The organism is Pseudomonas sp. ES4, assembly GCF_050586665.1.
Taxonomy (GTDB): Bacteria; Pseudomonadota; Gammaproteobacteria; order Pseudomonadales; family Pseudomonadaceae; genus Aquipseudomonas; species Aquipseudomonas frederiksbergensis.
The window spans coordinates 1-54,790 of record NZ_JBOBDO010000024.1 but is presented as its reverse complement, the minus strand read 5'-3'; the positions used below and the strand labels follow the sequence as shown (position 1 = coordinate 54,790).

Sequence of the window (54,790 nt, the reverse complement as noted above, 5' to 3'; positions counted from 1 at the left end):
CAAGTGCTCGGGCGGGGTGCGAGTCAAGCGCAAGGCGATATCGGCATCCCGACGGCTGAGGTTGGCGAAGTCGTTGGACGTACTCAGCTCGATGGTCAGCGCCGGGTAACCAGGCATGAACTTCGCCAACGCCGGCAGCAACAAGCCTTGCAAGACCGAATCGGTGCAGGTCAGGCGCACCGTGCCGCTGATGACTTCACCGCCCTGCTCCACGCCAATGCGCGCAGCCTCCAGCGCCTGTTCGGCACGCTCAGCCTGCTCGGCCAGGGTTTTCGCCAAGGTGGTGGGCAAGTAGCCGGCGCGGCTTTTTTCGAACAGTTGCTGGCCCAGCGCAGATTCCAGTCGGCGCACGCCGCGAAACACGGTCGAGACGTCGACCTTCAACAGCGTCGACGCCCGGGCCAGAGAGCCGCCGCGCACCAACGCGAGGATCAGGGACAGGTCGGGGTAATCCAGCCGATAGTGCATCGGTGCATTGATCAATTGGGATAACGCCAATATTGAGTGCGTGCACGCCAATCTATAGTGGCTGCCAGGAATCAACAAGCGTGGAGCGCACTCATGGAAACCCGCCCAATTCGCATCGCCCTGATCGGCGATTACGACTCGCAAGTCACCGCTCACCAGGCGATCCCCATCGCCCTCGGCATGGCCGCTGAACAGGCGAACATCGACGTGCAGTTCCAGTGGTTGGCCACCGACCGTATCAGCGCCGATGCGCCATCGGCTGATTTCGACGGTTTCTGGTGCGTGCCCGCCAGCCCTTACCGCGACAGGGACGGTGCGTTGCGAGCGATTCGTTTTGCCCGTGAACAGCAACGGCCGTTCCTGGGGACCTGCGGCGGCTTTCAACACGCCGTACTCGAATACGCCCGAAATGTTCTGGGCTGGGACGATGCCGAACACGGTGAAACATCGCCGGATGCGGAACGAGCGTTGCTCACGCCTCTGAGCTGTTCGCTGGTGGAAGCCGTCGACAGCATTCATCTGGTTGAAGGTTCGTTGATCGCCGATGCGTACGAAAACGCTGAGATTGTCGAAGGCTATCGCTGTCGCTACGGCGTCAATCCAGCGTTCGAACGTGAGTTGTTGAGCCAACAGTTGTGCGCTGTTGGCCACGATGCTTCAGGTGACTTGCGGGCGGTGGAACTCAAAGGGCATCCGTTCTTCGTCGCAACACTGTTCCAGCCTGAACGCGCAGCGCTCAAGGGCAAGCTGCCGCCGCTGGTCCGTGCGTTGATCGCCGCCTGCAAGGGGCAGAAGTCATGATCGCCAACACTGCGCCAGCGCCTTACTACGCGGTGATTTTTACCTCCCTGCGCACCGACGGTGATCACGGTTACCACTAGAGCGGGCGTATGCGTTCAACCAGTGAATGGTTGTGGTGTTCTTAAGGCCGTCATCGCGAGCAGGCTCACTCCCACATGGGTTATGTGTCGATCACAAGACCCATGTGGGAGATTTTATGTAGCAGAGCCACCACAGCCACCGCAACAGCTCTGCACGAGACTGCGAACCGCCGAAATCTCCGGCACTTCCCGCCGATTCATGTACACCCGCAACGGCTCGGTGATGTTGATCCGGTCATCGATGTTCTGATCCAGCAACAACTGAATCAGCTCACGCTTGAGCGTCATGGCCTGCGCGGAACCTGGGGCCCAGACGAATTCGCTGGTGGGAATAATGCCGTCGTCAGCCACGTCCATGCCGAAGGAGTCTTCGCTGAAACGAACGATGTACTGGCCGGTCTTGCGATTGAGGCCGACGAAGCCTTTGAGTTGGTCGGCGGCCTGGCAGATGAGCTCGGAAGTGGTGCGCATGATAAACCTCACAGAAGGTCGCAAAGGACCGGTGATCGATGGTTTACACGCAGGGCAAGCGAATGGGCGTTCCCTCTGCCGGGGTAACTGCCGCGGCCAAGAGTACTGCAAAGAAGCGCACAAAACCGCTGAAAAAATCTGCTTTAAACAAGTTTATGTCGGTCTGGCGATAGCGCAAGCGGCGCTCAGTTGTTAAAAGAGACGTCTTTGAAAACCTGCGAAAGGACCTCGACCATGCCTGCTACCTTCACCAAGAGCGCCCTGTTGCTGAGTCTGATGCTGGGCCTCGGCCAGGCACAGGCCGCCAGCGAGCCAAGCCCCACCGCATTGGCCGCCCGCATGGGCATCCCGCATCCGGCCGTGATCGCTCACCGTGGCGCGTCCTTCGATGCCCCGGAATCCACCGCCGCCGCCTACAAACTGGCCCGCGATCTGGGTGCCGACTACCTGGAACTGGACGTGCAACGCAGCAAGGACGGCGTGCTGTTCGCCCTGCACGACGACAACCTGCAACGCACCACCGATGTCGCCAGTAAATTCCCTGAGCGCAAGGACCGCCCTGCCAACGACTTCACTATCGCCGAGCTGAAAACCCTCGATGCCGGCAGCTGGTTCAACGCTGCCTACCCGGATCGCGCGCGTCCTGCGTATGTCGGTCTGAAAATTCTGACCCTCGATGAAATCATCGACATTGCCCAAGGCAATCCGCTGCACAAGCCCGGTCTGTACATCGAAACCAAAGAGCCGAAGCAGTTTCCCGGGATCGAGCGCGACCTCAAGGAAAAACTCCAGGATCGCGGCTGGTTGAGCCCGGCGGGTTCGAAACTGGCGAAGAGCGATCTGGCGGTTGGCCAGGGCAAAGGTAAAGTCGTGCTGCAAACCTTCGAGAAGAGCAGTCTCGAACTGCTCCAGAAAGAAATGCCGACAGTGCCGAAAATCCTCCTGCTGTGGGTCGGCGAAGGCAGCATCGAGCCAAAATCCAAGGTGACGTTTGCCGAGTCCGGCGACAAGGACAAAGCCACTTACTACGCCAAACAGCAACCGAAAGACAAAGCCGAATTCCAGCAATGGGTCGAGTACGCCAAAGCCCAGGGCGCGATCGGCACCGGCCCATCTGCGGCGCTGACCAAGGGTGGCGATCAGAGTTACTCGGACCTGGTGCAACCCTGGATGAACCAGTACACCCACGATCAGGGCTTGTTGGTGCACGTTTACACCGTCGACGATGCCGTGGATTACCAGAAAGTCATGGACGCCGGCGTCGACGGTATCTTCACCAACCGCGCCAGCGAGTTGCTCAAGTTCTACAAACGTCCGGCGGCGGCCAGCGTGGCGCAGTTGCTGCAGAACAACGGTTACTGATGAACGTGGGAACGATCCATACCCAGTCGCGTTCGGAGAATTAAGGGTGGATTAAGTTGCGCCGGATAATCTGATCCCACTTAAACAGATCACCTAAGGAAAGAACCTCATGAAAACCCTGACTGCCCTCTTCACTGCTGCTGCCTTGACCCTTACCGCTGGCCTGGCCCAGGCCGATGTCCGCGTCGACCAGATCCCCGAGCTGGTCAAAAGCGGCAAGATCAAGTCATTGGAATCAATGAACGAGGAGGCTCTGAAACTGCATCCTGGCGCGACCATCACCGACACCGATCTGGATAACCACTTCAATGGCTACGAGTACGAAGTCGAACTGCGCACTGCCGACGGCAAAGAATTTGACGTGGACTTCGATGCCACCACTGGCAAAGTACTGAGCAACAAGCAAGACAACTGATGCGCAAATAACAAGCCGCACGATCTTCGGATCGTGCGGCTTTTTTGCATCTCAAATTCAGGTAATCAAGTCGCGCCAACGCAGCGGCAGCCCGCTAGAATCACACCAAACTGTTCATTGCAGAGATGGGTCGAAATGGGGCAAGCAGCGGCAGCAGACATCGCCACGATCGGCCGGATCAGTGCGGTGCCGGCGATTCTTCAAGTGATCCGCGAACTGACGGGCCTGCGCTTCGTCGCCGTGGCCCGGGTCACCGAAGATTCATGGACCGCGTGTGCGGTGCTCGACCAGCTGAATTTCGGTCTACAGGTTGGCGGGGAGCTGGATCTTGCCACGACCCTGTGCCACGAAATTCGTCAGGCGCATCACTCGGTGGTCATCGACAAAGCCAGTGAAGACCCGCTTTACCGCGATCACCACACCCCTCGTCTCTATCAGTTCGAAAGCTACATCGCCGTGCCGGTTTTCCGCACCGACGGACGCTTTTTCGGCACCATCTGCGCCCTTGACCCCAACCCTGCACCGCTCAAATCCAGCACGATCCAGAGCACCATGGAATCCTTCGCCCGGATGCTGGCGCTGCAAATCGAGGCCGAAGAAAACCTGCAAAAGACCGAAACAGCGCTGAACCAGGAACGGGAAACCGCCGAACTGCGCGAACAGTTTATTGCCGTGCTCGGGCATGATCTGCGCAACCCTTTGTTCGCCATCAGCGCCGGTGCCGAAATGCTCCTGCGCAAACTACCCGATCCGGCGAATCAGCAACGGGCCCGGCACATCCTCACCAGCGCCCTTCGTGCGACCAAACTGGTGGATGACGTTCTGGATTTCGCTCGCGGCGCTTTGGGCCGTGGCATTCCAGTGAACATCGAGCCGTGCCCGGATCTTGAGGATGCCTTGCGGCATGTGATTTCAGAGGTTCAGAACGTCCATCCCGACCGCACCATAACCTCGTCTATCGGCGACCTGCGCAGCATTCATTGTGATCGCGAGCGGGTCGCGCAATTACTCTCCAATCTGGTGGCGAACGCAGTTGCTCACGGAGAGGACGATAGTCCGATCGAAATCAGCGCGCAGATCAACGAAGGACAGTTCGTGCTGAGCGTGAAAAACCAGGGCGTGATTGCCGAGGATGCGCTGCCCTATCTGTTCCGGCCCTACGCGCGCCCGGCCAGCGGAGCACCGCAGACCGGCCTCGGGTTGGGGTTGTACATTGCCAGTCAGATTGCTCGGTCCCATGGCGGAAAACTGGACGTGGTCTCGACCGAGCAACAGGGCACGACGTTTACTTTCAGCTTGCCGGTGTGATCTGCCAGGTCATTCCCGTTACGCGCTTAAACGCGCTGTCACTTCATTCAACTGCCCCGACAACCCGTGAAGGTTGTGGCTGGCCGCTTCGGTGCGCTGCACGTTGTCCAGATTGGTACTGGCGATACTGGTGATTTCGGTGAGGTTGCGCGAGATGTCTTCGGCCACCGATGTCTGCTCTTCCGCGGCAGTGGCGATCTGGCGGTTCATGTCGCGGATGGCTTCCACGGCAAGGGTGATGCGCTCCAGCATGACGCCGGCCTGAGTCACTTGCTCGACACTTTCCTCGCTACGCGACTGACCGCTTTCAATCGCCAGAGCGGCGTCCACCGCGCCGGTTTGCACCGTTTGAATGATCTGGTTGATCTCGATGATCGACGCCGCCGTGCGCTGGGCCAGGCTGCGGACTTCATCCGCCACCACCGCAAAACCGCGCCCGGCTTCACCGGCACGGGCTGCTTCGATGGCGGCGTTGAGCGCCAGCAGATTGGTCTGCTCGGCGATGCCGCGAATCACTTCCAGTACCTTGCCGATGCGCCCACTGTCGGTTTCCAGACGACGGATGACCGTGGCGGTATTGGCGATTTCGCCGCGCATTTGGGTGATGGTGTGAATGGTGCCCTGCATGACTTTTTCGCCTTGCTGGGCGGACTGGTCGGCATCATCGGCGGCTCGTGCCGCATCGGCGGCGTGACGTGCGACTTCTTGCGCGGTAGCGGACATTTCGTTCATCGCCGTGGCCACCTGATCGGTGCGGTTGAACTGCTCGTTAGTGCCGCTGGCCATCAGGGTTGCGATGGAATTCAGTTCACCGCTGGCGCTGTCCAGATCCGAGGCGCTGCGCTGCAAACGGTTGAAGGTTTCGGCAAGAAAATCGCGCAGGGTATTGGCGGCTATCGCCAGTTTTCCCAGTTCGTCCTGACGGGTGCTGGCCACGCGTTCGGCGAAACGCCCCTGGCTGAGTTGCGCCACGTACTCGATCAGTTTGCGAATCGGTTCGACCAGGTTGCGGTTGACCAGCCACAGGCTCAACAACCCGATCAACAGCCCCGAAGCGAGCATCACTATGATCCCCAGCAACACGGTGCGGTCGGCGTCGGCGCTGATCAGCTTCGATTGCTCGGCCCCTTGCTTGCGTAACTCACTGACCAACTCACTCATCTGATCGCTGGTTGCGCGGTCGACACCTTTGACCGCCGTATCACCAGCCGTTGGGTCGGCGCCTGCCGCCACGTAGGCGTCACGGCCCTTCCGATAAGCCGCGCCCAACAGACGATGTTCGTCCCGCAGGCGTTCGATGCGCGTCTTGAGTGACGGCTCGATACCCTTCTGCCCGGCCAGTTCACCGAGGATGCCCTGCACATCGCGCTGACGGTCTTCGAATTGCTTCCAGTATTTGTCCAGATCCGCAGGCTGCTTGCCGCGTAGCAGAACGTTTTTCCACTCTTGTACCTGCACCTTGAATTGCAGGTTGGCTTCATCGATCAATTGCGAGGTGTGCAGCGGGCCTTCGATCAGATTCGCGTAGTTCTGAACACCGCTGGACAGAAAGTGAAAGCAGGCCAACGCGATCAACAGCATCGCGAACAAGCTGCCGCTCAGCAGGGCGAGAATTTGCGCTCTCAAGGACTTTTGCAAAAACATCGGAAGGTACTCATGACAGGAATGAGGCACGCCGGGCGAGGCGTGAAAGAAGTCCGGACATCCCTGTCTGCGACCTTGGCCAGCGGTCAAAGCCGTGCGAGTTAACGTAGGCAAGATCGGCGGGCCAGAGCGGTTCTTTAACCAATTCCGACCGTCGGTAGCGCCATCATTTCGCCTCCACCGCCTTGTCACAAAACGGTCAAAACTCCTTGCAATGATGCGGTTCAAGTGAACCTGTGAAACCCGCAACAGGCGCCTCCTCACATCGAGACCCCATGAACCACAGCATCGACCAACGTCATCGCGACACCGACCTGTTCGGTCTGCTGTACGGTTTCAGTTTTCGCCCCGGCGAGCGCGGCCGCGAGCTCGATTCGGCCAAGGCGTTGCAGTGCCTGCAACAACCCGGCGACAACGACGAATTTCTCTGGCTGCACCTGAACCTGGCCCACGCCGCATGCGAGCGCTGGATGAAAAGCCATCTGCAATTGCCCGATGAATTTTTCGAAGCACTGCACGAAGGTTCGCGTTCGACGCGTATCGAGCATGTGGATTCGGCGTTGCTGGCGGTGGTCAACGACGTGGTGTTCAACCTCAGCAGCATGGTGTCGTCCGATGTTTCGACGTTGTGGGTCTGCGCCCGCAGTCGGCTGATCGTCAGCGCACGACTGCAACCGCTGCACTCGGTGGACAAGCTGCGCTCGTCGGTGAAGGCCGGTGAGTGCTTTCGCTCGCCACTGGAATTGCTGGTGCATCTGCTGCGCGATCAGGGGGAAGTGCTGACCCAGATCGTGCGCAAGACCAGCCTCAGTGTCGATCAGATCGAAGATGAGTTGCTGTCTTCGCGGCTGTCGACCAACCGCGCTGAGCTGGGTGCCAACCGACGGGTGCTGGTGCGCTTGCAACGCTTGTTGGCGCTGGAGCCGGGCTCGTTGCTGCGCTTGCTCAATCGCCCGCCGCAGTGGTTGCAAAAGGAGGACGTCAAGGAGCTGCGCAAGTCCACCGAGGAGTTCGCGCTGATCATTAACGACCTCACGGCGCTGGGCGAACGGATCAAGCTGTTGCAGGAGGAAATCGCCGCCAACCTCAACGAACAGAGCAACCGCACGCTGTTCACCCTGACCGTGGTGACGGTGCTGGCGTTGCCGATCAACATCATCGCCGGGTTCTTTGGCATGAACGTCGGCGGGGTGCCGCTTTCCGGCGACCCGGAAGGGTTCTGGATTCTGGTGGCATTGGTCGCGACGTTTACCGTGATCGCCGGGCGTTGGGCATTCCGTAAGCGCCAGGATTATTAATATCGGAGCGCCTTCGATTCACTGTGGCGAGGGGGCTTGTCGGAACGCCGCACCGCCCCGTTCGGCTGCGCAGCAGTCGTAAACCTGCAAAAACGATGTAACTGAAAGAATGCTGGGGGCCGCTTCGCGACCCAACGGGGGCAAGCTCCCTCGCCACAGGTACTGCATTCTGATCAACGGATCGGCAATAAACCCAAACACTGACTTAACTCAGCCTCTCTGTAACATTCAGCAACGATCATGGGCGACATTCCTTCTCTCCTCAGGATTGTCCGTCATGGCGACTCCTTCCTTCACCGCCACCCAGGCGCCCGCCAGTAGCGCCAAACCTCAACTCGATAAAAAGCCCAGCCTGCTGACCCTCGTGATTTTCTTCGCGGTGCTGGGCAGCGGGTTGTTGTTTACCGCCTACAGCCTGATGCACGACATGAACGAGCTCGGCACCGTGGTGACCACCTGGACGCCGTTTCTGCTGTTGGGCGTGGCGCTGCTGATTGCCCTCGGCTTTGAATTCGTCAACGGTTTCCACGACACTGCCAACGCCGTGGCCACGGTGATTTACACCAACTCCTTGCCGCCAAATTTCGCGGTGGCCTGGTCCGGATTCTTCAACTTCCTCGGGGTGCTGCTGTCCAGCGGCGCGGTGGCGTTCGGCATCATCGCCCTGCTGCCGGTGGAGCTGATTCTGCAAGTCGGTTCTTCCGCTGGTTTCTCGATGATCTTCGCCCTGTTGATCGCCGCGATCCTGTGGAACCTCGGCACCTGGTGGCTGGGGTTGCCGGCGTCTTCGTCGCACACCCTCATTGGCTCGATCATCGGGGTCGGCGTGGCCAATGCCCTGATGCACGGCCGCGACGGCACTAGCGGCGTGGACTGGGCGCAGGCAACCAAAGTCGGTTACGCACTGTTGCTGTCGCCGCTGATCGGCTTCATGTTTGCGGCGCTGTTGCTGTTGGCCTTGCGGGCTTTCGTCAAGAATCGTGCGCTGTACAAAGCACCCAAGGGCGACACTCCGCCACCGTGGTGGATTCGCGGCATGTTGATCCTGACGTGCACCGGCGTGTCCTTCGCCCACGGCTCCAACGACGGCCAGAAAGGCATGGGCCTGATCATGCTGATTCTGGTGGGCACGCTGCCGATGGCTTACGCGCTGAACCGCACCATGCCGGCCGACCAGGCGCTGCAGTTTGCCGCCGTGGCCGAAGTCACCCAGCAAGCGCTGGTCAAAAATGCGCCGTTGTCAGCGCCGACCGACCCGCGCGCGGTGCTGTCCGAATACATGCGCAGCAAGGAAGCCTCACCGCAACTGATCCCCGCCCTGGCCGCGTTGACCGGCACTATCGGGAGTGAAGTGAAGGGCTACGGCTCGCTCGCAAAGGTCCCGGCCGAGGCCATGGGCAACGTGCGTAACGACATGTACCTGACCAGCGAAACCATTCGCCTGATGGACAAGAACAAGGTCGGCAACTTCGACGCCGATACCAATGGCAAGCTGCAACTGTTCAAGCAGCAGATCGACAACGCCACGCGGTTCATTCCGCTGTGGGTAAAAATCGCGGTGGCCATCGCTCTGGGGCTGGGCACCATGGTCGGCTGGAAACGTATCGTGGTGACGGTTGGCGAGAAGATCGGCAAAACCCACCTGACGTATGCTCAAGGCGCCTCGGCGGAAACCGTCGCGATGCTGACCATCGGCGCGGCGGACATGTTCGGCCTGCCGGTATCGACGACTCACGTACTGTCTTCGGGGGTGGCCGGAACCATGGTCGCCAATGGCGGCGGATTGCAGATGAAGACCATCCGCAACCTGCTGATGGCCTGGGTGCTAACCTTGCCGGCGGCGATTCTGTTGTCGGGCAGTTTGTATTGGCTGTTCACCCAACTCTTCTGATTCACCGCAGTTCCCATGTGGGAGTGAGCCTGCTCGCGATAGCGGTGCACACGTCGACATCAATGTCGAATGTGCTGACGCCATCGCGAGCAGGCTCGCTCCCACAGGTTATTCATGCAGCACATAAGACTGGCGCATCAGCACTCGCTCGCGTACCACGTCGTACACCCAGTGATAAACGTAGGTGTATGGCAGGAAAAACAGCAGCACACCGATATCCAGCAGGAACGCCTGCCACAGGCTGACCTTCAACCACCAGGCAATCAACGGCACCCCCACCGCAACCAGACCGCCTTCGAACAACAGCGCATGGACTACACGTACCCAGGCGTTGCGCACCAGGTTGTAGTGTTTGAGCGCGCGGTCGAACAATCCGTTGAAGATCACGTTCCAGGCCAGGGCAAGTGCCGCGATTGCCATGGTCACGACGCCCATGTCGAGCAGCGGTTTGTCCATGATCCACGCCAGCAGCGGGGTGCAGATCAGGATGGCCAACAATTCGAAACCAATGGCCTGGAAAATACGTTCAGTAATGGATTTGTTGGCGCTCATGGCCAGACTCCTCTGAGTGACTGTGGTTGCCATGATCTTTCTTCACACCGATACTTCATAACCATTAACCATCGATCAAGGCGATAGTTCATGGCTTCTCAAGAAGTGTTGCAGGCCTTCGTTCAGGCCGCGACTCAAGGCTCGTTTTCCGCTGCGGCGCGCAAATTGGGCCGCAGTCAGTCGACCATCAGCGCCGCCGTGGCCAGCCTTGAAATCGACTTGAACCTGACGCTGTTCGACCGCAGCAGCCGCAAACCGAGCCTGACCCCGGCCGGGCACGTGATGCTGCAACGGGCCGAGGACATTCTGGCCGCCAGCAGCCGGCTGGAAATGACCGCCAGCCAACTGTCCCAAGGGGTCGAGCCGAAGCTGACCGTGGCGATTTCCGACACGTATCAATCCGACCGATTCGAAGCGGCGCTCAGCGCCTTCGAGCTGCGTTATCCCGACCTGGAACTTGAATGCCTGATCGCTGAGTGCGATGACCTGGTGGCCTTGGTGCAACGGGGTCGGGCGCAGGTGGCCTTCGCCGAAAAACAAGACAGTTACCCGCCGGACCTGGTCAGTTCGACCATGGAAGAACGAACCGAGATTGCCCTGTTCGTATCCCGCGAACATCCATTGGCGGCGCTGAGCCACATCGATCAGGGCGGGTTGCAACAACACCGGGAGCTGCGTCTGGCGACGATCGTCAATCCGTATGAAAGCCGTGCGAAGGGGCGCGTCTGGTCGGCGCCGAGTTATCTGATGCTGCTGGAAATGGCCCAGGGTGGATTCGGCTGGGCGCCGTTGCCGCGGTGGCTGGTGGAGCGGTTTGGGCAAGGCACGTTGCAGGAACTGGACGTGCGCGGCTGGCCGAAACCGGTGTTCGTCGATGCGCTGTGGTCGCGGCTGCATCCGCCGGGGCCGGCGGGGAGTTGGTTACTCGACAAGATGCTGGAATAGGGGTGCTCGCGAAGAGGCCCGCAAGATCACATCACTTCAGCTCCCGCAACCGGGCCTCGATAAACCGTCGTTCCGGCACTTGCTGCGTCAACTCCAACGCCCGCTCATAAGCCGCCCGCGCCTCCTCTACCCTTCCCAACTGCCGACAAAACTCCGCCCGCGCCGCGTGCGCCAAGTGGTAATCCAGCAAATCACCCCGCGCCAGGATCCCCTCGATCAACGTCAGTCCCGCCAACGGCCCATCCCGTTTGGAGATCGCCGCCGCACGGTTCAATTCGATCACCGGCGAAGGCGCTGCCCGCAACAGCACGTCATACAGACCCACAATCTCCAGCCAGTCCGTTTCCGCCGCCGTGGGCGCTTCGGCATGCGACGCCGCAATCGCTGCTTGCAGGCAATAAGGCCCGAAGCGCCGGGTTGTCAGTGCACGCTCCACCAGGGCGCAACCTTCAGCGATCATCTCGGCGTCCCACAACGAACGGTCCTGCTCATCCAGCACGATCAACTCGCCGCTCGCCGACGTCCTGGCCGTGCGTCGGGACTCGTGCAACAGCATCAGCGCCAGCAGTCCCATCACTTCGGGTTCCGGCAGCAGTTCCATCAACAAACGACCGAGCCGAATCGCCTCACGGGTCAAATCCTCACGGGTCAGTTCCGCGCCCATGGATGCGGAATAACCTTCGTTGAACACCAGATAAATCACCCGCAGCACGCTGTCCAGGCGCTCGGGCAATTCCGCCAGGGCCGGCACTTGATAAGGAATTTTTGCGTCACGGATTTTCGCCTTGGCCCGCACGATGCGCTGGGCGATGGTCGCTGGTGCCGACAGGAAGGCCCGGGCGATTTCTTCCGTGGTCAGGTCGCAGACTTCGCGCAGCGTCAACGGCACCTGGGCGTCCGCCGCGAGCGCCGGGTGACAACAGGTGAAAATCAGGCGCAGGCGATCGTCTTCCACGTCTTCGTCACTCCAGTCGGCCTGCTCCAGCGCCTCCAGTTGAGCGATCAGCATCGGTTGCGAAGCGACGAAGCGTGCACGCCGTCGCAACACATCAATGGCCTTGAAACGCCCGGTGGACACCAGCCAGGTTCGCGGATTGTTCGGCACACCGTCACGCTGCCAGCGCTCGACCGCGACGAAAAACGCTTCGTGCAAGGCTTCTTCGGCAAGATCGAAATCGCCGAGCAAACGAATCAGGGTCGCCAGAATCCGCCGTGAATCTTCGCGGTAAACCTGCTCGACCCGAGCTCGTACCGACTCGGCCGACATCAGGCGCCGGGGTTCAACTGACGAACGGGACGCACCTCAACACAGCCGACCCGGGCCGCCGGGATATTGCCGGCGACCTGGATGGCTTCATTGAGATCCTTGGCATCGATCAGGTAGAAGCCGGCCAATTGCTCCTTGGTTTCGGCGAACGGGCCGTCGGTAATCGACATCTTCCCGTTGCGCATCCGCACCGTGGTCGCGGTCTGCACCGATTCGAGCGCCTCGGCGGCGACCATTCGGCCGCTGCCCTGGATCGCCTCGGCGTAAGCCATGCATTCCGCGTCATTCGGGCTCTCGGGCAGCGAGTGCAACTCGTGCTCGTTGCTGTAGACCAGGCATAAATACTTCATGAGGCTCTCCTGAATCGAACGGATCAACTATGGCTGCTGATTGAAACTTTCGCGACATTCCCGACGAATCAGCACGACGCTCAGGGTTCCAGGTTGAACAGCACGGTGCCGCTCATCATGTCGAACGGGGCCGACCAGTGTTCGTGAACGATGCGCCATTGCCCGTCGTCGCGGCGATAGCAGGCGGTCACGCGCATCCAGCAGGCCTGGGTTTCGCCCTTCTCGTTGGTGCCGCCGCAATGGGCCAGCCAATGGGCGAAGGCGATGTGCTCGTCCGCCACGATGTTCATATGGTCGAAGTCGAACTTATGTGCGCCCTGGCACATTTCCATGCATTCCTGCCAATGCGCGCGGTAGGCGGCCTTGCCCCGAAACTGCAGGGCCTTGACCGCGTCATAGGAAACGATGTCCTCGGCATACAGGGGCATGAGTTTCTCGACATCCTTGGCGATGACCGCCTGGCGATAGGTGTCGATCAGGGTCTGGATTTCGTGGGTAGCGTTCATGGTGGTTCTCCGTGGTTTTTGTTGTGAAGACACCCTTAGTCGTCTGGCGAAAAACCAAATCGACAGTCCAAATAAAAATAATCCATGGACGCAAACTCGTTAGAATCCGAAACACATTTTCTTGGAAAAAGGACACTCCAGTGACAACCCGACTCGTGCCTTACGACAGCCTGAACGCGCTCCAGCGCCAGCAGGTCGAGGCCATTGAAGTTCACAAAGAACAAATCAGATTCTCCGGCGACATTCACGGTGCGTTGCACACCCTGCTGTCCAAACCCGGCCCCGGCGTCACAGGATTTGCGCTACTGGTCGAGGATGTTCCCGTGGCCTTCCTGCTGCTCAAGCGCCCGCCCGTATTGCCGGCGTGGGCCAATGAACACAGCGCCACCCTGCACGCACTGCAAGTCGATCATCGGGCTCAGGGCAAAGGCTATGGCAAGGCCTGTCTGCAAGCCTTGCCCGACGTGGCGCGTCAGGCTTTTCCGGAAATAAAGGGGCTGGAGTTGTCGGTGGATGCGGATAACGCATCGGCCATCGCGCTGTATGCAAAATTCGGCTGGGTCGACAGCGGCGAAGCCTATAAGGGCCGGATCGGTTACGAACGGCGCATGGGCCTGATTTTCTGAGGTGGTTATGCTCAACAGCATTGAAGAACTGGAAGCCCTCTACGGCCAGCCCCACGACCGCGCCGTACGCAAGCAGATCGCCTTTCTGAACGAGGACTATCAGGCGATGGTCCGCGCCTCGCCACTGGTGATCGTCAGCTCGGTGGGGCCTGACGGGATGGACGGTTCACCGCGGGGCGACACGCCGGGTTTCGTGCGGATCATTGATGAACGCACCCTGGCGATCCCGGATCGGCCGGGCAACAACCGCATCGACACGCTGCGTAACGTTGTGCTCGATTCGCGGGTGTCGCTGCTGTTCATCATTCCCGGGATTGGCGAAACGTTGCGGGTTAACGGCACGGCACAGATCAGCGCCGAACCGGGGTTGCTGGAGAGCTTTGCGGTCAATGGCAAACCGGCGCGCACGGTGATGCTGGTGACGGTGGAAGCGGCGTACTTCCACTGCTCCAAGGCCATCGTTCGTTCGGACTTATGGAACCCTGAGAAACACCTCGAACGCTCTGCCCTGCCGACGGCGGGTGCATTTCACAAGCGGTTGAACGATGGGCAGTTCGATGCCGAGACGTATGACCGCGAAGCGCCGGCTCGGGTGCGGGATAGCCTTTACTGACACAATCCTCCGCTTTACTCCTACAGAGTCCCAGGCGGTGACCTGTAGGAGTCTTCTCTCAAAGAAAAAAGAAACTTCACTCAAAGATTAAACACTTGGACTTCAATGTTTGTAAGGCGTTTCTGATTTTATATATAAATATTGACGAACAGCCTATGTCGACACTAGGGTTTTAGCACATGAACGCTATTACTTTTGCACTGGGGAACTCCAGGTAAAATACTTACCCATCTTTCTTCAGGTTGTCGTTCAGATTTAAGTGCCTCAGTTTATATTATCGCTATTACCCTGGGAGCAACATGAAATGACCGCCCTCGTAAAAACCTCGCAGTCAAAAATCTCGGACAATGAAATTTCCATACTAGATGGAAAAATCTTAATTCCAAAAAACTACCTACGCGAAAGAGCTTTTTTAGAAAGCACAAGCATTCTTATTGTTTCAGGATCTCTAATCGAAGGGATTGGAACCATTCATTCCGACATCGACTGTATCATTCTTTGCGAACAACGACCTAAAGCTAACAACATCGAAAACTGTGAACATGCATTGGTTACAGATATAAACTACCACTACATCACTGAAGATGAGGAGGTTCATAATACAACAAATTTTTACGGCAACACCAGCATCCACATTGATGCAGACTATATAACATTTTCCGAACTGGAAGAAATTTTTGCGAAAATTGAAAAAGCATTTGATGAAATCACCGATGATCAACGTTTTCTCTATGACCCAGTACTATCGAACACAGAGAACAATGTCATTCATAGATCATTAATTGGGCATGCGTTAGAAAACGAAGAAAGATTCAGTCAATTGAAATCCAGGATTCCTTTGGAGAAGCATATTTATGTAGCTCACCGTGAGAAGCTGCCCGTATTTTATGCATTTCAGGATATTCAAGGTTGCTGGCAATCGGGAAACCTCTGGATGGGTTGTGAGATCGCACGGGACATGATGCTAAAGACGACCATGAGCTTCACTTATTTAACAGGCACAACAAACAAACACTATAAGTGGGTTTACTCAAACATGTTCCGAGTCAGTGGGTTTGATGATATAAAAAATAGTTTCTTTGCGTTGGCCAGAAAGGGGGCGACCACAGAAGCTGAATGTCGCTTATACATTCAAGAAGCACTGAAATATATAGACCTGGTATTCTTGGCAATTGAGAAATTGTTAAAAAAATCAGATCTCTATCCATCTACGCTAAAATCTCTTTCCGCTTTGGACAACGAATTCAACAAACGAAAACAAACGAAACATAGAATATCCATGTGCGAGTATCACTTCAGAAAAAAATACTTTGCTGCGGAAGGAACTCCCTCTCTAATCAGCCTACTCAAAGAGTGGGATTGAGAACAGAACATAGCACATCAAGTCCTTGTTAGCGTGACGAATACAAATACCTTCCTGCTCATAATTATATTTATATAAACACGAGATCACGCATGGAAGTTACCCGACTAGCCATTCCCCTAATACTCTCCAGATTTGGCGAGATGACCGTATCATTATTTTATTTTTCATTTATCGGGCACTTTATAATTAGCTCTCTCAGCCATGCATCATTCGCATGGGCGTTAACTTCCTTTCTAACAGTCGTTGGCATTGGCTTTTTTTCAACATCGTTGATGAAGATAGCTGGATCCACTGACCTAAATACGAAAAGCGTTGAACTTGATTTAGTTATCTCCTTCAGGTTTGCATTTTTTTATGGAGCAATTATTGTTTCCGCAATATTTGCATATAGTGTTAGCGAATCAAAATCGCTTACGGATAACAATAATTTAGAAGGATTGAAATTACTATTGATACTCTCACTCTCTATTCCCGCCTTATACTTGCAGATAACCATCTTCAATTTTTTTAACGCCATAAAAATAGCCAAATACGAGTTAATATATACATGGCTATTCAACGCCACGCTTGCCTCAGCTTGCGCAATTTTGATTGCAACGAACACAAACACAAACGCTATTCATTTCATATCCACATATGTTGGCCTACGGTGTTTTTTTGTTGTGCTTGCATTCTGTTTTTTTGATCGAAAAATCCACCAGCACATCTTAAAATTTCGGCACTCACAAAGTATCCCGACGAAAACATATGTTAATTACTTTATTAACGGCCTTCCCATGGCACTTTGCTTTGGTGGTGAAAGCCTGTTATTTCTTATGCTCTCTTTTATTTCAAAGAGTTTGGGCGATGCTAGCCTATCAGCGTACCAGGCATCTCTCCATTTTTTAAGTTTCGTATACATGATTTCAATCGGAGTGGGAAATGCTACAGGAATAGTGGCCGCAAGACATTTTAAACTAAAGAAATTTTACTCATTGAGTACAACCTATATACAAGGCATAAAGCTCGGAGCCCTCATATTGACTCCGTTTTTATTGGTTTGTTTTTTCTTTAATGAATATATATCTATAATTTATACGTCCGACGTACCAACAAGAAAATTAATTGAGGGCAATCTTCTGATCTCGATCCCTTTTTTAGTATTTGAATATATTTATGTTGTGACCCGAATGACATTAAGAAGCATGGGCGATTTCTGGATTCCCACATTATTCACAATATCGTTACTCAACATTCTCGGACTGATACTTTCCGTCGGACTTCTATCCTTTTACAACTATAGCGTTCACTCAATATTCGTAGCTCTGGTGCTCTGTTCGTTTTTTCTGATGTCGTTTTTACTTTGGCGTTTAGGCAGCCTTTTAAGACAACTCAACCACCAATTAGTAGAGCGTCAACTTCCATACGACAGAGCATAAAATTCAATACTTACGACTGACTTTTAATCTTACGCACTATCGTGAGGATTTAACTATGAATCACGCACCTTACCCACAACATTCGCCACTCCAGCTTACTAGTTTTATAACCATTATTAGCGAGCATCATGGTTGGCGAACGTTGAGTGGCATACAAACAAGCGACTATTACGCCTACCGCAACGCCATACTCAATGGATGCCATCTTCAAAAGGCTTATTTCGATCTTCGACACCCTGAAGAAATGGTTTGTGATCTGAGCAACCTTGAGCCAATTTATAACGGCATGTCCGGTGATGACATTGTACGAATATGGGACTACTTGAATTCAAGTACAAGTAGAGTTGAGTTCGATGAGGTGCGTAGAATTAAAGGAGATGGACTATCACCAGAAATAGCTATTTCTGGCCCGTCAAAATCGCACCTTATTAAATTAAAGAATTCGCTTATTAGCGAAGCATTTGCGCATTGTCGTCGCGACGTACATCCCATTGCCATGAAAGCTCCAGCTCGAGGCATAACCAAGAATAGGTTACTTATAAATACAAACAACGAGACCATGGCATTCCACAACAGGTTCTGCGCCTTTTATAGTAAATATATTTCTCACGAACATTGGGACAGTAGTTCCGCCTTAAACACGAGATACATTTACGAGGACCATTCAGTTTGGCGACAGATAGAAAAAATATCAAAAAACAAGTTATTTTTATTGTCAGCAGGTTTGCCAATTGCACTAGGTTATTTAGCGACAACCGGAGATCAAAATATTTTCTTTTCAGAAGTTCATCGACAAAACGACTCTAGTCTACTGGGCAGAGATTTTGCTTTCCAAGATGTTTTCCCTTCCCCCCTACCGTCGAACGAGCCTTGGTTAATTATAGATAAAGCCTATACCGGAGGAAGTCTTAGACAAGCAGCAAATATGATCAGGAAAAGGTTCGGATATGATATCGATGTTAAAACAGTAGCACTATTCCCAAAATCACTTAGTGCCTTCATGAGCGCAGATTATGCTGTTTATGCTGGAAAGCTATTTGAAGTCAGGTCTTACGCCCCTCGATTAGATCGAGACCAATGGCACATACAATTAATAATGGAACAATAATATGAGACCATTATTTAAACGGGAACACATTCCTGAACTAGAAAAATGCCTCTACGAGGCCAGAAAACAATTACGCCGTTATTGGGCAGGAACCCTGGCCGGCCTACCAAACTTCGACACGGGAAACAAATACTGGAATAACTCCCAGACTCAATATGACTTAGATTGTCAGGACATATTGTATAACTGCCTTTCTAATATTAGCATGCGAATCACGATCTATTCCGAAGAGAATGTTTCAACAGTCACATTTGGTAATCAAGGTGAGTTCTATCTACTTATAGACCCTCTAGATGGCACACACAACGCAGCTTTAGGGTTTCCTGCTTATACATCTAGCGTGGCACTTTACCACGAAGGCGCCTATGTGTTTGGCTGGATCTATGATATTTCAAGAGACTTAGTCTATACCGCCGCATTGAGTGAGGGAGCTTACCTTCAGTCGCCCGTTATTGTGAAACGACTTCAGACTCGTAAAGTTCAGAGAATAGAAGACATGCACATCTCTTTTCATCGCCCTAAAGATAAAAGAGAAAAAGCCATAATCGAAAATATCATATGGTCCGCATATAAAATCCGCGTCTACTCTTGCTCATCATTGGAAATTTGCCTTATCGCTGCCGGGGCTCTTGATGCCTTTATTGATATAGATACACCGGGACATGAACGTAGCTGCGATATTGCCGCAGCAGAATTGATTCTAAGGGAAGCGGGTGGATCATTATTTGATAAGACAGGACATCCTAGATTCTCCCTGCCTCCATCGGCCGCTTCCCTTTTAGACAATGGAACGTTAATTGCCTTGTCTTCCGAAGAACTGATACGACTTATCTTGTAGTGCCCGGCCAATTCACTGGAGATATATCATGTTAACAAACACTGTAAATCTGAAACTTGAATTGTTGTGCAACGGAGTTAGCTTTACTAGAGACTTCTTAGAATATTACCAAGCTCAAATGGATCATATTGAAAAAAGGCGAGCTTACGGAACAGGTGACAGTATAATTCTTAGCTCAAGCATTCGCACTCCACAAGAAATAATTCTCGAAGGGCAGATTATTTCCGCTGCCAATCACAACCCAAACTCAGATTACCGTATAGCCTTAGAGCAAGAAACACCAGTTCTCAAACATGGAAAAAAAACCATAAAAATTACATTCCCTAGGCGACCTATATCTTATGGAAAGCACCTGAGTAACGGCGAGCTATTTGAGCAGCATATAACCGTCTATGGTAATTCTACACTCGGAATCTTCTCCCCCGGACACTGTTATTATTTTAACGATGGTCATGAATGCAAATTTTGCTCTCTGGGATCAGCAAGAGACAGCTTATCTGATCATAAGATGCGAATAAAAGGCAGCATGGCTGGCGAAGCAATAGGCATGGCTATTAACAATGAGAGCGACCGATATAAGAGGGTATTATTGAATGGAGGCACGATCCCAAACTACGACAAAGGATACTCAATACATATGGACTTACTTGAACAGGTAAAGAATAAAAACCTGCAAAGCCGTTTGGACTACCACTTAATTTCGATGCCTCCCAAGGACTTTCGTCTTTTTGATCGATTCAAAAAAATTGGCAATAATATGTCAATGAGCCTGGAGGTATTTAATCCTAGATTATTTTCGGAAGTTTGCCCGGGCAAAGCTCGCGATTATACTCGCGAAAGATTTCTTGCCGCTTTCGAGGCAGCTGTGGAAGTTTTAGGTCGTGGCAATGTATATGCAGGGTTTGTTGCTGGAATGGAACCATTAGAGTCAATTATTGAGGGCATTGAATACTTTGGCGACATGGGAGTAGTGCCTGCTGTTGCAGTGTTTCACCCTGACGCAGGTTCACAATACTCTAACAGGAGGCGCCCCTCAATGGACTTCCTGAAGTCACTTGGAAAAAAAATGTCGGACATATATCGCAGAGAGGGGTTTCAACCATTAATTGAGGGTAGCGGCAGAAACTCGTTGGACACTGAAGCTTACTTAGGGGGATTCGCATGAGTTATTTAGCTAAACAAGCTTTATTTATCGCGTTTGAAGGCACTGACGGAGCGGGGAAATCTACTGTTGCAAGGGCAACATATGACAAGATTTATGAATCCCATTCCAAACTCAAATATGTAGATAAAAATCGTCCACCGGTATCATTGGGGTATACAGAATTTCATATGTCCCGCATACGTGAAATCCTTTGGGATTACCCAGATGACGCCCCCTTGGATCAATTAGGCGATAGGCATTGGATAAGTTTAATTGCAGCATGGTTTCAAGCGACAGATTATGCTGCCATCAGGCCATTAATGGACTCCGGGTTTAGCTGCATCGCAGATGGTTGGTACTATAAATACTTAGCACGCTTTTTACTCAAAGACGCAGGTTTGGCTGAAGAGGCGTTAGCAATATTCTCAACAATTAGAAAACCTGATGCCGTCATTTTCCTGGATGTCGATCCGGTTCTTGCGGCGCAGAGAAAAGGATCTTTTCGTCTTAGCGAGAGCGGGGCCTACGATGGTGGCAATGAAAATCGCCTTAAAAGTTTCATTGATTATCAGAATAGAGTTCGATCCAGTTATGAGCGATGTGGTTTGGCTAATTGGGTGAGGATCGATACGACCGACCTTAGTGAGGCGGCTGTACTCGATAGAGCGGTGAGCGCGGTACACAACATACTCCGCGGGACATAGAGCACAGCTCAGACACCATTATCGTCTTGGTTCAACCGGCGCTGCAGCGCCAGTCTACCCAGAAGCGTCTCGCCAGAAATCAACTTTCGTTGCTCCTTGTCGCGTGTGGAAAAAGAAAGAAGCTTGATCAGCGCCATGGCCTCGTTTCGACGTTTACGTTCCTTGCAGAACTTAATCATGTAATAACTCCAACACCATCTCATGCCACGCCATCCCGCCATGGTCAGACGCTGAAGGCTTGATGTAGGCAAACCCGAACCCGGCATACAGCGGAATGTGCCGCTCCTTGCACATCAGATGGATGTCGGTCTTGCCCAGCGCGCGCATCCGCTCGATGAATTCGCCCATCAACCGTTTCGCCAGCCCCTGCCCCTGAAAATCCGGGTGCACCACCACCGACATGATGACCACGTGCGGGCCGGCCGGGTCGTGGCCGATCAGTTCCTTGAACGCCTCGTCCGACATTTCCACCTGAAACGCCGCACCGGAATTGATGAAACCGGCTACAACGCCGTCGACTTCGGCCACGATAAAACCTTCGGGCCAGGTGGCGATGCGCGTGGCGATTTTTTCGCGGGTGGCGGCTTCGTCGCCTTCGTAGGCAACGGTTTCGATGGCGTAGCAGCGGTCCAGATCAGCAGGTGTGACGTGGCGGATGACGGTGTTCATGGCAGCTCGAAATCAGCGGGAGGAAGGTTGGGGATCATAAATTAATAAGGTGTTCATATCGATCACCGCAGGCGCCGTAAAGCCTGCGTATAGGCGCTGTCATTGCTTGCCGGAGCGGATTATTGATGTGTCCTGTCTCTGGCCATCAATAAGGGGAACTCACCATGAGCAGCGTTCAGATCGGACTTCTTATGTTGTTGGGCATCAGCTCGTTTGGCTTTATCACGCTGACGATTGACCTGTTGCGAGCGCGACGGATGAAGCAAGGCAAGTAACGGGCAGGAGGCGGACGCCGAGTCCGCCTCCTGCGGTAATCAAGGCTTGAGCGGCAGCCAGATTTCCAGCACACCCGTATTGAGCTTCGGGTTGAAGTCTTCGCTGTAGCGTTCGAATTCCGGCGCGTCGGCCGCCTGATAACCGGACTGCGGCAGCCAGGTTTTCCAGATGTATTGGAAGGTCTGGGGCAACTGATCGAGAGCGCCTTTGTGCTCGAACACTGCGTAGTGCTGAGGTTGCACCTCAACCCAGCGGTATTTCTCGGGCAGGTCGTCGAGCTTGCTGATTTCAACGCCGGCGATGTATTCGAAGCCGCCCTTGCCATCCGGATTGCAACAGATGCCGTAGGTCACTTCGTTTTTTTGACCGGGAATTTTGCCAATCTCGGGAATGAATTTCTCCCAGAGCTCAGGGATTTTCCTGGAGGTTTCCTGGGTAAATCGTCCGCCAAGCCCTGCAATGAGCAGGAAGTGCCCGTGCTCGAAGCGTGGCTTGGCCGTTTCGACGCCTGTTTGCTCATCCATGGCTCAACTCCTTGGAACAAAAAGTGGGTTCGGCTGGGAGTATAGAAGCCAAACCCGATTCGCCCAATTACAGTGCGTGCAACGGCTCGACGGCACCTGCGCCGACGAACTCGTTATACCCCGATAGGATCACGTAGACCGCGAAATAGCAGAAGATCGCTGCCGATGCCATATAGGAGTAACGCAGTAATTTGTCACCGAGCAACTTGCCGCCGTGACTCGCGGCGAAGCACAAAGCCACGCACCACAGCACCCCGGCGCAGAGAAACCCGCCGAGAAACAGCGCCGAACTGAGGGCGTCACCGCCGCCGGAGCGAGCGATCAATGTGCCGCCCACCGCCGCGAACCAGAGAATGGCGCTGGGAGAGGACATGGCGAGGAAGATCCCGCGGAAAAACTCGCGCCGATGGGAGTTCTGGCCCACGTCTTCGGCCTGCGCCAATACCGCCTCATGGTGAATCGCCGAATAGATCATCTTCGCCGCGAAGTACAACAAGAGCGCCGAACCGCCGATCCACAATACCCAGCGCACGCTTTCGTATTGCAGCAAAACGGTCATCCCGGCCAAGGCCAGCACGGCGTAGATCAGGTCACCGACACAGGTCCCCAAACCCAGCGCGAAGCCTTGAAAATAGCCACGTTGCATCGCCAATGTGATCATCGCGATGTTGGCTACGCCGATGTCCAGGCACAGCGAAAGGCTCAGCAAGAAGCCACTGGTAAATTCCATCAACCGATTTCCTTCGGACAAATTTGTTTACATAGTCGCTGGACAGTTTGCCACATCAGCCCTTACATTCCGCCACAGGTCACCGCAGTGACCAGCGTCGCTCGGACGGTTCCGGGCGCTCACGTTATCCGAGGCAACAATGGCTAACCCAGGTTCGCCGCGCCGCTTTGCGCGCATAGATCGACTCCCCCCTTACGTATTCAACATCACTGCCGAGCTGAAGATGGCCGCCCGTCGTCGTGGCGAAGACATCATCGACTTCAGCATGGGCAACCCTGATGGCCCTACTCCGCCGCACATCGTCGAAAAACTGGTGACCGTCGCCCAGCGCGAAGACACCCACGGTTATTCGACGTCCAAGGGCATTCCGCGTCTGCGCCGGGCGATTTCCAATTGGTACAAGGATCGCTACGAGGTCGATATCGACCCGGAAAGCGAGGCCATCGTCACCATCGGTTCCAAGGAAGGCCTGGCGCATTTGATGCTGGCCACCCTCGACCAGGGCGACACCGTCCTGGTGCCGAACCCGAGTTACCCGATTCACATCTACGGCGCGGTGATTGCTGGCGCCCAGGTGCGTTCGGTGCCGTTGATTCCGGGCGTGGACTTCTTCGCCGAACTGGAAAGCGCGATTCGCGGCTCGATCCCGAAACCGAAAATGATGATCCTCGGCTTCCCGTCCAACCCCACTGCTCAATGCGTGGAGCTGGATTTCTTCGAGCGGGTGATCGCCCTCGCCAAGCAATACGACGTTTTGGTGGTGCACGACCTGGCTTACGCCGACATCGTCTACGACGGCTGGAAAGCCCCGTCGATCATGCAGGTGCCTGGCGCCAAGGACATCGCGGTGGAGTTTTTCACCCTGTCCAAGAGCTACAACATGGCGGGCTGGCGCATCGGTTTCATGGTCGGCAACGCCGAACTGGTCAACGCCCTGGCGCGGATCAAGAGTTATCACGACTACGGCACGTTCACCCCGCTGCAAGTCGCGGCGATTGCGGCGCTGGAAGGTGATCAGCAGTGCGTCAAAGACATCGCCGAGCAGTATCGGCAGCGTCGCAACGTGCTGGTCAAAGGCCTGCATGAACTGGGCTGGATGGTCGAGAATCCGAAAGCGTCGATGTATGTCTGGGCGAAGATTCCCGAAGCGTATGCGCATTTGGGCTCGCTGGAGTTCGCCAAAAAACTGCTGGCCGAGGCCAAGGTTTGCGTCTCGCCGGGCGTAGGGTTTGGTGAGTACGGGGATGATCATGTGCGCTTCGCGCTGATCGAAAACCAGGACCGGATTCGTCAGGCCATACGCGGCATTCGCGGGATGTTCCGGGCGGATGGGTTGATTCAGAAAACCAACGCCTGATTTATCAAGCAGACATAAAAAAACCGCAGCGATGCGGTTTTTTTGTGCTTGATCGTTCCCACGCTCTGCGTGGGAATGCATCCCGTGACGCTCCGCGTCACAGTGGACGCAGAGCGTCCATGGCGGCATTCCCACGCGGAGCGTGGGAACGATCAGTGCAGTGTGTTTAAACGAACAGCGACAACAGCAGGATGAAGCCCAGGCCCACCACGGACAGGATGGTTTCCATCGCGGTCCAGGTCTTGAAGGTTTCCGCCACGGTCATGTTGAAGTATTGCTTCACCAGCCAGAAACCCGCGTCGTTGACGTGAGACAGGATCAACGAACCGGCACCGGTCGCCAGTACCAGCAGTTCACGGTTCACACCTGGAATCATCCCCACCACCGGCACCACGATGCCCGCACCGGTAATGGTCGCCACGGTTGCCGAACCGGTCGCAATACGGATCACTGCCGCCACCAGCCACGCCAGCAGGATCGGCGAGATCTGCGCTTCCACCGCCATGTTGCCGATGACATTACCCACGCCGCTGGTCACCAGCATCTGCTTGAAGCCACCACCGGCACCGATGATCAGGATGATTGCGGCGGTGGGTGCAAGGCTGGCATCCAGCCATTTGAGCATCTGGTTAGACCCAATGCCCTGCTTGTAACCGAAGGTGTACAGCGACAGCAGCAACGCCAGCAGCAGTGCCGAGATCGGATGACCGATCAGGTCCATGAACGTGCGGAAGAAGTTGCCGTCCGGCAGCACCACATCGGCAAAGGTCTTGAGCAGCATCAGGAACACCGGCGACAGCACGGTGATCAAGGTGATGGCGAAGCTCGGGAGATCGGCAGACTCGTCATCACGCGCCAGTTGATCGACCAGTTCCTGGTTAGGATGACCCGGGATGTACTTGGCAATGAACGTGCCGTAGATAGGGCCGGCGATGATAGCCGTCGGCAGCGCAACGATCAGGCCGTAGAGAATGGTTTTACCGATGTCGGCACCGAACACGCCGATGGCCAGCAACGGCCCCGGGTGCGGCGGAACCAGGCCGTGCACCGCAGACAGACCGGCCAGCAGCGGGATACCGATCTTGATGATCGACACGCCGGTACGCCGGGCCACGATGAACACCAGCGGGATCAGCAGCACGAAGCCGATTTCGAAAAACAGCGGAATGCCGACCAGGAACGCGGCGAACATCATCGCCCACTGCACCTTGTCCTTGCCGAACGCGCGAATCAGGGTCTGGGCAATCTGATCCGCCCCGCCCGACTCGGCCATCATTTTGCCGAGCATGGTGCCCAGCGCGAGGATGATCCCGACGAAACCGAGCACCCCGCCGAAGCCGTCCTGGAACGCCTTGATGATGGTGCCGATCGGCATGCCGGAGGTCAGCCCGAGAAAGGCTGCGGCGATGATCAGGGCAATGAATGGGTGAAACTTGAACTTGGTGATCAGGACGATAAGCCCGATCACCGTGACCACTGCATCGAGCAGCAGGAACGTCTCGTGGGACATGCCAAACATTAGGGGTGTCTCCTGGTTGTTGTTGTTATTAAAACGGGGAATTCGCAGGCCATCAGGACAGCGCTATCTTTTCTGGCAAAACTCATACGGCGTGTTTCAGGCCATGAGCCTGCCACCAGTCATGAGCTTGCTTCGCCAATTGCTCGACGCTGTGCTTCGACGCGTCCAGAGCCAGGGTCAGTGGCTCGCCAACAGGCGATTCAAGGGTGGCGAACTGGCTGTCGATCAATGTCGATGGCATGAAATGGCCCGGCCGATGGGAGACACGATCGGCGGCGACTTCAGGGGTCAGTTCAAGAAACACGAAGCCCAGGCCCGGCAAGGCGCTGCGCAGACGTTCGCGGTAACTGTGTTTGAGAGCCGAGCAGGTCAGCACCGGGCGTTCGCCTTGGGCATCGATGCGGCGCAGTTCATCGCACAGGCTGTCGAGCCAGCCGGCACGGTCTTCGTCGTTCAGGGGGATACCCGCGCTCATCTTTTCGATATTGGCGGCAGGGTGGAAAGTGTCGCCTTCAATGGCGGTCGCGCCGCTGAGTTGGCACAAGGCCTCGCTGACGCAAGTCTTGCCGCAACCGGCAACGCCCATGATGACCAGGGCGGTGATGGGATGATTCATGTAACACCTCAGCGCGCAGACAGCGCTACCTTTGCCAGTTATGACACCAGAAAAAGTAGAAGTTGCCGACGCCTTCTTGTCATTTTTGTGGGTTGCAGCATGTTCGTTCCCAACGCCAAAAAACGGGGATCAGGCAAACCCCGCTCACGCATTTGCAGCTGCGTCGAGACAGCGCTACCTTAGTGCCTCGAATTTTGTTTGGCAAGCCGTCCGATGATCTCCCCTAAAAACGATAAAAATACGCGCACCACTGGCCGCCCCACTTTGAACGAAGTCGCACGCCTGGCCGGTGTCAGCCCGATTACCGCCTCTCGCGCCCTGCGCGGAGTCAGTACGGTGGCCACCGAACTGGTGGAAAAAGTACAGAAAGCCGCCCTCGACCTCAACTACGTGGTCAACCCTGCCGCCCGCGCGCTAGCCTCGGCCCAGAGCCATTCCGTCGTGGTTTTGGTGCCTTCGTTATCCAACCTGCTGTTCATCGACACGCTGGAAGCCATTCATCAGGTTTTGCGACCAAAGGGCTTCGAAGTGCTGATCGGCAACTTCCATTACTCACGTGATGAAGAAGAAAACCTGCTGCGCAACTACATGGCGTATCAGCCTCGCGGTTTGCTGCTGACCGGTTTCGACCGCACCGAAAGTTCGCGCAGGATGATCGAGGCGAGCAACATTCCGTGCGTGTACATGATGGAACTGGACAGCGCCGCCGGCCTGAATTGCGTGGGGTTTTCGCAACTTGCGGCAGGCGAAACCGCGGCCGAGCATTTGCTATCACGCGGTCGCAAGCGTCTGGCCTACATCGGCGCGCAACTGGATCAACGCACGTTGCTGCGCGGCGAAGGTTTCCGCAAAGCCCTGCAAAAAGCCGGTTTGTATGACCCGGACCTGGAAGTCCTGACCCCGCGGTCTTCCTCCGTCGGCCTGGGGGGCGAACTGTTCCTGCAACTGCTCGCCAGTCATCCCGATGTCGACGCGATCTTCTTCGGTAACGACGACCTGGCCCAGGGCGCACTGCTCGAAGCCATGCGCTGCGGGATCAAGATCCCCGAACAAGTGGCGATCCTCGGTTTCAACGACCTGCCGGCCTCGGCCCATATGGTCCCGCGCCTGAGCAGTATCAGCACCCCGCGAGAAGCCATCGGTCGCCGCGCGGCGGAGCAGATGTTGACGTTGATGGCTGGCAACACGGTGGCCAAACCGGTGCAGGACATGGGGTTTGAGTTGAAGGTGCGCGAGAGTACCTGACGCTTTGATCGCTCCCACGCAAGCGTCAGAACGGCGCATCGCCCATGCCGTGGGTTTTCAACTAATCTTGATAGTGTTCCAACTTTGCCAACTTCGGCGTTGCCGGATCCGGTTTGAAAACGCTGAATGTCTGTTAGATTCCTGAAGCGTCGAATCGCTAATGGAGTAGCTCAATGGAACATGCACTGAAGATTCTGGGTAAAGCCTCGTCCATCAACGTCAGGAAAGTCCTGTGGACCTGTGAGGAACTGGGTGTTGCCTACGAACGTGAAGACTGGGGCGGCGGATATGCGTCGACCCACACGCCGGAGTTTCTCAGGCTCAATCCCAACGCACTGGTGCCGGTGATCATTGATGAGGCCGGCGTGCTGTGGGAGTCCAACACCATCTGCCGCTATCTGGCCGGCAAACACCACAACACCGATCTTCTGCCCCACGAACCGGCGGCGCGTGCTCGGGTGGAGCAGTGGATGGATTGGCAAGCCACCGAACTCAATGCCGCCTGGAGCTATGCGTTCACGGCATTGGTACGCAAGGATCCGGAGTTCCAGGACCCGCATCACATTGCCGCTGGCATACGCGGCTGGAATCAGAAGATGGGCATCCTCGAGCATCAGCTCGCGGCCACCAAAGCGTATGTCGCCGGACCGCACTTCACGCTGGCGGACATCGTCATCGGGCTGTCGGTCAACCGCTGGCTGATGACACCGATGGAGCGCCCCGACTACCCGGCCATCGACGAGTATTTCCAACGGTTGGCACAACGTCCGGGATTTCTTAAGCATGGCTGCAATGGCCTGCCTTGAGCGGCCCCGCGTTTTCTCGGCTGCAGTTTTCAACAGTATGACCGTTGGTCCAATTCTTCTTCCACAAAGAACCTGACTGTCACTTCTGTCAGTAGACAGCATTAGCCGGGTGGAAAATCATGTGTCTCCTCCGCGTCGATAGATCACCGCGGCTCTGTTTGTAATGTGGCAAAGGAGATGACCCATGAGTAATAAAAAAGCCGTCGGGCTGTTCAGTGCAACAATCAGGGAAAATGGCGGCGAACCGCTGAGCCTTCCAGCCAAGCAAATCGTTTTCAGCGTTAAAGAATATGAACTCATAGTTGGCGGGTTCGCCCGAGATGACTTCCCTGTAGGCTGGGGAGTCCAGCTAGGTATATATGATGGCGAAATCAAACCTGGCTCATATGCGTTCGACAACGGTAGAAGAGTCGGAGGTTTTTACAACCCTCGAGACCCTGATAGTTCCTGGATCGGGCAAGAACAGTCGGGAAATATCACCTTGATCGAAGTGGACCTTGAAAAAAAATTCGTGAGGGGCACGTATCAATTCATCGCTGTAAGCAGTCATGACCCACAGAAAAGTGCGGAGATAGAAGGCAGTTTCTCACTCACCGAATAGGTCAGGCGCCCCTCGCGACACATGAACGTTTCGAGTGATAAAAATTGCCCCTTTAAAGTATTAAGGGGCAATTCGTTCAGACCACCGCTAACTTATTTGCAACGTCGAATTGAACTGACTGATCGCATCCACCACATGCCGCGACCCTTGCTGAATCTCCATAATCACCGCTCCCGCCTCGTTCGCCAGTTCCACCCCAAGCCCGGTTCGGCTCAAACTGGACTGCATGCTCGACACCGCGCTCAATGACAAATCGTGGTTCTTGCGCACCACTTCAACGATCTCCACCGTTGCCTGGCTCGTTCGTGCCGCCAGGCTGCGAACTTCATCGGCCACGACCGCAAACCCGCGCCCGTGCTCCCCGGCCCGGGCCGCTTCGATCGCGGCGTTGAGCGCCAGCAGGTTGGTCTGATCGGCAATGCCGCGAATGGTCTGGACGATGGTGCCGATGATGTCGGACTGTTTACTGACGGCATCAATGCTCAGCGCCGCTTCGTTCAAGTCTTTGGAAATGTCCTGGATGGTCTGCACCGTTTGCTGCACCACCTGCGACCCCTTCTGCGCACAAGCATCGTTTTGAACCGAGGTGCTGTGGGCCGACTCCGCGGCGGTTTGCAGGGTGGTCACCTGATCGGTGATGTCTCTGGCGAACTTGACCACTTTGTACAACCGCCCCTTGGTGTCGAACAGCGGGTTGTAGGAAGCCTCCAGGAAAACCGTATGACCGTGCTTGTCTTTGCGCTCGAAACGGTGCGAGTGATATTCGCCGCGATTGAGCGAGGCCCAGAACGCTTTATAGGCCTGGGATTCGGCTTCGGCACGATGACAAAACAGGCTGTGGTGCTGGCCAACCACTTCGTTCAGCGAGTAATGCATCGTCTTCAAGAAGTTGTCGTTAGCGGTGATGACCTTGCCATCCGGGGTGAATTCGATCACCGCCATGGAGCGACCGATCGCCGCGAGCATGCTCTCGTTTTCGTGCTCCTTGTAGATCCTGGCCGAGATGTCAGTGGCGACTTTGATCACACTGCGAACCTGACGATCAGCGCCGAACACCGGCATATAGCTGGCTTCAAGCCAGATCTCCTTGCCGCGCCTGTCCAAGCGTAGAAAGGTTCCGCTCACCGGTTCGCCACGGGCCAGGTCACGCCACAACTTGGCGTAGGCTTCGCTGCGATAAAACGCTTCTTCGCAAAAGATCCGGTGATGCTTGCCGCGCACTTCTTCGGCGCTGTAACCCATGACACTGCAAAAGTTGTCGTTGGCATCGAGCACGATGCCTTCGGGGGTGAACTCAATCATTGCCATCGAACGACTGACCGCCGCCAACTTCGCGTTAGCCTCGGCCAGCGCGCAACTGAATCGTTCGATTTCCTGCAGGTCGGTCTTGTGATGTCGGTTAAACATAGTCGTATCACCTTCAGCGCGGTCTTTTGTTTGATGAAAGTTCGTTGGTCTTTCAACAGCTCCACCACTACGTTCCAAGGAACAGGCACACGCATCCCTCCACAGGAAGGACTGGGTCAGGTGATCAATGATGTTTAATCGGAGAGTCCATGCAGCAACACTCTTATCAAGACATCCTTCTCTTGATAGCCCGGAATCGGACCAGCCCTAACGTTCTGATAAGACATTCCATTGACCGGACAGCTCCGTGTTGTTCAGAGTCGGCGCCTTGGGTTGCGCACACTTTTAACGTGTATGACGACCTTCACTGGCGGTCGACATAGTTAGTTACGAGTCAGCATAGACAGGCAAGGAAGGTAATCAAGGCCACTAGTCGGCCAGTATCGAGGACAAAAACGGTTCAGCATCGGCATATGTCATTTCTTAGCGAGCATGCCCATCAACGCCTGCACCGCCGCCGAGGGTGGTTTGTTCGTAGCGGCCACCAAGGCGAATTCGCGATCGATACGCGGTTTGACCGGCACCACGCGCAGCCCCTGAAGTTGGCTCGGCAGTGTCATCTCCGGCACCAGCGTCACGCCGATGTTTTCCCGCACCAGGGTGAACGCACTGCTCCATTCACGGACCTCGACCCGAACGTCGCGCAGCTGCAGTCCGGCATCCTCCGCGAGGCTGCGTGTTGCCGATGCGTATTTGTTTACGGTGTTGCGATGGACGTCGCTGTTTGGGATTGATTTGAAGCAGTGGCCGGCGCTGGCGCGGTTTCAGGCGCGGGTTGATCAACGGCCTGGCGTGAAGGCTGCATTGGCCGCTGAGTCGGAGTAAGGCGGCAGACCCTTCGCGAGCAAGCCCGCTCGCGAAAGCTATCTGACAAACACCGCTGAAGCATCAGAAAAAACTACAAACTCGCACTCACCTTGGTCGCCACCTCCCCTGGCACCCAGCCCTTCCAGATCTGCGGCTGATCACGCAAAAACGCTTCGGCCACCTGACGCGGTTGCAGGCGCTTTTCGCTCATCTGGCCGAGCGTCTGGTTCAGCAGATCGATCGGCAGGTCGACCTTTTCGAAGAACGCCACCAGGTCCGGGTACTGCGCCTTGAACGGCGCGGACACACCAATCGCCAGGTTCGCCGGCATCGACCGCGTGCCTTTGGGATTCGGGTTTTTAGCGTCGGCCAGGGTCTTCCAGGCTTCGGCGTCGAAAGCCGGCTCGTCAAGTTTCACCAGTTTGAAACGCCCCAACAACGGCGTCGGCGACCAGTAGTAGAACAGCACCGGTTTGCCACGGCGGATCGAAGAAGCCACCTCGGCATCCAATGCGGCGCCAGAACCCGTGCGGAAGTTGACGAAGCTGTCGGTCAGGTCATAGGCCTTGAGTTTTTGACTGTTGACGATCTCCGAGGTCCAGCCCGTCGGGCTATTGAGGAAGCGTCCACGGCTCGGGTCTTCCGGGTCGCGGAACACGTCCTTGTAGCGCGCCAGGTCGGCCACGGATTTCAGCTCCGGGGCCAGGGGTTTGATGCCGCGTTCGGGGTCGCCCTTGATCACGTATTCCGGCACCCACCAGCCTTCGGTGGCGCCTTTGACCGTGTCGCCCAGCCCAAACACTTTGCCTTCCGAGGCGGCTTTGACCCACGCCGGACTGCGCCCGGCCCACTCTTCGCCGATCACTTGAATATCGTTCCTGGCCAACGCCGCTTCGAGGCTGACAGTGCTGCCCGGAAGGGTATCGGTCGGGTAGCCGTAACCTTTCTCGACAATCAATCGCAGGATTTCGGTGATCAGGCTGCCGCTTTCCCAGGTGATGTCACCGAAATGGATCGGCGCGGTTTTCTCCGCGGCGGGAACGTGGGTTGCCACAAGGCTCAGGGCCAGCAGCGAACTGCCGAGCAGGGTTTTTATCGATCTCATGCGGACCTCCGGGTCAGGGAATTCAAGGATTGGTTGGCGCGGTGCCGGGCACACAGGGCTTGAGTGCGAGTCATGTAAACGCTGACCGAGCGCTGGGAAATGCCCAGTTCGGCGGCGATTTGGGGGTAAGTCAGACCGTCGATTCGCGACAACAGAAACGTTGCGCGAACCTTGCCCGGCAAGCGCTCCAGCGTACGGTCGAGGCCATGCAAGGCCTGGGTCAGTTGCACCCGAACTTCGGGTGAAATCGCTTGCTGCTGATCGAGGTGTTGCAACTGATCGAGGTGTTGGCGTTCCAGCTCACGGCGGCGCCAGAGCTGATAGATCAACCGCTGGGCAATGGTGGTGAGCAAGGCACGAGGCTCGCGGATCGGGGCAAGCCCCGGTGATTCGAGCAACTGTAGAAAGGTTTCGGCAGCAATGTCTTCGACGCTGGAACTGGCGCCCAGATGCCGGCGCAACCGTGCGCATAGCCAGGGGTAATGCGCGCGGAACAATCCGCCCACGTCGTTACGATGGGAAAGGTCGGTGCCGGACATAGAGGCTCCAAGGGTTAGGGGTCGCTGAATGTCCGGTGATCCGGTGACGCGATCCTAGCAAGGAGCCTTATTCATTAATAATATTTAAAAGGCATTTTTATATTCAATTTTGGAATTAAACATCAAAAAAACGCAGCCTCGTTTCTCTCGACAGCTGCTACAGATGCACACCGATTTCTTTCTTCCCGCCTAGCGCAATCGCCCATACCCCAGTGCCTCAGCCTCTTGCTGATAGTCGAGCACAATCTGGTAGTCGCTTTCGCTGGCCGGCAACACCTCTTGCAGACCGAGAATTTCCCTGACTTCGGGCAATTCCTGCAATGTCGTGTTCATCACCTGCCGCAGCGCCTCGGCCTGTTCATCGGTGACCGTCGCGACGGTGATATACGGTAAGGTCGGACTGAACGCACTTCGCGCAATGACTCGCAGGCCGGCCACTTCGTCTTCGGCGTGCCGCGCCAGATAGGTGAAGGTGACGCTGTCGATGGCCGCCAGGTCCGCTGTTCCTTCACGCAACCCGCGCAGGCTTTCGCGGTGGCTGCCGCTGGTACCGACACTGGCGAAGAACTGCCCTTCTTGATGCAGCGGCGCCAGTCGATGACGCAGCAGGTTCATGCCGCTGTTGGAGTCTTCGCCGTTGATCACCCCACGACTGTCGCGAAAGGCCGGCAGGCTGCGCCGTGGATCATCGGTTCGACTCAGCAACAGGCTGCAATGGTTGCCGCCGTTAGCGTCCGGCAGCTCATAGCGAGGACGACCGATGACCCGGACCCGACCACGCAACGCGGTCATTAGCGGATAGCCGCAGGTTTGGGTCAGCAGAAGGTGCGGGGACAGCCAGAGGTCCATCAGCGAAAGGCCCTCGGCGTTGCGGCGGGTGGCACCCAGTCGCTCGAGCATTCGCGTCAGCCAGCGCTCGTTGGCCTCGCGGATCGGTTCGGGGGCGACGTACATCAGTAGTTCAGCGAGGTGTGGTGTCATCGAAAATTTCCCAGCAACGAAATTCTCTGTGAGAGCGGGCTTGCTCGCGAAGGGGCCGGCACATCCAACATCATTGTTGTCAGGCCGATTGCATTCGCGGGCAAGCCCGCTCCCACAGGGTTATGTGGTGGTCATGCCTCAGTGGAATGGATGTCGCGGGCTATCGATCGCTTTCACCCCATTCTCCCGCCACAACTGCCCATAACCCTGCACCAGAAACCCGCCGCTGCGCGCCAGCCATTGCTCCCGACGCGCGCGGTAGGCGCGGGGCAAGTCGTACCAAGGCAGGCCCGGCAAGTCGTGATGCACCAAATGCAGATTGAGGTTGAGGAACAGCCAGCGCCACGGCCAGGCAGCTTCATTGATGACCGTCCTTTGCTCGGGCTCGACGTGGGGACGGTGTTCATAGTAGGAGCGAATCATGGCAATCGATAGCGCCGGCACGCTGATCAGCAACAGGTAATGCCACACCGGCAGCACGCTGTTGTGGGCGACAAACAGCAACATCAGCAGGGTAAACGTGCCGTGGGTCAGCCACATCAACCACGCTTGCCGCTCACCTGCTTTTAGACGTTGCAGTTCTTCCCTGGCCAGCGCCAGCAAGGCTAGCGGTGCACCGAGGGCAAAGCGTCCGAGCACGGTTTTGTTCAGCCAGTGCAGGCCTTGTTCGAACAGCGAACTGTCCTGCCATTGCTCGGCGCTCAGGTAACGGCTTTCGGGATCGCGCCCCGGAAGGGTCAGGTCTTCATCGCGGTGATGCAGCAAATGGCTGTCGCGATACAAGGTGTAGGGATACCAGACGGCGAACGGCGCGTAGCCGAGGATCTTGTTCAGGGATGTCCAGCGGGTGGGGTGACCGTGAAGTAATTCGTGCTGCACCGACAACCAGAGCACCACCAACGGAACCAACAGCACGGTGCTCCACCACAGGCCCAACCAGCCACTGGCGAGCACGATGCTGAACCAGCCGACGTACACGCCGATCAGCAGCATCCAGGTCGGCCACTCGGTGCGAGCGGTCAGGCGTTGGCGCAGGGTTTCGATTTCTTCACGGTGGGCGGTATCGAAGTAATGGGGCATGGCGTTGCTCAGATCGGGGACCAGTCCCCTTCTGTGCAATGACGCAGGAAAATCTTGCAGATTATTTCAAGGAATCGTATGACGATCGTTCCCACGCTCTGCGTGGGAATGCCTCTAGGGACGCTCTGCGTCCAGTGACGCGGAGCGTCACAGGCTGCATTCCCACGCAGAGCGTGGGAACGATCAAGCGATCAATCAATGCGGGATCAATGACCGAACACATCCACCTTCTTGGCCTTCTTGTCCGCGCGTTTTTCGTCGGCGGTTTTTGCCGGTTTCTTCTTTGCCGCTTTTTTTGAATCCATGCCTTTGGCCATGATACTTACTCCACTCATACGGGATGTGAGATCAGGTATACACCTATCGCTGCGCGCACGTTCTTTTATAATCGCCCGCTTTGCGCACCGACAGTCGAAGACCATGCCCAACACCCAGTACACCTTGCTCGCCGAGCCTTTGTGGCCCTTGATGAACAAGTTTTATCGCGCTCACCAATCGTCGATGAAAGCCGTCCGCGACGCTCGACTCTGGGTGGCCAGGCGCGAGGAGATCATCGGCGCACTGTGTTTGCGACCGGTGGCGGATGGGCATTGGCTGACGGGTTTGTTCGTCGATCCGGCTTGTCGTGAACAGGGCATCGCTGCGGCGTTGATCGCCGAGGCGCTCAAGGAGCTTGAAGGCCCGGTGTGGCTGTTTTGTCATCCGGACTTGCGCGGGTTTTATGAACGTCGCGGCTTTACCTTCGACCCGCCACTGCCCTACTCCATGGTCGAACGCTTGAGCCGTTACGCACGCAGCAAACCGATGATCGCCATGGGCCTGAATCCGTTGGAGAGTTCGACTTGAGGTATTTTCGAATCAATCGTCTGCGTTCGGATCGAGATCCGGGAACATCACTTCGGTAAACCCGAACTTGCTGAAGTCGGTAATTCGCGAGGGGTATAACCGGCCAATCAGGTGATCGCATTCATGCTGCACCACCCGCGCGTGGAAACCTGAAGCGATGCGCACAATCGGCTGCCCCTTGGGATCGAAACCTTCGTACCGAATGTGCTGATAGCGATCCACCGCGCCACGCAGGCCGGGCACTGACAGGCAACCTTCGAAACCCTCTTCCAGCGTCGGGCTCAACGGCGTGATCAGCGGGTTGATCAGGATTGTCTGCGGCACCGCTTCGGCGTCCGGGTAGCGGTCGCTGTGCTCGAAACCAAAGACCACCAGTTGCAGGTCGATACCGATCTGCGGCGCAGCCAGGCCAACGCCCCCGACGCTTTCCATGGTCTGGAACATGTCGTCGATCAGTTGCCACAGCTGCGGGCTGTCGAACATTTCGGCAGGCACCGGCGGGGCAATGCGCAGCAGGCGTTCGTCGCCCATTTTGAGGATTTCACGGATCATTTGATGACTTCGTCATTGGTCGGCTTGATCGAGTGGTCCCGACCCAGTCCCGACACATGTTGTTTGGGTTCGTGGCTGTGCTCGCCGGGGAATTTTTCGCCATCATCCTTGCCCTCGGTCGACATGTGTTCGATCACGGCATTCATCTCCGCGCCGAGTAACAGCACCGCGGCGGAAATATAGAAGTACAGCAACAGCACGATGATCGCGCCGATACTGCCATACATGGCGTTGTAGTCGGCGAATGTTTTGACGTACAGACCGAAGCCTACCGATGCAAGGATCCACACCACCACCGCCAGCACCGAGCCCGGGGTGATAAAGCGAAACTCCTGTTTGACGTCGGGCATGACGTAGTAGATCAGCGCCACCGCCATCATCATCAGAATCACGACCACCGGCCAGCGCACGATAGTCCAAAGGGTCACGATGAAATCTTCGAGGCCGACTTGCGCGGCGATCCAGCCCATCACCTGCGGCCCGAGCACCATCAGCGCAGCAGCGATCAAGAGCATGCCGGCGATGCCGATGGTGTAGATGATCGACAGCGGAAAACGCTTCCACGCCGGCCGCCCTTCGACCACGTCGTAGGCGGCGTTCATCGCGCTCATCATCAGCCGCACACCGGCGGACGCAGTCCACAGGGCGATCACGATACCGACCGACAGCAAGCCACCCTTGGATTGCTGGAGCTGGTCGATGACCGGGTTCACCTGCTCCAGCGCCTGGGGCGGCAGAACCAGTTCCGATTGCAGGCGCAGCCAGGAGAAAAAATCAGGCAGGTGCAGGAAACCGATCAAGGCGATCAGGAACAGAATGAAGGGGAACAGCGAGAACAGCATCTGATAGGCCAATGCCGAGGCATAGGTGGACATCTCGTCGTCGACGAATTCGGTGATCGTGCGCACCATGACACGGTGCAGGCGCTGGCCTTTCATGTGTGGGAAAAACATTAGCGTCTCCTTTCGCCGCAAATTTGGTTGAAGTCGTGGCGACTCAGGGGCCGTTTTCTACATCAAAGTAGCGTACTTCGCGAGTTTGAAACAATTTCCTTGTGCAAGTTCAGGCCGACACAAAAACGGCCATCCGCGGATGGCCGTTTCTGTTGCTCATCAAAGGCCTGATCAGGCCTTGTCGATGCCTTTTTTAAGAGCATCCTTGGCTTTGCCGACCGCTTGCTGGGCTTCGCCTTTCCTTTCCTGAGCGACGCCTTCAGAGCGCATTTTTTCGTTACCGGTGGCCTTGCCGACGCCTTGCTTGACGTTGCCGGCGGCTTCGTTGGCCATGCCTTTTACTTTATCGCCAGTGCTGCTCATGGTGTTTCTCCTCTGAACAATTCAACGGAAAAGTCGTTACACAAGGATTGACCGGAAGCGTTTGCGCGGAGTTTCATTTATTTTCACGGCGACATTTCATCGTTCAATGCAGGTTGGGCTTTATGTTTGCCGGCCAACCCCCGAGAATGCGCAACGTATTCAGGCCATGGCGCTGAAGATCCAATCCCGTAGGAATGTTATGAAACTCGATAAAAAGCAGGCCATTGCCCGCAGAAACCAGGAACTTGGCGGTGCTGTGCTTGGCGTCAACAACTGCCATTTCACCGAATTGAACCGCAACCGCAACATCTGGTGGTTCGATATTCCGGTCGCGCGCCTCGCCGTTGGTCAGTACGAGTGGGTTCACCTGCTGATGCACACCCCGGAAACCGACGAACTGCTGCACCTGAAAGTGCCGACGGTATTCCTGCGCGAGAAGCTCGAAGGCCTGGTGGTGCGCAACGAAGGTAAACGCAAAGCGGCCCTGAGCCTGGAACTGAGCGCCGACAAGGACTCGTACCTCCAGGACATGCGCCCTGCGGGTACCAACGTCAATTTCGCGCCGTTCCGCCTCTAACTTCACACATCTCCCTCGCCACAAGAGAGCCAACAAAAAGCCCCGCATCTGCGGGGCTTTTGTTGGTTATGCGCTGACCTTCTTGACGCCGAGCTTCTTCAGCTCTTCGTCGCGCAACTCGCGGCGCAGGATCTTGCCGACGTTGGTGGTCGGCAGCGCATCGCGGAATTCCACGGCTTTCGGCACTTTATAGCCGGTGACGTTGGCGCGCATGTGCTCCATCACCTGTTCCTTGGTCAGCGTCACGCCCGGTTTGGCGACGATGAAGATCTTGATCGCCTCGCCCGACTTCTCGTCCGGCACGCCGATGGCTGCGCATTGCAGCACGCCCGGCAGGGTCGCGAGCACGTCTTCCAGTTCGTTCGGGTACACGTTGAAACCGGAGACCAGAATCATGTCTTTCTTGCGATCGACGATGCGCATGTAACCGTCAGGCTGGATCAGCGCGATATCACCGGTCTTCAACCAGCCTTCGCTGTCGAGGATTTCATCGGTGGCGTCCTGACGCTGCCAGTAACCCTTCATCACTTGCGGACCTTTCACACACAACTCGCCGATTTCGCCTAACGGCTGTTCAACGCCGGCATCGTCGATGACTTTGCACAGGGTCGAGGGCACCGGAATGCCGATGGTGCCGATCTGGATGTTCTGGATTGGGTTGACGGTGGCCACCGGGCTGGTTTCGGTCATGCCGTAACCTTCGCAGATGGCGCAACCGGTGACCGCTTTCCAGCGCTCGGCGGCGGCCAGTTGCAGGGCCATGCCACCGGACAGGGTGACTTTCAGTGCAGAGAAATCCAGCTTGCGGAAGGCTTCGTTGTTGCACAACGCGACAAACAGCGTATTGAGCCCGACGAAACCGCTGAACTTCCACTTCGACAGTTCCTTGACCATCGCCGTCAAATCGCGCGGGTTGCTGATCAGGATGTTGTGATTGCCGATCAGCATCATCGCCATGCAATGAAAGGTGAAGGCATAGATATGGTACAGCGGCAGCGGCGTGATCAGGATCTCGCAACCTTCATGGAGGTTGGAACCCATCAGCGCCTTGCACTGCAGCATGTTCGCCACCAGGTTGCGATGGGTCAGCATCGCGCCCTTGGCCACGCCGGTGGTGCCGCCGGTGTATTGCAGCACGGCAACGTCGCTGCTGGCCGGGTTGGCTTCGGCGACTGGCTGGCCATGGCCCTTGCTCAATACGTCGTTGAACTTGATGGCCTTGGGCAAGTGATACGCCGGGACCATCTTCTTCACGTATTTGATGACGCTGTTGACCAGCAGGCGCTTGAGCGGCGGCAGCAAGTCGGCCACTTCGGTGACGATCACGTGCTTGACGCCGGTTTTCGGCACGACGAGCTGGGCCAGGTGCGCCATGTTGGCCAGGCAGACCAGGGCTTTGGCACCGGAGTCGTTGAATTGGTGTTCCATTTCCCGCGCGGTATACAGCGGGTTGGTGTTGACCACGATCAGCCCGGCGCGGATGGCACCGAAGACGGCGACCGGGTACTGCAACACGTTGGGCAGCTGCACGGCGATTCGATCGCCCGGCTGCAAGTCGGTATGCTGTTGCAGGTAAGCGGCAAAGGCACCGGACAATTCGTACAGTTCACCGTAGGTGATTGTCTTGCCCAGGTTGCTGAACGCCGGTTTGTTGGCAAAGCGTTGGCAGGACTGCTTCAACACCGCCTGAATATTCGGATACTCGTCTGGATTGATCTCGGCAGCAATCCCGGCAGGGTACTTATCCTTCCAAAAGTCTTCGATCATGGAAGCCCACTCCTCAGCAACGCGAATTCATCACCGCATTTGATGCGATTATTATTGGTGTGTGTTTTTTATTGGTGAATCTGGCTTTTATATAGGCCGAGAAGTCACAAAAGCGCGCCGAGAGTAGCAGCTTTGCCAAGGGCCGACTAGAGCCAAAAACCGCCTCTACAGTCACTTTAATGACTCAAGAATAGCAGGCGGTCATTTTAGAGCAAAAATCCTATACAGCCTTGAAAGCCTTGTAAACCGGGCTTTTCGCCCTCTAAAAGCATCGCGGGCAAGCCCGCTCCCACAGGATCACCGAGAACCTTGTGGGAGCGTGGCTTGCCCGCGATCCGCGCAAAGCGCGGCCATTCACCACTCAGGCGATATCACGCAACTCCCGCCGCAAGATCTTGCCCACCGGCGTCATCGGTAACGACTCACGCAAGACGATGTGCTTGGGCACTTTGTACGCCGTGAAGTTTTCCTTGCAGTAAGCCTTCAGCTCTTCAAGGCTGACCCCCGTTTCACGGGCCACCACAAACAGTTTCACCGCCTCCCCCGAACGCTCGTCCGGCACCCCGATCACCGCACAGTTGGCGACTTTCGGGTGAGCCATCACCACGTCTTCGATCTCGTTCGGGTACACGTTGAAACCCGAGACGATGATCATGTCTTTCTTGCGATCGACGATGCGCACAAAACCGTCCGGATCGATCACCGCGATGTCGCCCGACTTGAACCAGCCCTCGGCATCCAGCACTTCGGCGGTGGCTTCGGGTTTCTGCCAGTAGCCCTTCATGATCTGCGGGCCCTTGATGCACAGTTCGCCGCGCTCGCCCAGCGCCTGCTCGACGCCTTCATCGTTGATGACTTTCAGCGTGGTGCCCGGCACTGGCAGGCCGACCGTGCCGAGGCGCGACTTGTCGCCGTACGGGTTGGTGCAAGCCACCGGCGAGGTTTCGGTCAGGCCGTAACCTTCGGTGATGCGGCAACCGGTGAGCTGTTCCCAGCGCTCGGCCGTGGCCTTGACCAATGCGGTGCCGCCGGAGTTGGTGAGTTTGAGGCTGGAGAAATCCAGGGTCTTGAAATCCGGGTGATCCATCAGCGCGACGAACAGCGTGTTGAGTCCCAAAAGGGCCGAGAATCGCCAGTTCTTCAGCTCCTTGATGAAGCCCTTGATATCGCGCGGATTGGTGATCAGCACGTTGTGGTTGCCCGAAACCATCATGCACATGCAATTCGCGGTGAAGGCATAGATGTGGTACAGCGGCAGCGGCGCGACCATCACCTCTTGCCCTTCGCGCAACAACGGCTGGCCGTCATTGCCGAACTGCTCCAGGCACGCCCGCACTTGCTGCATGTTGGCCACCAGGTTGCCGTGGGTCAGCATCGCGCCCTTGGCCAGGCCGGTAGTGCCGCCGGTGTATTGCAGCACGGCGATGTCGTCGAGCCCGATCTTCAGTGGCTTGATACCCAAGCCCCGGCCCAGGTGCAGCGCGCTCTTGAAGGAAGTGGCCTGCGGCAAGGAGTACGCCGGCACCATCTTCTTGACCTTGCTCACCAGTGTATTGACCAGCCAGCCCTTGGCGGTGGGCATCAGGTCGCCCATCTTCGCTTCGATCAGGTACTGGATGTCGGTGTCGGGCAGCACTTCCTGGACTTTCTGCCCGAACATGTTCAGGTAAACCAGCGCCCGGGCACCGGAGTCCTTGAACTGATGACGCATCTCCCGCGCGGTGTACAGCGGGTTGGTATTGACCACGATCAGCCCGGCTCGCAGGGCTCCGAACACGGCAATCGGGTAATGCAGGACATTGGGCATCTGCACCGCAATGCGATCCCCCGGCACCAGGTCGGTGTGGGCTTGCAGGTAACCGGCGAACGCTGCGCTGTAGCGTTCCAGTTCGGCGTAGGTCAGGGTTACGCCCATGTTGCTGAATGCCGGGCGGTCAGCAAATTTCTTGCAGGAACGCTCGAACACCTCGATCACCGACTTGTAGGCCCCTTGATCGATGTCCAGGGGCACGCCGGCCGGGCGTTTGTCATTCCAGAAATCAGGTTGCATTGTTCTTGTCCTCTTTACCTGAACCTATCCGGGGCCGCTTTTCTGCCCTTCTTAAAAACAAAGAGCGAAAAAGCGGGACTCCACGGACACTAGCAGCTATGGCGAATCAGGCAAATATGCGCACGGTCGACATTGATCGTGTGAATCTTGCTGCCGTGGCGTGGCCTGATCAGACGCCAGCGACGGGATGCGCTATACACTGTTTCGACCCTGAGCAAAGGAATCGCCATGATCCACGACACTTTCTGGCTGACCGCGAGTGACCGCAGCCGCCTCTTCGTCAACCAGTGGCTGCCCGCCGCACCTTTAAAAGCCGTGATCCTGCTGGCCCACGGCATGGCGGAACACAGCGGCCGCTATGCGCGTCTGGCAGAAAAGTTCTGTGAGCAGGGATACGGCGTGTATGCGCCGGACTTGCGTGGACATGGCAAAACTGCCGAAAACGGGACGCTCGGCCATTTCGCCGACGATGACGGTTGGTGCAAGGTGGTCGGCGACCTGGCGAGCCTCAACCAGCACATCGGCCAACAACATCCGGGAGTGCCGATTGTGCTGCTCGGTCACAGCATGGGCAGCTACATCGCCCAGGCCTATCTGCTGCACCACAGCGCCAGCCTGCACGGCGCCGTTCTCAGCGGGTCGAACTTCCAACCGGTGGCGCTCTATCGCGCGGCGCGACAGATTGCGCGTCTGGAACGTTTGCGTCAGGGGCCGAAGGGTCGCAGTGCGCTGATCGAATGGCTGTCGTTCGGTTCGTTCAACAAGAAATTCAAACCGGTGCGCACGCGGTTCGACTGGCTCAGCCGCGACCCGACAGAGGTCGATCTGTACGCCAATGACCCACTCTGCGGCTTTCGCTGCACCAATCAGCTGTGGATCGATTTGCTCGGTGGGTTGCAGCAAATCAGCAAAGCGTCCAATCTCGCTCAGATTGATCCGGGCCTGCCGTTGCTGGTCATCGGCGGTGAATGTGATCCGGTCAGCGATGGCAAGCGTCTGAAGGATCTGGCCCATGCGCTACGCGCTGCCGGCAGCCAGAGCCTGCAACTGACTATTTACCCGCAGGCACGGCATGAGCTGTTCAACGAGAGCAATCGCGATGAAGTGATCAATGACGTGTTGAACTGGATCGCCCAGGCGCTGAGCCACCGCCGGCCACCCAGATCGGAATAGTTTTTTTTGAATTTATTTATTCGTGACAGGAATCGAAACAGATGACCCAGGTTACCAACACCCCTTACGAGGCCCTTGAAGTCGGCCAGACCGCCAGCTACAGCAAGACGGTCGAAGAGCGCGACATTCAGTTGTTCGCCGCGATGTCCGGCGATCACAACCCGGTGCACCTGGACGCTGAATTCGCCGCTGGCACCATGTTCAAGGAGCGCATCGCTCACGGGATGTTCAGCGGCGCGCTGATCAGCGCTGCCGTTGCCTGCGAGTTGCCTGGGCCGGGGACTATTTATATCGGTCAGCAAATGAGCTTTCAGAAGCCGGTGAAGATTGGCGACACGCTGACCGTGCGCCTGGAGATCCTCGAGAAGCTGCCCAAGTTTCGTGTGCGGATTGCCACTCGCGTGTTTAACCAGCGCGATGAGTTGGTAGTGGACGGCGAGGCGGAGATTCTGGCGCCGCGCAAGCAGCAGACCGTGACGTTGCCTGTCTTGCCGGCGATCAGCATTGGCTGATTGGGGGACCTGATCGTTGATCGTTCCCACGCTCCGCGTGGGAATGCAGCCCGGGACGCTCCGCGTCCCATCAACAGCCGAACGCAGAGCGTCCGTTGAGGCATTCCCACGCAGAGCGCGGGAACGATCAGCGGTTACCCTCCTGCACCTGCACACTCGCCGTCATCCCCGAACTCAGATTCATCCCTTCCGGTAACTTATCAATCTTGATCCGCACCGGAATCCGCTGCGCCAGCCTGACCCAGTTAAACGTCGGTTCGACCTCGGCCAGCAACTGCCCGTCCGGTGTGGTGTTGCGATCGGTAATCCCGCGACTGATGCTTTCCACATGCCCTTGCAACCCCTCCCCCGCGCTCATCAACCAGATCTTCACCGGATCGCCCACACGAATCCGCGGGAGTTTGGTTTCCTCGAAATACGCTTGCACATAGAACGTCGAATCGTCGATCAACGCCATCACCGATTGCCCGGCATTCACGTAGTTGCCTTCAGCCAGGCGCAGGTTGGTGATGTGGCCATTGCGGGGCGCATGGACCTGACTGCGCGTGAGGTTGAGTTGCGCAACCTTGGCTTCGGCCTGGGCTTCACGCAGTTCGCCACGGGCAATGCCGGCATTGATTTGCGCGTTCTCGCGCAGCTCGGCACTGATCGCCTGCGGACCGAGGGCCGCTCGGCGGCTGGCTTCGTGTTCGCGCAGATTGAGTTGCTGCTGGCGGGTCTGCACCACCGCCTGGGCTTTCTCCAGCGCCGCTTCGAAACGATCGCGGTCGATGCTCAGCAACAAATCGCCGGCCTTGACCTGCTGGTTATCAAAAGCCTTGAGCTCACGCACCCAGCCCGAGACATCCGGCGCGATCACCACCACGTCGGCGCGGATCCGCGCGTCCCGGGTCCAAGGCGTGAGCATGTAGTACTGCCACAAATGGAAGCCGGCAAAAATCGCCGCCGCCACCAGGCACAAGGTCACCGCGACACGTATCGGTGTGCGCATTTTCAACTCCTTATAAAGGTCCGAGGACGACAGTGATCAAGGTCAATACACAGACGTACAAGGCGCAATCAAATAATGCTTCGTGCCAGATCCAGCGGCCCACCGGCGTCAGGCGCAAGAGCATGCGCAAGGCTCCGGTGACGAGCAGCGCCAGCAGCACATAAATCAGAAACGGACTGAGCAGCACGCCACCCACCGACCACTCACGCAAGCCCATGGCTTTGCTCCTGTTGACGGCACCAGGCGCGCCAGCTGCTTTGCAATTGCAACACCGCGCCTTGGGCCAGTTTCACCGCATCGCTGGGGGGCAACGCGTACAAGGTCTTCAAGAATTCTTCGCTCGGTTGCGCCAACGCTTCGGCGCGACTGCCGGCCGGGCCTTGCTCGAGGATTTTTTCCAGCTGTTCGAGATAACGCCGCTGAGGCGCGCTGACCGGTGCCTGCGCCACCGCCAGGCTCAAACGCAAATGCAGCAATTCGTCGCCGATGTCCAGGCCGAGCAAACCATCGTCCCAGCGACTGCGCGCCGGTTCCGGCAGCTCGGGATAGTGCCGCGCCAATTGCAGCAAACGGTCGGCCATGCGCCCGCCAAACCAGCTCTCGGCACCGCGCAGATTGCGCCGGGTCAGGCGCACCAGATCGGCAAGAGTCGCCGCCAACAAACGCCGACCGTGCCATGTCGGATCGCGCAGGATCAACAGATGGAATGCCAGCACGGCGGCACCCACGCCGACCACGATGGATTGAGCGCTGTTGAAGAACGTCGCGACATCGTAGTTCATCGCATTGAGCGGTGAGACCAGCACGATGAAGTGCAAACAAAATGAGGTGGCCGTCGCACCGATCTGCGGTTTGGCCATGCCCAGCGCGCCGAGGAACAACGGCACGCCCATGCCCATGCACAGCAAGGCAAAACCACTCCATTGCGGCAACAGAATCTGCCCGACGATAAACGCGGCCGGAATCGCCAGGAAGATCCCGCGCATAAAACTCATGCCGATCTGTGCGCCATTCTCGCGGCTGGCGAACAGGCTACACACCACGCACGTCAACAGCAGCGCGCCGGAGGCCGCGGGCCAGGCGGTCGCCAACCAGAAGCACGAGACCACCAGAAACGCCAAGGCACTTCGGGCACCGAACATCAACGCCAATGACAGATCGCGGTGCGGTGCCAGGGTTCTCGGTGGATCGTCCGCTTCCTTGCCCTCCTCGACGGCGTTCAACGCAGCGCTGGCCGCCATCGCGGTATCGAGCAACAAGGTGAAACGAGCCAGGCAGTAACTCTGCGCAGAACTGATGTGCGGGTCGTGGGAAGCGTCGAGCAACTTCGGACGCAGCGCTTGCAGGGTCGCGGTATCCGGGCTGTCGAGCGCCTCTTGAACCTCAGTCATCCAGGGCAACAGTTGCTCGGCTTCCTGAGGCTCCAATTGCTTCCACTGACGGCGCACCGAACGGGCGATACGCAGCAGCATCAACAGTTTTTGGCTCAAGCCGCTGATCGCCCGCGCTCGTTGGCGGCCCAGGCTTCCTTCAAACCAGGCATGCTCGCGCTGGGCGTCGACGGCGACGATCCTGCCGAGGATTTCCAGCAGGCCTTTACGCGCCTGACCATCACCGGCCAGGGTTGCACGCGCGGCGTTCATACCGCTTTGCCACGCTGCCCGCGCCTGATCCGCCAGTTGCCGTTCGACCCGCATCGGCCAGAGCAGCGCACTGGCGGCGGTGGCGCAAAGAATGCCCAGGCAGATTTCCGTACAGCGAGCCACGGCTTGATCGAACACCGTCAGCGGATGAGTAATGGCCGGCAACGCGATGATCGCCACCGTGTAACCGGCCAGCACGAACGAATAGGACCAGGCGCTGCGCAGCAAGGTCGAACTGGCCGTACACAGCCCCAGCCATAACGCCAAGGCCAACAAAAACAGCCAAGGCGTCTGGGCAAACAACCCCATGAACACCACGGACATGATCGTCCCGACCAGAGTCCCCAATAACCGCGCCAGGCCCTTCTGCACCACCATCCCGGACAAGGGCTGGGCGACGATGAATGCTGTCATCAATGCCCAGGCCGGTTGCTCCAGACCCCAGCGTAATGCCAGCCACAGCGCCAGGCCGCCGCCAATCAAGGTTTTGATCGCGAACTGTAAAGCGCGGCGGTCAGGCGCGAACAGAGCCTGCAAGGTGATAGGCACGTAAAGAACTCTTGGAAAAAGGCGATTTAACGATAGTCGGGATCGGGTTCAGTCACTTGATAAACAAATTATTAGCTAGCTAACTAACACGCGTCCAGTGCTAATTCCCGGACACAAAAAAAACGCCAGACTGGCTGGCGTTTTTGACAGGCAACGATCGCTTACGAGCGTGCGCGCGCCTGGTTACGCAAGGCTTTTACCTGATCGTGATTGCGTTGCACGCCGTGGTACTGACGTTCAACCAGGTCACGAATGCCCACCAGGTTGTATTTGTTGATTTTTTCGATGGCTTCTTTGTAAGCCTTCAGTGCATGGTCTTCACCCCGTTCGGCTTCGTTCAGCACGGCTTCTTCATCCTTGCCGGTGAACATCGCTTTCACGTCGACCCAGCGACGGTGCATATCACCGCTGACGCTGGTGGACGTTTCCGGATCGCCGCCTAGCGAACGTACCTGGGCCTGCAGTTCGGAAGCCGCAGTGGCGCAGTCGGCGGAACGCTGTATGAACAGGGTTTTCAGTTCTGGGTGTTTGATGTCTTCAGCGCAAGTCTTGAACCCTTCCTGACCGTCTTTGCAGGTTTCAATCAGGTCGTTGAGTACAGAGATGGCTTCTTTATTCATGTCGGTCATTTTCAATTCCTCGCGGGTTGATGAAAGATGCAATAGGTGTTGCACCCTGCATGCCAGCTTTGAATTGATTATTTATTCTTTATATTTCAAACACTTATCTTTTTATGCCAGATCGTTATCCGCTTTTTTTGCATGATCTGTCATTTGGCCTGCATGCAGAATGCCTGTATTTTCCAGACTGTTTTAATCAAGACGACTGATTGATGAATCCTGAAAAACTCGAACTGTTGATTACCCGTGAAATGCCCTTCGGCAAATACAAGGGCCGGATCATTGCCGACCTCCCCGGCCAATACCTGAACTGGTTCGCTCGCGAAGGTTTCCCCCATGGCGAACTCGGCGGTTTGCTGGCCTTGATGCAGGAAATCGATCATAACGGCCTGTCGGAGTTGCTCGAGCCGCTGCGCGCCAAACATGGCAAACCCGCCCCTCGCCATTGACCCGACACCCAGACCTGGCCCCAGATTGAGTAGCCCATGCCCGATAACACTCGCCGCGCCCGTGATGAAGCCTTCTGGCGAACCTTTGCCGACCGATACGCGGTTGAACCCGGCCCGGTCAACCTCGAAAACGGGTACTTCGGGCGCATGTCGCGCACGGTGGTCGAGGAATACCAGCGCAACATCGAACTGATCAATCGCAGCAACTCGGTGTATGTGCGACAACGCTTCGAACAGGGCGAAAGCCTTGAGATCCGAGCACAGCTCGCCGATCTGGTGGGCGTACCCGCCGACACCGTCGCCCTCACCCGCAACGCTTCGGACGGTCTGCAATCGCTGATCCGCAACTACAACCGTCTGAGCCCGGGCGATCAGGTGCTGATAGGCGATCTGGAATACGACACTGTCAAAGGGGCCATGCGCTGGCTGGCACGTCATCGCGGTGTCGAAGTGATCGAAATCGAACACTCGCACCCCGCCAGTTTCGACAGTTTGCTGGCCACTTACCGCGAAGCTTTCATGCGTTATCCGCGACTCAAACTGATGGCCCTGACTCACGTCACTCACCGTACCGGGCTGGTGATGCCGGTGCAGGCCATTGCCGCCGCCGCCAAAGAACACGGCATCGACGTGATCCTTGACGGTGCCCATGCGCTCGGCCAGCTCCAGTTCAATCTTGACGATCTCGGCATCGCGTTCGCCGGTTTCAACCTACACAAATGGATCGGTGCGCCGCTGACCCTGGGCTTCATTTACATCGCCCCGGAACGCCTGGCCGACATCGACCCGGACATGGGCGAGATGCATTTCCCGGTCACCGACATTCGCGCCCGCACGCCGTACAGCACGCCCAACATCCCGGCGCTGCTGACCCTGCCGCTGGTGTTCGAGGAGCATCAGGCCATGGGCGGTTCCGCCGCCAAAGGCGCTCGGCTCAATTACCTGCGCAACCGCTGGGTGAGCGCTGTGCGCGAGTTGCCGGGGATCGAAGTCATGACCCCGGACGACCCGCGACTGTATTGCGGCATCACTTCAATGCGCTTTACCCGGCATGCCGATCAACAGGTAATGGTCGAGCGGCTGCTCAAGGACTACAACCTGTTTACCTTGGCGCGCAGTGGTGCCGCGAGCGGTCCGTGCATTCGCATAACGCCGGGGCTTACCACCACGGCTGCAGACATGGATTTGCTGGCCCGGGCGCTGACCGAACTGCGCTGACGTCACACGGTGTGTTTGTCGAAGTCCTCGGGCTTGATCTGCGTCGACACCGCGAAGGTGTCGATGCCGATGGTCGTGTGCCCGAAGTAGCCGTCTATATTCGAGTCTCGACTCAGGGTGTGAACGTTCAAGGTCGACGCTTCGCCGCCCATGTTTTCATAGAAAAAGTCTTGATCGTTGGTCAGCGGCGAAACGGCTCGACCACGGTACTCCTTGGCGTTGAGTACCGAGCGCGAGGCGACTTCGGGAAAGTAGAGCTGACCGACCCAGGCAACATGCCGCTCTTCCAGGTAGTTGTTGCCTTCCATAATGCGTACCACGACGTGGATGTGCAGCGCTCGGCCGGCGTAGAACCCCGGATAGATCGTGGTAAACCGCACGATGCCGTTCTTGTCGGTAAATTGCCCGCCTCGCAGGTAAGTGTCGTCGTCGGTTCGCGGGATCGAACCTATGTCGTCGACGTCGATTTCCGTGTCTGGATTGACCTTGCTCCAGCCCGAATACGCCCCGCGTGCGTTGCAATGCCAGATATCCACCAGCGCGTCAGTCACCGGTTGACCGGTCATGGCATCGACGATCGTCAGCCTCAGCACCAAGGGAATGCCATCCATCCCTTCGCTGATGTTTCGTCTGATCAGTTTCGCATTGCGGAAATAAGGACCGGCGATCTGTTCGGGTGAAAGCAGGTAAACCGCGGGTGCGGGTGAAATCGGAGTGTTGTCTTCCATGACGTTCTCTCTTCCATAAGAAGAACGCAGGTTAATGCTGGCCGAGCAGCGAGGTGCGGTAACTATGTATCGCATGATGTCGATCTGTAGCAGCTGCCGAAGGCTGCGTTCGGTTCGGGCCGCGATCGGACGTAGCAGTCGTAAAACCAGAGATTGCGGTACGTAGGCAGACCGCTTAAACCGGATTTACGACTGCTACGTCCGATCGCGGCCCGAACCGAACGCAGCCTCGCTGGGGCTCGACAGCTGCTACAAAGAGCGAGTCGACAGCCAAGAGGGTTTTCATTGGGCAAAAAAAAACGGTGCACCGACCAAGCGCACCGTAAAGCCGTAGAACACACAACGAAGTGTTTGGTAAAAGCCGATCAGTCCAGCAGCGCCAGTGCCTCGGCGGTGCATTCCTGAATGCGGGCCCAGTCGCCGTTCTTGATCCACTCCGGATCAAGCATCCAGCTACCGCCCACGCACATCACGTTTTTCAACGCCATGTAGCTCTTGATGTTGGCCGGGCTGACGCCGCCAGTCGGGCAGAATTTCACTTCGCCAAACGGGCCGCCGAGGGCCTTGATAGCCGCGACGCCCCCGCTGACTTCCGCCGGGAACAACTTGAAGCGGCGATAACCCAGGCCGTAGCCTTCCATGATGCCGGAGGCGTTGCTGATGCCCGGCAACAGCGGAATCGGGCTGTTGACGCTGGCTTCGAGCAGGTCACGGGTGATGCCCGGCGTGACGATGAACTGCGAACCGGCCGCTTCGGCAGCCGCCAGCATGTTGCGATCGAGCACAGTGCCGGCACCGGTCACCAGTTCCGGACGCTGCTCACGCAGAATCTGGATAGCCTTGAGGCCGAACTGTGAACGCAAGGTCACTTCCAGGGCCGTCAGGCCACCGGCCGCGAGGGCGTCGGCCAGCGGCAGGATGTCTTGCTCGCGAGCGATGGTAATCACCGGCAGGATCCGCGCCTTGGCGCAAAGACTGTCGATCAGGGCAACTTTGTCCGCCATGGAAACGGTCGGGGATGGGGTTGTCATAGCGGCTGTTCCTTGGCTCATGGGCACCAGTAAATCTCTAACGTAGGTTGCAGAAACGCGCGAATCGGCATGGCGGCGACATCGTCACCGGCCAATGCGGCACTCAGGGTGGTCAGCTTGGACTGACCGGAAATCGATAGAACGGTGTGCTTGGCCGACGCCAGCAGCGCACGGCTCATGGTCAAGCGCTGATGCGGCACGGTCGGCGCCAGCATCGGGTAGCAACGACGTGTGCCGTCGGCTTTCAAGGCGTCGGCCAGGTTCGGGCTGTTCGGGAACAGCGAGGCGGTGTGACCGTCGTCGCCCATGCCGAGTATCAGCACGTCGATCGGCGGCAATTCCGCGAGCAAACGATCCGCCTGCTCGGCCGCCTGTTCAAGGTTGGCCGTGGCGCTGTACAGACTCAGGAACTGAGCCTTGGCCGCCGGGCCTTGCAACAGATAACGCTTGAGCAGACCGGCATTGCTGTCGGCGTGTTCAACCGGTACCCAGCGCTCGTCGGCCAGGGTGACGACAACCTTGGACCAGTCCAGCGTCTGCTTGGCCAAGTGCTGGAAAAACGCCACCGGACTGCGTCCACCGGAAACCACCAGGGTCGCGGTGCCGCGCGCGTCAATCGCGTCACTCAGTTGCTTGGTCACATTCAGCGCCAGGCCTTCGGCCAGCAACACCGGGCTTTTGAACTTATGGGCGCTGACGCCCTGAGGCAGTTTCAATTCAGATATCGCCATACCACGACCTCCCATCCCGCGTGATCAGAGCAATGGAGCTCATCGGTCCCCAGGACCCGGCCGCGTACGGCTTGGGCGCATCACCGGATTTTTTCCACCCGGCGATCAACTGGTCGCACCACTTCCACGCGGCTTCGATTTCATCTTTACGGACAAACAGGTTCTGATTGCCGCGCATCACTTCCAGCAACAACCGCTCGTAGGCATCGGGAATCCGTGCGCTACGATAAGTGTCGGAAAAATTCAGCTGCAACGGACCGCTGCGCAGCTGCATGCCCTTGTCCAGGCCTTGTTCTTTGGTCATCACGCGCAAGGAAATGCCTTCGTCCGGTTGCAGGCGGATAATCAGCTTGTTGCTGATTTGCAGGCGCTGCTCGGGGGCAAAAATGTAGTGCGACGGTTCCTTGAAGTGGATGACGATCTGCGACAGCTTCTGCGGCATGCGCTTGCCGGTACGCAGGTAAAACGGCACGCCGGCCCAACGCCAGTTGCGGATATCGGCACGCAGCGCAACGAAGGTTTCGGTGTCGCTCTGGGTATTGGAGTTCGGCTCTTCCAGGTAACCGGGAACCGATTTGCCTTCGCTGTGACCGGCGATGTACTGACCGCGCACGACCTGAGTGGTCAGGCCTTCCGGGCTGATCGGCGCCAGCGCCTTGAGCACTTTGACTTTCTCGTCGCGGATGCTGTCGGCGGACAGGTCGGCGGGCGGGTCCATGGCGATCAGGCAGAGCAGTTGCAGCAGGTGATTCTGGATCATGTCCCGCAGCTGGCCGGCCTTGTCGAAATAACCCCAGCGACCTTCAATCCCGACCTTCTCCGCCACGGTGATTTCCACGTGGGAGATGTAATTCTGGTTCCACTGGGTTTCGAACAGACTGTTGGCGAAACGCAGGGCGATCAGGTTCTGGACGGTTTCTTTGCCCAGGTAGTGGTCGATGCGGTAGGTGCGGTTCTCCGGGAAGAACTGCGCCACGGCGTCGTTGACCTTGCGCGAGGATTCCAGGTCCGAACCGATGGGTTTTTCCAGCACCACACGGGTGTTTTCGGTCAGGCCGACCTTCGACAGGTTCTCGCAGATCGCGCCATAAACGGCGGCCGGTGTGGCGAAGTAGGCAATCACCCGCTGGGCGCTGCCAGCCATCTCGGCCAGGGCGACATAATCGTCAGCCTTGAGGAAGTCGACGTGCAAGTAACTCAGGCGGGCCAGGAAGCGTTCGACCACGGCCTCGTCGAGCTCTTTGGCGCCGACGTAGCGGCGCAGTTCGGAGGCGATGAACGCCAAATGCTGCTGCTCGCTGCCCGGCTCACGGGCCAGCGCGATAATTCGCGTGTCCTCGTGCAAGAGGCCTGCGCCATCGAGCTGATAAAGGGCAGGAAACAGCTTGCGCAAGGCCAGATCGCCGAGGGCGCCGAACAAGGCAAAGGTGCACGGTTCAACCGTAATCGAAGGCATGATGTTTGTTCTTTTATCAAGTTAAGCTACAAATACCTTTTTTCAAGGCATCACTCAAGGGAAAATGTAGTAATAACCACAACATTTTCGCAAAATACAGATTCCGAGTGGTGGTCGGTCGGAGCCATCAGTAGGATAGGCCACCGTTACGGGCCCGATCAAAGTCCCAATTTGCATAGCCGGGGCCCTTATTTGCATTGCTCTCATGTTTGCGGAGCTAAGGAACATATATGGACCGCGTGCGAAATTTACTGGAACAGATCCAGAATCGCCTTGAAGACCTGAACAAGGCAGAACGCAAAGTCGCCGAAGTCATCCTGCTCAACCCAGAGCAGGCCACCCGGTTCAGCATCGCCGCCCTCGCCCAGGCCTCAAAGGTCAGCGAGCCGACGGTCAACCGTTTCTGCCGTTCGTTTGGCGTCAGCGGCTACCCGGAACTCAAGCTGCAATTGGCCCAGAGCCTGGCCAGTGGTGCCGCGTATGTCAGCCGTGCGGTGGAGGCCGACGACAATCCCGAGGCGTATACCAAAAAGATTTTCGGCAGCGCCATCGCCTCGCTGGACAGTGCGTTGCAGGCGCTTGACCCGAACCTGATCAGCCGCGCCGTCGACCTGTTGATCCAGGCCCGGCAGATCCACTTCTTCGGCCTCGGCGCCTCGGCCCCGGTGGCGCTGGATGCGCAGCACAAGTTCTTCCGCTTCAACCTTGCGGTCACCGCCCACGCAGACGTGCTGATGCAGCGCATGATTGCGTCGGTGGCGCACACCGGCGAGTTGTTCGTGATCATTTCCTACACTGGCCGCACCCGCGAACTGGTGGAAGTGGCGCGAATTGCCCGGGAAAACGGTGCTTCGGTATTGGGCCTGACGGCCGAGGGTTCGCCACTGGCCAAGGCCAGCACGTTGAGCCTGAACATTCCGCTGCCGGAAGACACCGACATCTATATGCCGATGACGTCGCGGATCATTCAACTGACCGTGCTGGATGTGCTCGCCACTGGTATGACCTTGCGCCGAGGCGTGGATTTCCAGCCGCATTTGCGCAAGATCAAGGAAAGCCTGAATGCCAGTCGGTATCCGATTGGGGATGAATTCAACTAGCTCACTGATCGTTCCCACGCTCTGCGTGGGAATGCCTCTAGGGA

56 protein-coding genes and 5 pseudogenes (1 of these 61 cut by a window edge) are annotated in these 54,790 nt (G+C 56.9%); 28 read left to right on the top strand and 33 right to left on the bottom strand.

Features of this window, described 5'->3' with window-relative positions; all coding sequences use genetic code 11:
- A protein-coding gene (locus tag ACQ4OB_RS22765) for a LysR family transcriptional regulator (RefSeq protein WP_430956483.1) crosses the window boundary here: on the bottom strand, positions 1–546 show its 5' portion. 396 nt of this gene lie to the left of the window's left edge; the window shows 546 of its 942 coding nt (coding positions 1–546); the start codon lies at positions 544–546; its stop codon lies off the left edge, out of view.
- Between the two features lie 15 nt (positions 547–561).
- Between ACQ4OB_RS22765 and ACQ4OB_RS22760 the strand changes: the two genes are divergently transcribed.
- Positions 562–1,269 (top strand): CTP synthase C-terminal region-related (seleno)protein, encoded by a 708-nt coding sequence (locus tag ACQ4OB_RS22760; RefSeq protein ID WP_074879267.1) that lies wholly within the window; start codon positions 562–564, stop codon positions 1,267–1,269.
- Positions 1,266–1,343: pseudogene (locus tag ACQ4OB_RS22755) on the top strand (antibiotic biosynthesis monooxygenase); the annotation flags it as partial. The gene ACQ4OB_RS22760 and the pseudogene ACQ4OB_RS22755, both read left to right, overlap by 4 nt.
- Positions 1,344–1,463: 120 nt before the next feature.
- Here ACQ4OB_RS22755 and ACQ4OB_RS22750 read toward each other — a convergent pair.
- A complete protein-coding gene (locus ACQ4OB_RS22750; RefSeq protein WP_102616384.1) occupies positions 1,464–1,820 on the bottom strand; it encodes a DUF2025 family protein in 357 nt (118 codons plus the stop codon).
- 234 nt (positions 1,821–2,054) lie between these two features.
- On the opposite strand from ACQ4OB_RS22750, the gene ACQ4OB_RS22745 reads away from it, so the two are divergent.
- The 3 genes from ACQ4OB_RS22745 to ACQ4OB_RS22735 all read left to right on the top strand — a co-directional run bounded on the left by ACQ4OB_RS22745 (position 2,055) and on the right by ACQ4OB_RS22735 (position 4,905).
- Complete coding sequence (locus ACQ4OB_RS22745) at positions 2,055–3,182, top strand: glycerophosphodiester phosphodiesterase (RefSeq protein WP_074879273.1); 1,128 nt, start codon at positions 2,055–2,057, stop codon at positions 3,180–3,182.
- Between the two features lie 109 nt (positions 3,183–3,291).
- Complete coding sequence (locus tag ACQ4OB_RS22740) at positions 3,292–3,597, top strand: PepSY domain-containing protein (protein ID WP_074879276.1); 306 nt, start codon at positions 3,292–3,294, stop codon at positions 3,595–3,597.
- Positions 3,598–3,732: 135 nt separating this feature from the next.
- A complete protein-coding gene (locus tag ACQ4OB_RS22735; protein WP_102616385.1) occupies positions 3,733–4,905 on the top strand; it encodes a GAF domain-containing sensor histidine kinase in 1,173 nt (390 codons plus the stop codon).
- 18 nt (positions 4,906–4,923) lie between these two features.
- Here the strand turns inward: ACQ4OB_RS22735 and ACQ4OB_RS22730 are convergent, their stop codons facing one another.
- Positions 4,924–6,549 (bottom strand): methyl-accepting chemotaxis protein, encoded by a 1,626-nt coding sequence (locus ACQ4OB_RS22730; RefSeq protein ID WP_074879280.1) that lies wholly within the window; start codon positions 6,547–6,549, stop codon positions 4,924–4,926.
- A gap of 275 nt (positions 6,550–6,824) precedes the next feature.
- Here ACQ4OB_RS22730 and ACQ4OB_RS22725 point away from each other — a divergent pair, with 275 nt between their 5' ends.
- Both ACQ4OB_RS22725 and ACQ4OB_RS22720 read left to right on the top strand, forming a co-directional pair.
- Entirely contained in the window at positions 6,825–7,847 is a 1,023-nt protein-coding gene (locus tag ACQ4OB_RS22725; protein ID WP_074879282.1) for a transporter, read from the top strand.
- Between the two features lie 277 nt (positions 7,848–8,124).
- Entirely contained in the window at positions 8,125–9,738 is a 1,614-nt protein-coding gene (locus tag ACQ4OB_RS22720) for an inorganic phosphate transporter (RefSeq protein WP_430956482.1), read from the top strand.
- Between the two features lie 108 nt (positions 9,739–9,846).
- Here ACQ4OB_RS22720 and ACQ4OB_RS22715 read toward each other — a convergent pair whose 3' ends face one another.
- The gene (locus tag ACQ4OB_RS22715; protein WP_074879286.1) at positions 9,847–10,290 is read right to left on the bottom strand and encodes a multidrug/biocide efflux PACE transporter; all 444 of its coding nucleotides are present in this window, start codon (positions 10,288–10,290) and stop codon (positions 9,847–9,849) included.
- 90 nt (positions 10,291–10,380) lie between these two features.
- Between ACQ4OB_RS22715 and ACQ4OB_RS22710 the strand changes: the two genes are divergently transcribed.
- A complete protein-coding gene (locus ACQ4OB_RS22710) occupies positions 10,381–11,235 on the top strand; it encodes a LysR family transcriptional regulator (RefSeq protein WP_430956481.1) in 855 nt (284 codons plus the stop codon).
- A 31-nt stretch (positions 11,236–11,266) separates the two neighbouring features.
- On the opposite strand, the gene ACQ4OB_RS22705 is transcribed toward ACQ4OB_RS22710, so the two are convergent.
- The 3 genes from ACQ4OB_RS22705 to ACQ4OB_RS22695 all read right to left on the bottom strand — a co-directional run bounded on the left by ACQ4OB_RS22705 (position 11,267) and on the right by ACQ4OB_RS22695 (position 13,358).
- On the bottom strand, positions 11,267–12,502 hold the full coding sequence (locus ACQ4OB_RS22705) for an RNA polymerase sigma factor (protein ID WP_430956480.1): 1,236 nt from the start codon (positions 12,500–12,502) through the stop codon (positions 11,267–11,269).
- Entirely contained in the window at positions 12,502–12,852 is a 351-nt protein-coding gene (locus tag ACQ4OB_RS22700) for a YciI family protein (RefSeq protein ID WP_008151161.1), read from the bottom strand. The genes ACQ4OB_RS22705 and ACQ4OB_RS22700 overlap by 1 nt, the downstream gene beginning before the upstream one ends.
- 80 nt (positions 12,853–12,932) lie before the next feature.
- Positions 12,933–13,358, bottom strand: coding sequence for a YybH family protein (locus ACQ4OB_RS22695; protein WP_008151160.1), 426 nt, complete (start codon positions 13,356–13,358; stop codon positions 12,933–12,935).
- 140 nt (positions 13,359–13,498) lie between these two features.
- Here ACQ4OB_RS22695 and ACQ4OB_RS22690 point away from each other — a divergent pair, with 140 nt between their 5' ends.
- From ACQ4OB_RS22690 to ACQ4OB_RS22655, 8 genes are all read left to right on the top strand, one after another.
- Positions 13,499–13,984 carry a GNAT family N-acetyltransferase gene (locus ACQ4OB_RS22690; protein WP_430956479.1) on the top strand — a complete coding sequence of 162 codons (486 nt, stop codon included), beginning with the start codon at positions 13,499–13,501 and terminating at the stop codon, positions 13,982–13,984.
- Positions 13,985–13,991: 7 nt separating this feature from the next.
- Positions 13,992–14,597: a pyridoxamine 5'-phosphate oxidase family protein gene (locus tag ACQ4OB_RS22685; protein ID WP_074879296.1), complete on the top strand. Its 606-nt coding sequence runs from the start codon at positions 13,992–13,994 to the stop codon at positions 14,595–14,597.
- 304 nt (positions 14,598–14,901) lie between these two features.
- On the top strand, positions 14,902–15,960 hold the full coding sequence (locus tag ACQ4OB_RS22680; RefSeq protein ID WP_074879298.1) for a hypothetical protein: 1,059 nt from the start codon (positions 14,902–14,904) through the stop codon (positions 15,958–15,960).
- Positions 15,961–16,052: 92 nt separating this feature from the next.
- Complete coding sequence (locus ACQ4OB_RS22675) at positions 16,053–17,381, top strand: MATE family efflux transporter (RefSeq protein WP_430956478.1); 1,329 nt, start codon at positions 16,053–16,055, stop codon at positions 17,379–17,381.
- Positions 17,382–17,436: 55 nt separating this feature from the next.
- Positions 17,437–18,489 (top strand): hypothetical protein, encoded by a 1,053-nt coding sequence (locus ACQ4OB_RS22670; RefSeq protein ID WP_074879300.1) that lies wholly within the window; start codon positions 17,437–17,439, stop codon positions 18,487–18,489.
- Position 18,490: 1 nt separating this feature from the next.
- Complete coding sequence (locus ACQ4OB_RS22665; protein ID WP_430956477.1) at positions 18,491–19,327, top strand: inositol monophosphatase family protein; 837 nt, start codon at positions 18,491–18,493, stop codon at positions 19,325–19,327.
- 28 nt (positions 19,328–19,355) lie between these two features.
- A complete protein-coding gene (locus ACQ4OB_RS22660) occupies positions 19,356–20,492 on the top strand; it encodes a radical SAM protein (protein WP_074879304.1) in 1,137 nt (378 codons plus the stop codon).
- The gene (locus ACQ4OB_RS22655) at positions 20,489–21,175 is read left to right on the top strand and encodes a dTMP kinase (RefSeq protein ID WP_074879306.1); all 687 of its coding nucleotides are present in this window, start codon (positions 20,489–20,491) and stop codon (positions 21,173–21,175) included. Before ACQ4OB_RS22660 ends, ACQ4OB_RS22655 begins: the two co-directional genes overlap by 4 nt.
- Positions 21,176–21,183: 8 nt before the next feature.
- On the opposite strand, the gene ACQ4OB_RS22650 is transcribed toward ACQ4OB_RS22655, so the two are convergent.
- From ACQ4OB_RS22650 to ACQ4OB_RS22635, 4 genes are all read right to left on the bottom strand, one after another.
- Positions 21,184–21,354: a hypothetical protein gene (locus ACQ4OB_RS22650; protein ID WP_174553776.1), complete on the bottom strand. Its 171-nt coding sequence runs from the start codon at positions 21,352–21,354 to the stop codon at positions 21,184–21,186.
- Entirely contained in the window at positions 21,347–21,844 is a 498-nt protein-coding gene (locus ACQ4OB_RS22645) for a GNAT family N-acetyltransferase (RefSeq protein ID WP_430956476.1), read from the bottom strand. The genes ACQ4OB_RS22650 and ACQ4OB_RS22645 overlap by 8 nt, the downstream gene beginning before the upstream one ends.
- Before the next feature lie 314 nt (positions 21,845–22,158).
- Positions 22,159–22,644, bottom strand: coding sequence for a GyrI-like domain-containing protein (locus ACQ4OB_RS22640; RefSeq protein ID WP_430956475.1), 486 nt, complete (start codon positions 22,642–22,644; stop codon positions 22,159–22,161).
- A gap of 67 nt (positions 22,645–22,711) precedes the next feature.
- Positions 22,712–23,374, bottom strand: a complete 663-nt coding sequence (locus ACQ4OB_RS22635; RefSeq protein WP_076028352.1) for a LysE family translocator — start codon at positions 23,372–23,374, stop codon at positions 22,712–22,714.
- A gap of 139 nt (positions 23,375–23,513) precedes the next feature.
- On the opposite strand from ACQ4OB_RS22635, the gene alaC reads away from it, so the two are divergent.
- Positions 23,514–24,731 carry an alanine transaminase gene (gene alaC / locus ACQ4OB_RS22630; protein WP_074879318.1) on the top strand — a complete coding sequence of 406 codons (1,218 nt, stop codon included), beginning with the start codon at positions 23,514–23,516 and terminating at the stop codon, positions 24,729–24,731.
- A 166-nt stretch (positions 24,732–24,897) separates the two neighbouring features.
- Here alaC and ACQ4OB_RS22625 read toward each other — a convergent pair whose 3' ends face one another.
- On the bottom strand, positions 24,898–26,250 hold the full coding sequence (locus ACQ4OB_RS22625) for a GntP family permease (protein ID WP_074879321.1): 1,353 nt from the start codon (positions 26,248–26,250) through the stop codon (positions 24,898–24,900).
- A gap of 82 nt (positions 26,251–26,332) precedes the next feature.
- Entirely contained in the window at positions 26,333–26,866 is a 534-nt protein-coding gene (locus ACQ4OB_RS22620; RefSeq protein WP_074879323.1) for a gluconokinase, read from the bottom strand.
- A gap of 213 nt (positions 26,867–27,079) precedes the next feature.
- On the opposite strand from ACQ4OB_RS22620, the gene ACQ4OB_RS22615 reads away from it, so the two are divergent.
- From ACQ4OB_RS22615 to ACQ4OB_RS22605, 3 genes are all read left to right on the top strand, one after another.
- Complete coding sequence (locus ACQ4OB_RS22615) at positions 27,080–28,111, top strand: LacI family DNA-binding transcriptional regulator (protein ID WP_074879324.1); 1,032 nt, start codon at positions 27,080–27,082, stop codon at positions 28,109–28,111.
- Between the two features lie 173 nt (positions 28,112–28,284).
- A complete protein-coding gene (locus ACQ4OB_RS22610) occupies positions 28,285–28,917 on the top strand; it encodes a glutathione S-transferase family protein (RefSeq protein ID WP_102616394.1) in 633 nt (210 codons plus the stop codon).
- A 184-nt stretch (positions 28,918–29,101) separates the two neighbouring features.
- A complete protein-coding gene (locus tag ACQ4OB_RS22605) occupies positions 29,102–29,518 on the top strand; it encodes a hypothetical protein (protein ID WP_074879328.1) in 417 nt (138 codons plus the stop codon).
- 87 nt (positions 29,519–29,605) lie between these two features.
- Here ACQ4OB_RS22605 and ACQ4OB_RS22600 read toward each other — a convergent pair.
- The 3 pseudogenes from ACQ4OB_RS22600 to ACQ4OB_RS22590 form a co-directional block, all read right to left on the bottom strand.
- A pseudogene (locus tag ACQ4OB_RS22600) lies at positions 29,606–30,037 on the bottom strand (methyl-accepting chemotaxis protein); the annotation flags it as partial.
- Between the two features lie 111 nt (positions 30,038–30,148).
- Positions 30,149–30,820: pseudogene (locus ACQ4OB_RS22595) on the bottom strand (PAS domain-containing protein); the annotation flags it as partial.
- A gap of 521 nt (positions 30,821–31,341) precedes the next feature.
- A pseudogene (locus ACQ4OB_RS22590) lies at positions 31,342–31,602 on the bottom strand (LysR substrate-binding domain-containing protein); the annotation flags it as partial.
- 1 nt (position 31,603) lies between these two features.
- On the opposite strand from ACQ4OB_RS22590, the pseudogene ACQ4OB_RS22585 reads away from it, so the two are divergent.
- Positions 31,604–31,750 (top strand): annotated as a pseudogene (locus ACQ4OB_RS22585) (glutathione transferase GstA); the annotation flags it as partial.
- A gap of 73 nt (positions 31,751–31,823) precedes the next feature.
- Here the strand turns inward: ACQ4OB_RS22585 and ACQ4OB_RS22580 are convergent.
- The 4 genes from ACQ4OB_RS22580 to ACQ4OB_RS22565 all read right to left on the bottom strand — a co-directional run bounded on the left by ACQ4OB_RS22580 (position 31,824) and on the right by ACQ4OB_RS22565 (position 35,437).
- Positions 31,824–32,837, bottom strand: a complete 1,014-nt coding sequence (locus ACQ4OB_RS22580; RefSeq protein WP_430956474.1) for an ABC transporter substrate-binding protein — start codon at positions 32,835–32,837, stop codon at positions 31,824–31,826.
- Positions 32,834–33,376 (bottom strand): sigma-70 family RNA polymerase sigma factor, encoded by a 543-nt coding sequence (locus tag ACQ4OB_RS22575; RefSeq protein WP_074879334.1) that lies wholly within the window; start codon positions 33,374–33,376, stop codon positions 32,834–32,836. The genes ACQ4OB_RS22580 and ACQ4OB_RS22575 overlap by 4 nt, the downstream gene beginning before the upstream one ends.
- Positions 33,377–33,565: 189 nt before the next feature.
- Complete coding sequence (locus ACQ4OB_RS22570; protein WP_430956473.1) at positions 33,566–34,357, bottom strand: phosphate/phosphite/phosphonate ABC transporter substrate-binding protein; 792 nt, start codon at positions 34,355–34,357, stop codon at positions 33,566–33,568.
- 138 nt (positions 34,358–34,495) lie between these two features.
- A complete protein-coding gene (locus ACQ4OB_RS22565) occupies positions 34,496–35,437 on the bottom strand; it encodes a fatty acid desaturase (RefSeq protein WP_430956472.1) in 942 nt (313 codons plus the stop codon).
- 420 nt (positions 35,438–35,857) lie between these two features.
- Here ACQ4OB_RS22565 and ACQ4OB_RS22560 point away from each other — a divergent pair, with 420 nt between their 5' ends.
- Complete coding sequence (locus ACQ4OB_RS22560) at positions 35,858–36,283, top strand: GNAT family N-acetyltransferase (RefSeq protein ID WP_074879340.1); 426 nt, start codon at positions 35,858–35,860, stop codon at positions 36,281–36,283.
- A gap of 12 nt (positions 36,284–36,295) precedes the next feature.
- Here ACQ4OB_RS22560 and def read toward each other — a convergent pair whose 3' ends face one another.
- The 3 genes from def to ACQ4OB_RS22545 form a co-directional block, all read right to left on the bottom strand.
- The gene (gene def / locus ACQ4OB_RS22555) at positions 36,296–36,835 is read right to left on the bottom strand and encodes a peptide deformylase (protein ID WP_430956471.1); all 540 of its coding nucleotides are present in this window, start codon (positions 36,833–36,835) and stop codon (positions 36,296–36,298) included.
- Positions 36,832–37,788 carry a YihY/virulence factor BrkB family protein gene (locus tag ACQ4OB_RS22550; protein ID WP_074879344.1) on the bottom strand — a complete coding sequence of 319 codons (957 nt, stop codon included), beginning with the start codon at positions 37,786–37,788 and terminating at the stop codon, positions 36,832–36,834. Before ACQ4OB_RS22550 ends, def begins: the two co-directional genes overlap by 4 nt.
- Before the next feature lie 171 nt (positions 37,789–37,959).
- A complete protein-coding gene (locus ACQ4OB_RS22545) occupies positions 37,960–38,151 on the bottom strand; it encodes a CsbD family protein (RefSeq protein ID WP_074879345.1) in 192 nt (63 codons plus the stop codon).
- 199 nt (positions 38,152–38,350) lie between these two features.
- On the opposite strand from ACQ4OB_RS22545, the gene ACQ4OB_RS22540 reads away from it, so the two are divergent.
- Positions 38,351–38,728, top strand: coding sequence for a hypothetical protein (locus ACQ4OB_RS22540; protein ID WP_074879347.1), 378 nt, complete (start codon positions 38,351–38,353; stop codon positions 38,726–38,728).
- A gap of 66 nt (positions 38,729–38,794) precedes the next feature.
- Here the strand turns inward: ACQ4OB_RS22540 and fadD1 are convergent, their stop codons facing one another.
- Both fadD1 and fadD2 read right to left on the bottom strand, forming a co-directional pair.
- Positions 38,795–40,495, bottom strand: coding sequence for a long-chain-fatty-acid--CoA ligase FadD1 (gene fadD1 / locus ACQ4OB_RS22535; RefSeq protein WP_074879350.1), 1,701 nt, complete (start codon positions 40,493–40,495; stop codon positions 38,795–38,797).
- 361 nt (positions 40,496–40,856) lie between these two features.
- Positions 40,857–42,545, bottom strand: a complete 1,689-nt coding sequence (gene fadD2, locus ACQ4OB_RS22530) for a long-chain-fatty-acid--CoA ligase FadD2 (protein ID WP_074879352.1) — start codon at positions 42,543–42,545, stop codon at positions 40,857–40,859.
- A 228-nt stretch (positions 42,546–42,773) separates the two neighbouring features.
- Between fadD2 and ACQ4OB_RS22525 the strand changes: the two genes are divergently transcribed.
- Together ACQ4OB_RS22525 and ACQ4OB_RS22520 are read left to right on the top strand one after the other, a co-directional pair.
- The gene (locus ACQ4OB_RS22525; RefSeq protein ID WP_102616733.1) at positions 42,774–43,718 is read left to right on the top strand and encodes an alpha/beta hydrolase; all 945 of its coding nucleotides are present in this window, start codon (positions 42,774–42,776) and stop codon (positions 43,716–43,718) included.
- A 41-nt stretch (positions 43,719–43,759) separates the two neighbouring features.
- Complete coding sequence (locus ACQ4OB_RS22520) at positions 43,760–44,230, top strand: MaoC family dehydratase (protein ID WP_054044906.1); 471 nt, start codon at positions 43,760–43,762, stop codon at positions 44,228–44,230.
- A gap of 127 nt (positions 44,231–44,357) precedes the next feature.
- Here ACQ4OB_RS22520 and ACQ4OB_RS22515 read toward each other — a convergent pair whose 3' ends face one another.
- The 4 genes from ACQ4OB_RS22515 to ACQ4OB_RS22500 all read right to left on the bottom strand — a co-directional run bounded on the left by ACQ4OB_RS22515 (position 44,358) and on the right by ACQ4OB_RS22500 (position 48,042).
- On the bottom strand, positions 44,358–45,221 hold the full coding sequence (locus ACQ4OB_RS22515; RefSeq protein WP_074879359.1) for an efflux RND transporter periplasmic adaptor subunit: 864 nt from the start codon (positions 45,219–45,221) through the stop codon (positions 44,358–44,360).
- Positions 45,222–45,231: 10 nt separating this feature from the next.
- Positions 45,232–45,438, bottom strand: a complete 207-nt coding sequence (locus tag ACQ4OB_RS22510) for a DUF1656 domain-containing protein (protein WP_008151119.1) — start codon at positions 45,436–45,438, stop codon at positions 45,232–45,234.
- Positions 45,425–47,413 carry an FUSC family protein gene (locus ACQ4OB_RS22505; protein ID WP_430956470.1) on the bottom strand — a complete coding sequence of 663 codons (1,989 nt, stop codon included), beginning with the start codon at positions 47,411–47,413 and terminating at the stop codon, positions 45,425–45,427. The genes ACQ4OB_RS22510 and ACQ4OB_RS22505 overlap by 14 nt, the downstream gene beginning before the upstream one ends.
- A gap of 161 nt (positions 47,414–47,574) precedes the next feature.
- Complete coding sequence (locus ACQ4OB_RS22500) at positions 47,575–48,042, bottom strand: ferritin-like domain-containing protein (RefSeq protein WP_102616731.1); 468 nt, start codon at positions 48,040–48,042, stop codon at positions 47,575–47,577.
- A 203-nt stretch (positions 48,043–48,245) separates the two neighbouring features.
- Between ACQ4OB_RS22500 and ACQ4OB_RS22495 the strand changes: the two genes are divergently transcribed.
- Positions 48,246–48,482 (top strand): DUF3820 family protein, encoded by a 237-nt coding sequence (locus tag ACQ4OB_RS22495; protein WP_007949456.1) that lies wholly within the window; start codon positions 48,246–48,248, stop codon positions 48,480–48,482.
- 36 nt (positions 48,483–48,518) lie between these two features.
- Positions 48,519–49,700: an aminotransferase class V-fold PLP-dependent enzyme gene (locus ACQ4OB_RS22490; RefSeq protein WP_430956469.1), complete on the top strand. Its 1,182-nt coding sequence runs from the start codon at positions 48,519–48,521 to the stop codon at positions 49,698–49,700.
- Positions 49,701–49,702: 2 nt separating this feature from the next.
- Here the strand turns inward: ACQ4OB_RS22490 and ACQ4OB_RS22485 are convergent, their stop codons facing one another.
- The 4 genes from ACQ4OB_RS22485 to zwf form a co-directional block, all read right to left on the bottom strand.
- Complete coding sequence (locus ACQ4OB_RS22485; protein ID WP_074879369.1) at positions 49,703–50,428, bottom strand: intradiol ring-cleavage dioxygenase; 726 nt, start codon at positions 50,426–50,428, stop codon at positions 49,703–49,705.
- A gap of 365 nt (positions 50,429–50,793) precedes the next feature.
- Positions 50,794–51,459, bottom strand: coding sequence for a bifunctional 4-hydroxy-2-oxoglutarate aldolase/2-dehydro-3-deoxy-phosphogluconate aldolase (locus tag ACQ4OB_RS22480; protein WP_008151112.1), 666 nt, complete (start codon positions 51,457–51,459; stop codon positions 50,794–50,796).
- Between the two features lie 17 nt (positions 51,460–51,476).
- Complete coding sequence (gene pgl / locus ACQ4OB_RS22475; RefSeq protein ID WP_430956468.1) at positions 51,477–52,190, bottom strand: 6-phosphogluconolactonase; 714 nt, start codon at positions 52,188–52,190, stop codon at positions 51,477–51,479.
- Positions 52,177–53,646, bottom strand: coding sequence for a glucose-6-phosphate dehydrogenase (zwf, locus tag ACQ4OB_RS22470; RefSeq protein WP_074879375.1), 1,470 nt, complete (start codon positions 53,644–53,646; stop codon positions 52,177–52,179). The genes pgl and zwf overlap by 14 nt, the downstream gene beginning before the upstream one ends.
- A gap of 239 nt (positions 53,647–53,885) precedes the next feature.
- Between zwf and ACQ4OB_RS22465 the strand changes: the two genes are divergently transcribed.
- On the top strand, positions 53,886–54,746 hold the full coding sequence (locus ACQ4OB_RS22465; RefSeq protein ID WP_173667542.1) for a MurR/RpiR family transcriptional regulator: 861 nt from the start codon (positions 53,886–53,888) through the stop codon (positions 54,744–54,746).
- The last annotated feature ends 44 nt before the right edge of the window (positions 54,747–54,790 follow it).

Excerpts from the sequence above, each read along its gene's own strand:
- zwf (WP_074879375.1), bottom strand. The coding sequence starts at position 53,646 with ATGCCTTCGATTACGGTTGAACCGTGCACCTTTGCCTTGTTCGGCGCC.
- ACQ4OB_RS22510 (WP_008151119.1), bottom strand. The coding sequence starts at position 45,438 with ATGGGCTTGCGTGAGTGGTCGGTGGGTGGCGTGCTGCTCAGTCCGTTT.
- ACQ4OB_RS22715 (WP_074879286.1), bottom strand. The coding sequence starts at position 10,290 with ATGAGCGCCAACAAATCCATTACTGAACGTATTTTCCAGGCCATTGGT.
- ACQ4OB_RS22545 (WP_074879345.1), bottom strand. The coding sequence starts at position 38,151 with ATGAGCAGCACTGGCGATAAAGTAAAAGGCATGGCCAACGAAGCCGCC.
- ACQ4OB_RS22750 (WP_102616384.1), bottom strand. The coding sequence starts at position 1,820 with ATGCGCACCACTTCCGAGCTCATCTGCCAGGCCGCCGACCAACTCAAA.
- fadD2 (WP_074879352.1), bottom strand. The coding sequence starts at position 42,545 with ATGCAACCTGATTTCTGGAATGACAAACGCCCGGCCGGCGTGCCCCTG.
- ACQ4OB_RS22490 (WP_430956469.1), top strand. The coding sequence starts at position 48,519 with ATGCCCGATAACACTCGCCGCGCCCGTGATGAAGCCTTCTGGCGAACC.
- ACQ4OB_RS22580 (WP_430956474.1), bottom strand. The coding sequence starts at position 32,837 with ATGAGATCGATAAAAACCCTGCTCGGCAGTTCGCTGCTGGCCCTGAGC.
- ACQ4OB_RS22515 (WP_074879359.1), bottom strand. The coding sequence starts at position 45,221 with ATGCGCACACCGATACGTGTCGCGGTGACCTTGTGCCTGGTGGCGGCG.
- ACQ4OB_RS22635 (WP_076028352.1), bottom strand. The coding sequence starts at position 23,374 with ATGGAATTTACCAGTGGCTTCTTGCTGAGCCTTTCGCTGTGCCTGGAC.
- ACQ4OB_RS22645 (WP_430956476.1), bottom strand. The coding sequence starts at position 21,844 with ATGAACACCGTCATCCGCCACGTCACACCTGCTGATCTGGACCGCTGC.
- ACQ4OB_RS22500 (WP_102616731.1), bottom strand. The coding sequence starts at position 48,042 with ATGACCGACATGAATAAAGAAGCCATCTCTGTACTCAACGACCTGATT.
- ACQ4OB_RS22625 (WP_074879321.1), bottom strand. The coding sequence starts at position 26,250 with ATGTTTGGCATGTCCCACGAGACGTTCCTGCTGCTCGATGCAGTGGTC.
- ACQ4OB_RS22550 (WP_074879344.1), bottom strand. The coding sequence starts at position 37,788 with ATGTTTTTCCCACACATGAAAGGCCAGCGCCTGCACCGTGTCATGGTG.
- ACQ4OB_RS22660 (WP_074879304.1), top strand. The coding sequence starts at position 19,356 with ATGTTAACAAACACTGTAAATCTGAAACTTGAATTGTTGTGCAACGGA.
- ACQ4OB_RS22520 (WP_054044906.1), top strand. The coding sequence starts at position 43,760 with ATGACCCAGGTTACCAACACCCCTTACGAGGCCCTTGAAGTCGGCCAG.
- ACQ4OB_RS22570 (WP_430956473.1), bottom strand. The coding sequence starts at position 34,357 with ATGACACCACACCTCGCTGAACTACTGATGTACGTCGCCCCCGAACCG.
- def (WP_430956471.1), bottom strand. The coding sequence starts at position 36,835 with ATGATCCGTGAAATCCTCAAAATGGGCGACGAACGCCTGCTGCGCATT.
- alaC (WP_074879318.1), top strand. The coding sequence starts at position 23,514 with ATGGCTAACCCAGGTTCGCCGCGCCGCTTTGCGCGCATAGATCGACTC.
- ACQ4OB_RS22665 (WP_430956477.1), top strand. The coding sequence starts at position 18,491 with ATGAGACCATTATTTAAACGGGAACACATTCCTGAACTAGAAAAATGC.
- ACQ4OB_RS22655 (WP_074879306.1), top strand. The coding sequence starts at position 20,489 with ATGAGTTATTTAGCTAAACAAGCTTTATTTATCGCGTTTGAAGGCACT.
- ACQ4OB_RS22720 (WP_430956482.1), top strand. The coding sequence starts at position 8,125 with ATGGCGACTCCTTCCTTCACCGCCACCCAGGCGCCCGCCAGTAGCGCC.
- ACQ4OB_RS22725 (WP_074879282.1), top strand. The coding sequence starts at position 6,825 with ATGAACCACAGCATCGACCAACGTCATCGCGACACCGACCTGTTCGGT.
- ACQ4OB_RS22745 (WP_074879273.1), top strand. The coding sequence starts at position 2,055 with ATGCCTGCTACCTTCACCAAGAGCGCCCTGTTGCTGAGTCTGATGCTG.
- fadD1 (WP_074879350.1), bottom strand. The coding sequence starts at position 40,495 with ATGATCGAAGACTTTTGGAAGGATAAGTACCCTGCCGGGATTGCTGCC.
- ACQ4OB_RS22560 (WP_074879340.1), top strand. The coding sequence starts at position 35,858 with ATGCCCAACACCCAGTACACCTTGCTCGCCGAGCCTTTGTGGCCCTTG.
- ACQ4OB_RS22480 (WP_008151112.1), bottom strand. The coding sequence starts at position 51,459 with ATGACAACCCCATCCCCGACCGTTTCCATGGCGGACAAAGTTGCCCTG.
- ACQ4OB_RS22670 (WP_074879300.1), top strand. The coding sequence starts at position 17,437 with ATGAATCACGCACCTTACCCACAACATTCGCCACTCCAGCTTACTAGT.
- ACQ4OB_RS22565 (WP_430956472.1), bottom strand. The coding sequence starts at position 35,437 with ATGCCCCATTACTTCGATACCGCCCACCGTGAAGAAATCGAAACCCTG.
- ACQ4OB_RS22760 (WP_074879267.1), top strand. The coding sequence starts at position 562 with ATGGAAACCCGCCCAATTCGCATCGCCCTGATCGGCGATTACGACTCG.
- pgl (WP_430956468.1), bottom strand. The coding sequence starts at position 52,190 with ATGGCGATATCTGAATTGAAACTGCCTCAGGGCGTCAGCGCCCATAAG.
- ACQ4OB_RS22615 (WP_074879324.1), top strand. The coding sequence starts at position 27,080 with ATGATCTCCCCTAAAAACGATAAAAATACGCGCACCACTGGCCGCCCC.
- ACQ4OB_RS22620 (WP_074879323.1), bottom strand. The coding sequence starts at position 26,866 with ATGAATCATCCCATCACCGCCCTGGTCATCATGGGCGTTGCCGGTTGC.
- ACQ4OB_RS22735 (WP_102616385.1), top strand. The coding sequence starts at position 3,733 with ATGGGGCAAGCAGCGGCAGCAGACATCGCCACGATCGGCCGGATCAGT.
- ACQ4OB_RS22685 (WP_074879296.1), top strand. The coding sequence starts at position 13,992 with ATGCTCAACAGCATTGAAGAACTGGAAGCCCTCTACGGCCAGCCCCAC.
- ACQ4OB_RS22540 (WP_074879347.1), top strand. The coding sequence starts at position 38,351 with ATGAAACTCGATAAAAAGCAGGCCATTGCCCGCAGAAACCAGGAACTT.
- ACQ4OB_RS22610 (WP_102616394.1), top strand. The coding sequence starts at position 28,285 with ATGGAACATGCACTGAAGATTCTGGGTAAAGCCTCGTCCATCAACGTC.
- ACQ4OB_RS22525 (WP_102616733.1), top strand. The coding sequence starts at position 42,774 with ATGATCCACGACACTTTCTGGCTGACCGCGAGTGACCGCAGCCGCCTC.
- ACQ4OB_RS22605 (WP_074879328.1), top strand. The coding sequence starts at position 29,102 with ATGAGTAATAAAAAAGCCGTCGGGCTGTTCAGTGCAACAATCAGGGAA.
- ACQ4OB_RS22710 (WP_430956481.1), top strand. The coding sequence starts at position 10,381 with ATGGCTTCTCAAGAAGTGTTGCAGGCCTTCGTTCAGGCCGCGACTCAA.
- ACQ4OB_RS22730 (WP_074879280.1), bottom strand. The coding sequence starts at position 6,549 with ATGTTTTTGCAAAAGTCCTTGAGAGCGCAAATTCTCGCCCTGCTGAGC.
- ACQ4OB_RS22695 (WP_008151160.1), bottom strand. The coding sequence starts at position 13,358 with ATGAACGCTACCCACGAAATCCAGACCCTGATCGACACCTATCGCCAG.
- ACQ4OB_RS22680 (WP_074879298.1), top strand. The coding sequence starts at position 14,902 with ATGACCGCCCTCGTAAAAACCTCGCAGTCAAAAATCTCGGACAATGAA.
- ACQ4OB_RS22740 (WP_074879276.1), top strand. The coding sequence starts at position 3,292 with ATGAAAACCCTGACTGCCCTCTTCACTGCTGCTGCCTTGACCCTTACC.
- ACQ4OB_RS22495 (WP_007949456.1), top strand. The coding sequence starts at position 48,246 with ATGAATCCTGAAAAACTCGAACTGTTGATTACCCGTGAAATGCCCTTC.
- ACQ4OB_RS22640 (WP_430956475.1), bottom strand. The coding sequence starts at position 22,644 with ATGGATGAGCAAACAGGCGTCGAAACGGCCAAGCCACGCTTCGAGCAC.
- ACQ4OB_RS22675 (WP_430956478.1), top strand. The coding sequence starts at position 16,053 with ATGGAAGTTACCCGACTAGCCATTCCCCTAATACTCTCCAGATTTGGC.
- ACQ4OB_RS22575 (WP_074879334.1), bottom strand. The coding sequence starts at position 33,376 with ATGTCCGGCACCGACCTTTCCCATCGTAACGACGTGGGCGGATTGTTC.
- ACQ4OB_RS22705 (WP_430956480.1), bottom strand. The coding sequence starts at position 12,502 with ATGTCGGCCGAGTCGGTACGAGCTCGGGTCGAGCAGGTTTACCGCGAA.
- ACQ4OB_RS22485 (WP_074879369.1), bottom strand. The coding sequence starts at position 50,428 with ATGGAAGACAACACTCCGATTTCACCCGCACCCGCGGTTTACCTGCTT.
- ACQ4OB_RS22650 (WP_174553776.1), bottom strand. The coding sequence starts at position 21,354 with ATGATTAAGTTCTGCAAGGAACGTAAACGTCGAAACGAGGCCATGGCG.
- ACQ4OB_RS22700 (WP_008151161.1), bottom strand. The coding sequence starts at position 12,852 with ATGAAGTATTTATGCCTGGTCTACAGCAACGAGCACGAGTTGCACTCG.